Origin of the sequence: Coprococcus sp. TM115-187 (assembly GCF_027679115.1) — a bacterium.
Taxonomy (GTDB): Bacteria; Bacillota; Clostridia; order Lachnospirales; family Lachnospiraceae; genus Allocoprococcus; species Allocoprococcus comes.
Genome location: NZ_JAQEKS010000001.1, coordinates 1 through 57,671, shown reverse-complemented (window position 1 = coordinate 57,671; position 57,671 = coordinate 1). Strand labels below are relative to the sequence as shown.

51 protein-coding genes and 1 tRNA gene (1 of these 52 running past the window's edge) are annotated in these 57,671 nt (G+C 43.8%); 43 read left to right on the top strand and 9 right to left on the bottom strand.

Going from position 1 to position 57,671, the window contains the following annotated elements; all coding sequences use genetic code 11:
- On the bottom strand, positions 1–662 hold the beginning of the coding sequence (locus PGW42_RS00260; RefSeq protein ID WP_270203106.1) for a 2-hydroxyacyl-CoA dehydratase. Its footprint begins 3,580 nt before the window's first position; only the first 662 of its 4,242 coding nucleotides appear in the window; its start codon is at positions 660–662; its stop codon lies beyond the left edge, outside the window.
- A 261-nt stretch (positions 663–923) separates the two neighbouring features.
- Between PGW42_RS00260 and PGW42_RS00255 the strand changes: the two genes are divergently transcribed.
- The 6 genes from PGW42_RS00255 to PGW42_RS00230 all read left to right on the top strand — a co-directional run bounded on the left by PGW42_RS00255 (position 924) and on the right by PGW42_RS00230 (position 7,684).
- Entirely contained in the window at positions 924–1,757 is an 834-nt protein-coding gene (locus PGW42_RS00255; protein WP_173825095.1) for a hypothetical protein, read from the top strand.
- Positions 1,758–1,800: 43 nt separating this feature from the next.
- Positions 1,801–3,237, top strand: coding sequence for a pyruvate kinase (gene pyk, locus PGW42_RS00250; protein ID WP_118199525.1), 1,437 nt, complete (start codon positions 1,801–1,803; stop codon positions 3,235–3,237).
- 20 nt (positions 3,238–3,257) lie between these two features.
- The gene (locus PGW42_RS00245) at positions 3,258–4,559 is read left to right on the top strand and encodes a diaminopimelate decarboxylase (protein WP_022220112.1); all 1,302 of its coding nucleotides are present in this window, start codon (positions 3,258–3,260) and stop codon (positions 4,557–4,559) included.
- 94 nt (positions 4,560–4,653) lie between these two features.
- A complete protein-coding gene (locus PGW42_RS00240; RefSeq protein ID WP_270203107.1) occupies positions 4,654–5,343 on the top strand; it encodes a transposase in 690 nt (229 codons plus the stop codon).
- A gap of 203 nt (positions 5,344–5,546) precedes the next feature.
- Positions 5,547–6,917, top strand: a complete 1,371-nt coding sequence (locus PGW42_RS00235) for a HipA domain-containing protein (RefSeq protein WP_270203109.1) — start codon at positions 5,547–5,549, stop codon at positions 6,915–6,917.
- 302 nt (positions 6,918–7,219) lie between these two features.
- Positions 7,220–7,684 carry a flotillin family protein gene (locus tag PGW42_RS00230; RefSeq protein ID WP_330676949.1) on the top strand — a complete coding sequence of 155 codons (465 nt, stop codon included), beginning with the start codon at positions 7,220–7,222 and terminating at the stop codon, positions 7,682–7,684.
- A gap of 111 nt (positions 7,685–7,795) precedes the next feature.
- Here the strand turns inward: PGW42_RS00230 and PGW42_RS00225 are convergent, their stop codons facing one another.
- From PGW42_RS00225 to PGW42_RS00205, 5 genes are all read right to left on the bottom strand, one after another.
- On the bottom strand, positions 7,796–8,413 hold the full coding sequence (locus tag PGW42_RS00225; RefSeq protein WP_195501699.1) for a hypothetical protein: 618 nt from the start codon (positions 8,411–8,413) through the stop codon (positions 7,796–7,798).
- A gap of 108 nt (positions 8,414–8,521) precedes the next feature.
- A complete protein-coding gene (locus PGW42_RS00220) occupies positions 8,522–9,175 on the bottom strand; it encodes a Fic family protein (protein ID WP_022219863.1) in 654 nt (217 codons plus the stop codon).
- Between the two features lie 151 nt (positions 9,176–9,326).
- The gene (locus PGW42_RS00215; RefSeq protein ID WP_118199918.1) at positions 9,327–9,836 is read right to left on the bottom strand and encodes a hypothetical protein; all 510 of its coding nucleotides are present in this window, start codon (positions 9,834–9,836) and stop codon (positions 9,327–9,329) included.
- A gap of 92 nt (positions 9,837–9,928) precedes the next feature.
- On the bottom strand, positions 9,929–10,177 hold the full coding sequence (locus PGW42_RS00210) for a hypothetical protein (RefSeq protein ID WP_008370642.1): 249 nt from the start codon (positions 10,175–10,177) through the stop codon (positions 9,929–9,931).
- A 17-nt stretch (positions 10,178–10,194) separates the two neighbouring features.
- Positions 10,195–10,833 (bottom strand): hypothetical protein, encoded by a 639-nt coding sequence (locus tag PGW42_RS00205; RefSeq protein WP_270203111.1) that lies wholly within the window; start codon positions 10,831–10,833, stop codon positions 10,195–10,197.
- A gap of 225 nt (positions 10,834–11,058) precedes the next feature.
- Here PGW42_RS00205 and PGW42_RS00200 point away from each other — a divergent pair, with 225 nt between their 5' ends.
- The gene (locus PGW42_RS00200; RefSeq protein WP_270203113.1) at positions 11,059–12,315 is read left to right on the top strand and encodes a tyrosine-type recombinase/integrase; all 1,257 of its coding nucleotides are present in this window, start codon (positions 11,059–11,061) and stop codon (positions 12,313–12,315) included.
- A 91-nt stretch (positions 12,316–12,406) separates the two neighbouring features.
- Here the strand turns inward: PGW42_RS00200 and PGW42_RS00195 are convergent.
- Positions 12,407–12,489: transfer RNA gene (locus PGW42_RS00195), tRNA-Leu, on the bottom strand.
- Between the two features lie 231 nt (positions 12,490–12,720).
- Here PGW42_RS00195 and polA point away from each other — a divergent pair.
- The 6 genes from polA to PGW42_RS00165 are packed head-to-tail and all read left to right on the top strand — an operon-like array spanning position 12,721 to position 19,347.
- The gene (polA, locus tag PGW42_RS00190) at positions 12,721–15,345 is read left to right on the top strand and encodes a DNA polymerase I (RefSeq protein WP_270203132.1); all 2,625 of its coding nucleotides are present in this window, start codon (positions 12,721–12,723) and stop codon (positions 15,343–15,345) included.
- Positions 15,346–15,357: 12 nt separating this feature from the next.
- Positions 15,358–15,948, top strand: coding sequence for a dephospho-CoA kinase (gene coaE, locus PGW42_RS00185; RefSeq protein ID WP_008372230.1), 591 nt, complete (start codon positions 15,358–15,360; stop codon positions 15,946–15,948).
- 20 nt (positions 15,949–15,968) lie between these two features.
- Positions 15,969–16,766 (top strand): MBL fold metallo-hydrolase, encoded by a 798-nt coding sequence (locus PGW42_RS00180; RefSeq protein ID WP_117823896.1) that lies wholly within the window; start codon positions 15,969–15,971, stop codon positions 16,764–16,766.
- A 42-nt stretch (positions 16,767–16,808) separates the two neighbouring features.
- Positions 16,809–17,081, top strand: a complete 273-nt coding sequence (locus PGW42_RS00175; RefSeq protein WP_117556694.1) for an ACT domain-containing protein — start codon at positions 16,809–16,811, stop codon at positions 17,079–17,081.
- An 11-nt stretch (positions 17,082–17,092) separates the two neighbouring features.
- Complete coding sequence (locus PGW42_RS00170) at positions 17,093–18,457, top strand: PFL family protein (protein WP_270203114.1); 1,365 nt, start codon at positions 17,093–17,095, stop codon at positions 18,455–18,457.
- A gap of 17 nt (positions 18,458–18,474) precedes the next feature.
- The gene (locus PGW42_RS00165) at positions 18,475–19,347 is read left to right on the top strand and encodes a DegV family protein (RefSeq protein WP_175306221.1); all 873 of its coding nucleotides are present in this window, start codon (positions 18,475–18,477) and stop codon (positions 19,345–19,347) included.
- 76 nt (positions 19,348–19,423) lie between these two features.
- On the opposite strand, the gene PGW42_RS00160 is transcribed toward PGW42_RS00165, so the two are convergent.
- A complete protein-coding gene (locus PGW42_RS00160; protein WP_270203116.1) occupies positions 19,424–20,722 on the bottom strand; it encodes a tRNA(Met) cytidine acetate ligase in 1,299 nt (432 codons plus the stop codon).
- Positions 20,723–20,922: 200 nt separating this feature from the next.
- On the opposite strand from PGW42_RS00160, the gene PGW42_RS00155 reads away from it, so the two are divergent.
- The 12 genes from PGW42_RS00155 to PGW42_RS00100 all read left to right on the top strand — a co-directional run bounded on the left by PGW42_RS00155 (position 20,923) and on the right by PGW42_RS00100 (position 34,451).
- Positions 20,923–22,110: an acetate/propionate family kinase gene (locus PGW42_RS00155; protein ID WP_270203117.1), complete on the top strand. Its 1,188-nt coding sequence runs from the start codon at positions 20,923–20,925 to the stop codon at positions 22,108–22,110.
- Between the two features lie 97 nt (positions 22,111–22,207).
- Positions 22,208–22,735 (top strand): YceD family protein, encoded by a 528-nt coding sequence (locus PGW42_RS00150; protein WP_055156626.1) that lies wholly within the window; start codon positions 22,208–22,210, stop codon positions 22,733–22,735.
- Between the two features lie 3 nt (positions 22,736–22,738).
- Positions 22,739–22,921, top strand: coding sequence for a 50S ribosomal protein L32 (gene rpmF, locus PGW42_RS00145; protein ID WP_008372209.1), 183 nt, complete (start codon positions 22,739–22,741; stop codon positions 22,919–22,921).
- A gap of 142 nt (positions 22,922–23,063) precedes the next feature.
- Positions 23,064–24,089 carry a phosphate acyltransferase PlsX gene (gene plsX / locus PGW42_RS00140; protein WP_055156687.1) on the top strand — a complete coding sequence of 342 codons (1,026 nt, stop codon included), beginning with the start codon at positions 23,064–23,066 and terminating at the stop codon, positions 24,087–24,089.
- A gap of 21 nt (positions 24,090–24,110) precedes the next feature.
- Positions 24,111–24,341, top strand: coding sequence for an acyl carrier protein (acpP, locus tag PGW42_RS00135; RefSeq protein ID WP_008372189.1), 231 nt, complete (start codon positions 24,111–24,113; stop codon positions 24,339–24,341).
- A 67-nt stretch (positions 24,342–24,408) separates the two neighbouring features.
- Positions 24,409–25,104, top strand: coding sequence for a ribonuclease III (gene rnc / locus PGW42_RS00130; protein ID WP_022219880.1), 696 nt, complete (start codon positions 24,409–24,411; stop codon positions 25,102–25,104).
- Between the two features lie 7 nt (positions 25,105–25,111).
- The gene (smc, locus tag PGW42_RS00125) at positions 25,112–28,672 is read left to right on the top strand and encodes a chromosome segregation protein SMC (protein WP_270203119.1); all 3,561 of its coding nucleotides are present in this window, start codon (positions 25,112–25,114) and stop codon (positions 28,670–28,672) included.
- A 16-nt stretch (positions 28,673–28,688) separates the two neighbouring features.
- A complete protein-coding gene (gene ftsY, locus PGW42_RS00120) occupies positions 28,689–29,642 on the top strand; it encodes a signal recognition particle-docking protein FtsY (RefSeq protein WP_022219882.1) in 954 nt (317 codons plus the stop codon).
- 4 nt (positions 29,643–29,646) lie between these two features.
- Positions 29,647–30,861: a threonine ammonia-lyase gene (ilvA, locus tag PGW42_RS00115; protein ID WP_008372180.1), complete on the top strand. Its 1,215-nt coding sequence runs from the start codon at positions 29,647–29,649 to the stop codon at positions 30,859–30,861.
- A 324-nt stretch (positions 30,862–31,185) separates the two neighbouring features.
- Positions 31,186–32,574 carry a 2-isopropylmalate synthase gene (locus tag PGW42_RS00110; protein ID WP_055248879.1) on the top strand — a complete coding sequence of 463 codons (1,389 nt, stop codon included), beginning with the start codon at positions 31,186–31,188 and terminating at the stop codon, positions 32,572–32,574.
- A gap of 22 nt (positions 32,575–32,596) precedes the next feature.
- The gene (locus PGW42_RS00105) at positions 32,597–33,235 is read left to right on the top strand and encodes a GntR family transcriptional regulator (RefSeq protein WP_118199452.1); all 639 of its coding nucleotides are present in this window, start codon (positions 32,597–32,599) and stop codon (positions 33,233–33,235) included.
- 19 nt (positions 33,236–33,254) lie between these two features.
- On the top strand, positions 33,255–34,451 hold the full coding sequence (locus tag PGW42_RS00100; RefSeq protein WP_270203120.1) for an NADP-dependent isocitrate dehydrogenase: 1,197 nt from the start codon (positions 33,255–33,257) through the stop codon (positions 34,449–34,451).
- 57 nt (positions 34,452–34,508) lie between these two features.
- On the opposite strand, the gene PGW42_RS00095 is transcribed toward PGW42_RS00100, so the two are convergent.
- Positions 34,509–36,416 carry an ABC-F family ATP-binding cassette domain-containing protein gene (locus tag PGW42_RS00095; RefSeq protein WP_270203122.1) on the bottom strand — a complete coding sequence of 636 codons (1,908 nt, stop codon included), beginning with the start codon at positions 36,414–36,416 and terminating at the stop codon, positions 34,509–34,511.
- A gap of 158 nt (positions 36,417–36,574) precedes the next feature.
- Between PGW42_RS00095 and PGW42_RS00090 the strand changes: the two genes are divergently transcribed.
- The 18 genes from PGW42_RS00090 to PGW42_RS00005 all read left to right on the top strand — a co-directional run.
- The gene (locus PGW42_RS00090; RefSeq protein WP_022219887.1) at positions 36,575–37,222 is read left to right on the top strand and encodes a redox-sensing transcriptional repressor Rex; all 648 of its coding nucleotides are present in this window, start codon (positions 36,575–36,577) and stop codon (positions 37,220–37,222) included.
- Between the two features lie 80 nt (positions 37,223–37,302).
- Positions 37,303–38,826 (top strand): NAD(P)H-hydrate dehydratase, encoded by a 1,524-nt coding sequence (locus tag PGW42_RS00085; RefSeq protein ID WP_270203123.1) that lies wholly within the window; start codon positions 37,303–37,305, stop codon positions 38,824–38,826.
- The gene (gene alr / locus PGW42_RS00080) at positions 38,823–39,986 is read left to right on the top strand and encodes an alanine racemase (RefSeq protein WP_195250006.1); all 1,164 of its coding nucleotides are present in this window, start codon (positions 38,823–38,825) and stop codon (positions 39,984–39,986) included. Before PGW42_RS00085 ends, alr begins: the two co-directional genes overlap by 4 nt.
- Before the next feature lie 90 nt (positions 39,987–40,076).
- The gene (locus tag PGW42_RS00075) at positions 40,077–40,424 is read left to right on the top strand and encodes a type II toxin-antitoxin system PemK/MazF family toxin (protein WP_022219890.1); all 348 of its coding nucleotides are present in this window, start codon (positions 40,077–40,079) and stop codon (positions 40,422–40,424) included.
- A gap of 22 nt (positions 40,425–40,446) precedes the next feature.
- On the top strand, positions 40,447–41,289 hold the full coding sequence (locus PGW42_RS00070; protein WP_022219891.1) for a hemolysin family protein: 843 nt from the start codon (positions 40,447–40,449) through the stop codon (positions 41,287–41,289).
- Between the two features lie 51 nt (positions 41,290–41,340).
- Positions 41,341–42,075, top strand: a complete 735-nt coding sequence (locus PGW42_RS00065; RefSeq protein ID WP_022219892.1) for a YebC/PmpR family DNA-binding transcriptional regulator — start codon at positions 41,341–41,343, stop codon at positions 42,073–42,075.
- A 23-nt stretch (positions 42,076–42,098) separates the two neighbouring features.
- Positions 42,099–42,860, top strand: coding sequence for a CFI-box-CTERM domain-containing protein (locus PGW42_RS00060; protein WP_270203125.1), 762 nt, complete (start codon positions 42,099–42,101; stop codon positions 42,858–42,860).
- Positions 42,861–43,108: 248 nt separating this feature from the next.
- Positions 43,109–43,840, top strand: a complete 732-nt coding sequence (locus PGW42_RS00055) for a ClpP family protease (protein WP_055156738.1) — start codon at positions 43,109–43,111, stop codon at positions 43,838–43,840.
- A gap of 143 nt (positions 43,841–43,983) precedes the next feature.
- On the top strand, positions 43,984–46,638 hold the full coding sequence (locus PGW42_RS00050) for an FtsK/SpoIIIE family DNA translocase (protein ID WP_270203126.1): 2,655 nt from the start codon (positions 43,984–43,986) through the stop codon (positions 46,636–46,638).
- Between the two features lie 32 nt (positions 46,639–46,670).
- Positions 46,671–48,338: a formate--tetrahydrofolate ligase gene (locus PGW42_RS00045; protein ID WP_270203127.1), complete on the top strand. Its 1,668-nt coding sequence runs from the start codon at positions 46,671–46,673 to the stop codon at positions 48,336–48,338.
- A 33-nt stretch (positions 48,339–48,371) separates the two neighbouring features.
- Positions 48,372–49,745, top strand: coding sequence for a chitobiase/beta-hexosaminidase C-terminal domain-containing protein (locus PGW42_RS00040; protein ID WP_270203128.1), 1,374 nt, complete (start codon positions 48,372–48,374; stop codon positions 49,743–49,745).
- 293 nt (positions 49,746–50,038) lie between these two features.
- Positions 50,039–51,220 (top strand): iron-containing alcohol dehydrogenase, encoded by a 1,182-nt coding sequence (locus PGW42_RS00035; protein WP_195250003.1) that lies wholly within the window; start codon positions 50,039–50,041, stop codon positions 51,218–51,220.
- A gap of 294 nt (positions 51,221–51,514) precedes the next feature.
- The gene (locus PGW42_RS00030; protein ID WP_055156711.1) at positions 51,515–52,402 is read left to right on the top strand and encodes a sulfide/dihydroorotate dehydrogenase-like FAD/NAD-binding protein; all 888 of its coding nucleotides are present in this window, start codon (positions 51,515–51,517) and stop codon (positions 52,400–52,402) included.
- Complete coding sequence (gene gltA / locus PGW42_RS00025) at positions 52,402–53,787, top strand: NADPH-dependent glutamate synthase (protein WP_117556726.1); 1,386 nt, start codon at positions 52,402–52,404, stop codon at positions 53,785–53,787. Before PGW42_RS00030 ends, gltA begins: the two co-directional genes overlap by 1 nt.
- Before the next feature lie 255 nt (positions 53,788–54,042).
- A complete protein-coding gene (locus PGW42_RS00020) occupies positions 54,043–54,717 on the top strand; it encodes an HAD family hydrolase (RefSeq protein ID WP_055260520.1) in 675 nt (224 codons plus the stop codon).
- A gap of 20 nt (positions 54,718–54,737) precedes the next feature.
- A complete protein-coding gene (locus tag PGW42_RS00015) occupies positions 54,738–56,762 on the top strand; it encodes a HelD family protein (protein ID WP_442872429.1) in 2,025 nt (674 codons plus the stop codon).
- A gap of 39 nt (positions 56,763–56,801) precedes the next feature.
- Positions 56,802–57,281, top strand: a complete 480-nt coding sequence (gene rlmH / locus PGW42_RS00010) for a 23S rRNA (pseudouridine(1915)-N(3))-methyltransferase RlmH (protein WP_022219903.1) — start codon at positions 56,802–56,804, stop codon at positions 57,279–57,281.
- 103 nt (positions 57,282–57,384) lie between these two features.
- Positions 57,385–57,671: MerR family transcriptional regulator (locus PGW42_RS00005; protein ID WP_270235090.1), on the top strand; the 287-nt coding region annotated here is incomplete at its 3' end.

Sequence of the window (57,671 nt, the reverse complement as noted above, 5' to 3'; positions counted from 1 at the left end):
AGCGGTCCACCGAGGAAAGCAACATGTCCGCGGATTGGTTTTCCGCAGGCAAGACCACTGATGGTCTGGTTGACGACTGCCTGGAAAATAGAAGCAGACAGGTCTTCTTTGGTAGCACCGTCATTGATCAGCGGCTGGATATCTGTCTTGGCAAATACGCCACAGCGAGCTGCAATCGTATAAAGTGCTTTGTAATTTTTGGCATATTCGTTCAGACCGGTTGCATCTGTCTGGAGAAGGGACGCCATTTGATCGATGAAAGATCCGGTACCTCCGGCGCAGATTCCGTTCATACGTTGCTCAATATTTCCATTTTCAAAATAGATGATCTTGGCATCTTCGCCGCCCAGCTCGATCGCTACATCGGTCTGTGGTGCATAATCCTGAAGAGCGGTGGAAACGGCAACAACCTCCTGGACAAAAGGTACGCCAAGATGCTTTGCCAGAGTAAGACCACCTGATCCGGTAATCATTGGAGATACCTTGATCTGACCGAGCTTGTAGATAGCACGGCCAAGCAGATCAGAAAGGGTTTCCTGAATATTGGCGAAGTGACGCTCGTAATCAGAAAACAGAACATCATTATTACTGTCCAGAACTGCGATTTTAACAGTTGTAGAACCGATGTCAATCCCCAGGGTATGTAATTCTGTCTGATTCATGATTTAACTACTCCTTATTACAATTAAAAAATTTGTCTGTGTTTTTACCTATTAAATGTAGTTCGCAGAGAACTACAGTATCTTACATTATACGACAGAACTATCGAAAATACAAACAGAAGTTGTGTATGGGGTTGTAGAAAAAAGTGCCTGGGAGTGAACAAAAGATGTAAATTATGTGAAAAGAGAGTAAAGAGGTGGAATGGAATTGACAAAGTAAAAAGCAGACGATAAAATAACATACGTGAAAGGAGAGTTTGAATGAAGAACTGGTTAGATAAAATGGAGCGCAGATTTGGGCGCTATGCAATTAGAAATCTTACGATGTATCTGCTTGCAGGCTATGCGATCGGATATCTTTTGAGTTTTACGATGCCACAGCTTCTTAACTATTTTACACTGGAACCGGCACTGATTCTGAAAGGGCAGGTGTGGCGACTTCTAAGCTGGGTGATCATCCCGCCGAATGACAATATTATTTTTGTTATCTTTATGATGCTGTTATACTATTCCCTTGGTAATACGCTGGAAAGCTACTGGGGGGCATTTCGTTACAATGTTTACATTTTTTCAGGGATATTATTTACGGTTATTGGAGCTTTTATTGTGAATGGACTGATCGGAGGCATTACCGGATTTGGAAGCCTTTACAGCACTTACTATATCAATATGTCCATTTTCCTTGCATGTGCATCTATCATGCCGGATTATCAGCTTTTGCTTTACGGCATTATCCCGATCAAGATGAAGTGGCTTGCAATTCTGGATGTGGTTCTGCTTGCGGTAGACGCAGTGCAGGGTGGTCTGATTATACGGATCGTGATCATCGCATCCCTTTTGAATTTTATTATTTTCTTTTTCTGCAACCGGAATCTGCGTGGACACAGTCCGAAACAGGCTGCCCGCAGAAAGAAATTTCAGAAGCAGATAAGCCGTCCGCAGAATCAATATGCAGGAGGTGCAAAGCACAGATGTGCAGTGTGCGGACGTACTGAACTTGACGATCCGACACTGGAGTTCCGTTATTGCTCAAAGTGTAACGGGAATTATGAATATTGCCAGGAACATCTTTTCACACACGAACATGTGAAGTAGAGTTCTACCATAGAATCAAATTGAATTAAAAGAGGAGGAAACAATGAAAAAAACCAAGATTGTTTGTACAATGGGACCAAACACCAACGACAGAGAAATGATGAGAAAGCTGATCCAGAATGGAATGAATGTGGCACGTTTCAATTTCTCACATGGTGATCATGAAGAACAGAAATTCAGAATGGATATGCTCAAAGAACTTCGTGAAGAGGAACATGCAAACACAGCAATCCTTCTAGATACAAAGGGACCGGAAATCCGTACAGGAATTCTGAAAGACGGAAAGAAAATTACTTTAAAAGAAGGAGAAACCTTCACTCTGACAACAGAAGATATCATAGGAGATAATAAGAGAGTATCTATCACATATAAGGGACTGGTACAGGATATTTATAAAGGCTGTACCATTCTGATTGACGATGGTCTGATCGGACTTCGTGTAGAGAGCAAGACAGAGACAGAGATTGTCTGTTCTGTAGTAAATGGCGGAGAACTTGGCGAAAGAAAAGGTGTTAACGTACCGAACGTAGCCATTCGTCTTCCGGCTATTACAGAAAAAGATAAGGATGATATCCGTTTCGGTGTAGAGCAGGATATTGACTTTATCGCAGCATCATTTGTAAGAAATGCAGAGTGTGTACTTGAGATCAAGGCATACTTAAAAGAACTCGGCGCTCCGTATATTCCAATCATTGCAAAGGTAGAGAACGCAGAAGGTATTGAGAATATTGATGAGATCATCCGTGCGGCTGATGGTATTATGGTGGCACGTGGAGATCTTGGTGTAGAGATCCCGGCAGAGGAAGTGCCGCATCTCCAGAAAATGATCATCCAGAAATGTAATGACAACTTTAAGACTGTTATTACTGCAACACAGATGCTGGATTCTATGATGCGTAATCCGCGTCCGACAAGAGCAGAAGTGACGGACGTTGCCAATGCGGTATACGATGGAACGGATGCAGTTATGCTTTCCGGAGAGACAGCACAGGGGAAATACCCTCTGGAAGCACTCCAGATGATGGTTCATATTGTAGAGACGACAGAGGAACATCTGGATTATGATTCTATTCTTGTTAAAGCCGGCGATCATCTGAAATCAGGTGTGTCCAGTGCGATCGGATATGCTTCTGTTCTTGCGGCAGCGAACCTGAATGCAAGATGCATCATCACTCCATCTGTATCCGGTGCAACAACAAGGGTTGTATCCAACCTTCGTCCGAGACAGGAAATCCTTGGAATTACACCGAACGAACGTACCCTTCGCCGGATGTCGATCTACTGGGGAGTAAGAGCACTGAAGTCCTTGGAATTCCATACAACAGATGATATCTGCAGCGGGGCAATTGATCTTGCACAGGCAAAGAAATGCGTGGACAGTGGAGATATTGTGGTCCTGACAGCTGGTATTCCTTCACCGAGCGTACAGCGTGAAAAGGGTTCTGTAAGTAATATGATGCGTATTGCAACCATCGACTAAACGAAAGAGAGATGAACAGGATGAAAAAAGAACCATTCGTAACAAAGACACAGTTAGATGAAATCGTAAAAGAATATCCGACTCCGTTTCATCTTTATGATGAGAAAGGGATCCGAGAAAATGTAAAGGCACTCAAAGAAGCATTTGCATGGAACAAAGGATATAAAGAATATTTTGCAGTAAAGGCGACTCCAAACCCATATATCCTCAATATTTTAAAAGAATATGGATGTGGATGTGACTGCTCTTCCTATACAGAGCTTTTAATGTCTGAGTCTGTCGGACAGGTTGGAGAAAATATTATGTTTTCTTCCAATGATACACCGGCAGAGGAATTTGCACTTGCTGATAAGCTCGGCGCGATCATCAACCTGGACGATATCACACACATTGATTTTCTGGAAAAGACGATCGGAAAGATTCCGGAGACAATCAGCTGCCGTTATAATCCGGGTGGACTTTTCAAAATTTCCAACAGTATTATGGATAATCCGGGAGATGCCAAATACGGTATGACAACTGAACAGATTTTTGAGGCATTCAAGATCCTGAAGTCCAAAGGCGCAAAAGAGTTCGGTATCCATGCATTCCTTGCAAGTAATACTGTAACTAATGAATATTATCCGACACTTGCACGTACTTTGTTTGAAGTAGCAGTTAAGCTTCAGAAGGAGACCGGTGTACATATCAAGTTCATCAACCTTTCCGGTGGTGTGGGAATCCCTTACAAACCGGATCAGGAACCGAACGATATCAAGGTGATCGGTGAAGGTGTAAGAAAAGTGTACGAAGAGGTTCTTGTTCCGGCTGGAATGGGCGATGTGGCGATTTACACAGAGCTTGGCCGTTTTATGCTTGGACCTTATGGATGCCTTGTGACAAAAGCAATTCATGAAAAGCATACGCACAAAGAGTACATCGGTGTAGATGCATGTGCTGCAAACCTGATGCGTCCGGCTATGTATGGTGCCTACCATCACATCACTGTCATGGGAAAAGAAAATGAACCATGCGATCATACTTACGATGTGACTGGTTCTCTGTGCGAGAATAATGATAAATTTGCAATTGACCGTCAGCTTCCGAAGATTGACATGGGAGATCTGCTTGTGATCCATGATACCGGAGCACATGGATTCTCTATGGGATATAATTACAACGGACGTCTTCGTTCCGCAGAAGTTCTTCTGAAAGAGGACGGAGGTACACAGCTGATCCGCAGAGCAGAGACTCCGATGGATTACTTTGCAACTTTCGACTGCTTCCCGGTTTATGAGGAACTTAAGAAGAATACGGAAGAAGCGGATAAGCTCGGAAAATAGAATTATAAGCTGAGATAGAAAACGCCCCTGGATTTTGATATGCTACCCTCATATAGGACAATGAAATATAAAAGTCCTATATGGGGGTATTTTCATGTTCAGAAAGAGTAAGATAGAATCAGTAGAAAAAGTAAAAATAGTCGAACGCTACCTTGCAGGAGAAATTGGCATACGGCAAGCAGGAAAAGAATTGGGAGTTGATCATCATAGTATTCGAAATTGGATTTCTATTTATCAGTATGATGGACCAACTGGATTACTCAATCAACCGAAAAACAAATCTTATTCAAAAGATTTAAAAATATCTGCTATAAATGATTATCTTAACGGAGAAGGATCTCTTCAGGATATTTGCATAAAATACGGAATTCGTTCACACAGACAGCTTTCCGATTGGATTAAGGTGTATAATTCTGGTGGAATATTAAAAACATCCACTGGAGGTGCTTACATGAAAAAAACAAAGAACACTACACTTGATGAGAGATTAAAAATAGTAACAGATTGTCTTGCAAATGATAAGAATTATGGTGCAATGGCACTCAAATATGATTGTTCCTATCAACAAGTTCGCAATTGGGTAATACGATACGAAAAGATGGGTCAAGCGGGTCTGGAAGACAGACGTGGACGTCGTATATCTTCTCTTCCAAGCAGAACACCTGAAGAACATACTGGCGAAAGGGAAGCGCATCCTCTCCAACACGGAAGGTACCGCGGGGCACGCGGGAACCGTGGCGGCTGTAACCGCCTAAACGCTCGGGGAGAGGACGTAAGACCCTAGAGGACCAATATCGGTCCCCGACGGCAGACCTCACAGAACCGAGAATTCCCTGGTTTTAACTACGGGGAGTGTCAATTTAGCGGATTGGCCCTTACCATTGCTAAAACCAATGGTTTTACAACCGTTTTGGTAAATTATAAGCTGCATAGGACGATAGTATTATGCTATAATAATAGATATTGAAAAGAAAAGGGAGGAGCAGCATGACGAGAGAGACTAAAAGCTATGAGCTGAAGATCTATGATCAGAGCCTCATGAGATTCGAAGCTGCCTATGACGCATTCGGTAGTTTGAAACTGGAGATTACGGATATCGATTCGGCAAATGCGCATTTGCTTCCATTGAATTTAATTGTAGATCAAGATGAAAAAAGCCTTGCGAGTTGGATGGAAGGTAGAACCATTCCGAAAAACAGGGCATTTGTAGAGCAGATTCTTAGTACGGCAGGATTGACAAGGAATGATATCCTTGGAATTCTTGATGTATCCAAAGGGCTTTCCATTAACGATTCGTATTGGCTTGATGATGGGAAATCAGATGTTACCTTTGATGGAATCAATTTGTTCGACAATCGCTTTGATGAAGTATTGGGACTTGTAGCTTATACCGGGTACACGCCATCACAAAAGCATAAAGCGAGCGTTTCAAGTGAGTGGACACTGGGAGGGCAATTTCCGAAAGCAGTTCGACGGATTAACGATAGGCTGCTGTTGTTCAAAACAGGTACAAGCGGTGCCAGAAATCTTGGCAAAGAACCTTATTCTGAATACTTTGCAGCACAAGTCGCAAAACGGATGGGAATAGATCATGTTTCCTACGATTTAGAGATGTGGAAAGGGAAACTTGCGTCTGTCTGCGGACTTATGAATGACAAAGAAATTTCTTTTGTTCCATTTTTCGTTGCTGCTGGTGATGCGAGTTTCCCGGCAGCGTTATCGATCTTAAATGAGCTTGATCCAAAGATGGCATCGAAATACAGGACAATGGTTGTTTTTGATGCCTTGATCTGCAATCGGGATCGTCACGGCGGAAATTTTGGTATCTTACGGGAAAACAGAACAGGACGGCTGTTGGGATTAGCCCCGTTGTTTGACCACAATCTGTCCTTGTTTGCGCAAGATGACGAGACAGACTATGCGAATTTCCTTGATCGTTCAAATCGATATTACCTACCTGCAACAGCGAATATCGCCTTTGATGATATGGCTGGAATTGTTATGGGAGCGGAGCAGCATGAGCTTTTGCGCAGGATGATCGGTTTTGAGTTCCAGAATCATCCAACATATCCGCTTCCACAGGATCGGCTTGAAGCGCTGAACCACTATATTACAGAGAAAGTAAGGGAATTGCTACGGATTCCTATTGTGGATGAGCATGCGCTTTGCAAAGCGATGGAAGAGAAATTCAACGAGATCCAAGCAACAACCAAAATACCGATGCTTCTTGATTCTGTTAAGATGATTCACAAGAAAGGTCTTCCACTTAGCGAGAAGGCAGAAGCAGTAAAAAGAGGATCCAAAGTATTTGAAAATACGCTGAACAAGATTATTCCGGAAGAAGACCGTTGTAGGTAAAAAGGAAAGGAACGATAGTGGAAGAAAAGGAACACGCCATCAAGTCGTAATGCAGAAAGAACAACGAAAAGGTCAACGTTCCGCTTGCTTTTGAAAGTCCCGGAAGTTTTTGAGTCCGCATGCTACTATATATATGCGTTTCGCCATCGTCACTTAAGGATTAGGTGTACGGTTACAGGGGTAATGGCGAAACGCGACTGTTTGCAAAGGTCATCCGTTTGGGCGACCTTTTTTCGGCGCCATATTCCGGTATTATGGTATAATAGCCCCATTCACCAAAGCATCAACAGAAAGGGAAAAAGATGCTTTTTGACTTGTGTGGTCCTCTGCTTGGACCGCTTCTAATCGTGATCATGGTGATCGTCGTGTTCGAGTCCTGTTGGAGGAAGTGCCCACCGGACAAATTGATGATCGTATCTGGATTCGGGCAGACGCGTAGCGTGTCAGGAAAGGGCACGTTCGTTATCCCCGGTCTGCAGCGTGTGGACACGTTGGCTCTCGGTGCTGTGCAGGTTCAGTTGTCGACGGAGAATGAAATCCCGACACAAGATGCGATTCTTATCCATGCTTGCGCTGTCGCAAATTTCCAGATTGGACAGACTCCCGAATTGATCGAGATAGCATCGAAGAATTATCTCAATATGGATAAGATCGAGATGACCCGTCAGGTCACCGAGGTGATGCTCGGAAAGATGCGCGAGGTTATCGGTCAGATGGATCTGAAGGAACTCATGTGTGACCGTGAGTCCTTTAACCATAAACGGTAATCGATACTTGGGAAGCCGAACGCAAGCAGCCTCTTTTAAAGCAGTTTCTTTAACAAGAGTAAGCGATGCAAATAAAGGCATAGGGACTCCAAGAAAATAGGAAGATATACTTTAAAGTATATCTTCCTCCAAATTATCTAAGAAATCCCATGTGTCATCATCTTCGCATGGATAATATTGAATATTACCGTCGCGACAGCCATGGTCTTTGTCGTATTGCTCTCTTAAAAGATCAAGGGAACGTTTTGTTTTTTGTAAGTCCCGATATGTTTGAAGTTTGTCTGCAAGCGGAACCCTTCCCATCGACGACCTATCGATGGTTCTTGGTTTCTCATCTGTTTTGCTGTAATGAACGAAATCGATGCTTCCGTAACCCGTGTTATACCATTTTGACTTTCCTGTGGTCATATAGGTTACGACCGTGGGGATCTGTGAAATGAGACTCCATGCTGAAGCAGAGGACTCAAGGCTTTCATAGAAGGAGTCATTTGGTCGGATTTTCTTACCAATCAAATCTAAAGTACCGAGTCCTCCGTATTGAGAAAAGCGAAAAACGTATACATTATGGTATGCACGATTCAAAATGTTTTCTTTAATAAGTGACTTCAATGTTCCATTCAATTTGCTGCCGGTTTCATTAAAAAGTTCTGACAGCTCCTTTTTAGTGTAAACATGAGTAAATCGCCCATCATTGCGGGCAAGTTTTTTCATAGCGTCGATAGTACGCATCTTATCACCTGCTTTCAAAGTATATTATATCATATACTTTGATTAAGTAAAACTCGTCTAACCGTAAAAGAAAGCAGGAAGCCGACTGAAATCAGTTTCCTGCTTCTCTTAATTGTAGATTGATGTTTCAATTAAAAATTTCTGTAATTCAGAATCATCCGCTGTCTCATAGAAGCGCTTGAGCTTTTCACCGAAGTCATGTTTACACTCTGGTGGAATCGCCAAGATTCCGCGCCCGTCAGCGATCAACATCTTGTTTGCCACGAGCTGTGCCGTTCGCTTATTTCCATCACTAAAAAGTTGGGAACGACAAAGATAACCGAACATCTTAAGCGCCCGTTCTCTCCCAGGTTCCATATTCGCAATTTTCTCGATAGTGGCTTTTGCAGTATCGAAGTCCGGCATTTCCGGTTGCCAGGCGGTCCCACTGATACCTACTGGTATGTTACGAATACATCCAGCGTTATGAACAAGCGATGCACCCAAAATGGAATTTATTTTGGCAACAAACTCAAAATCTACAAGTGAGTTTAAATGCTCAAAGAGATAATTCCAAGCAAGTTTAAGATTGTAGACGGTAATTGTTCCGGTGACAGTCAATCCTTCAACGGTTTGGTTGTGCTCAACGATTACTTTTGCTTGCGGGTATGTGATGTTGACACCTTCAATGATTGCCTCTTTCCAGATACTATCCACAACATTTTTTTTCGCATAGAAGACATTGAATTTAACAGCTTTTTCAGCCTCAGCGATTGTAGACATAGTATTTTTACCTCCATAATACTATTATACCATGTCCATATGCATTCATTCAATATGCTCGGTGTGCGCTGTACGGTCAGCGTTTTGTGTCTTGCTAATGCCCACAGTATTACTTCTTGTTTTCAACATGTTGCTTCCAAGTGTGGCAGCTTTACACTTCGGGCGTTGCGGGATAGTCAGACCAACCTCGGGCATCGGCTTGCCTTTCCTGGCCTTGTCCGTGTTCCTGAGATTGCTCTTTTTCAGGGGTATCGTTTTCGTGCTCGATTTTTTTACCGAGCTCTTGTTCAACCATCTTGGAAAAGGCCAGGATTTTTGCAACATCGGAAGTGCTGAACAGAAGATTGTTATCTTCATGCATCGCATCCATGCCCATTTGCTTCATTGTGTCCGCAAAGAGCTTTGCAATAGCCGGATCATTAAGGTCAAGTTGACCATAATCTTTTCCATTACGCGACAGGCGGCCGAATGTGCCATCATAGACTTTCTTGAAGATACCTCCGACGAAATCTTTCATTCGACGAAGGATACCGCGCCTTTGCGTTTTGGTGCCATAGCGGAGGTCTTGCTGCTTATTACGCATGAGCTCTTCAAGCAACCGCAAGAAAGTCGTGACGACTTTCATTTGTGAGGAGAATGCTTCCTCTCCCAAATCTGCCATTATCAATCATCCCTTCTGGATGCCTTTTGCATCCTACGGTACTAACACGCAATGATTATGCGATCTGCAAACCATACGTCAGGAAATTCATATTACAGCCGTGAATCAATATCTTGATCCGAAATGGAATTTCGGTCATCAGCAGCACGGTCATCCTCGATGGAGCGCCGATTGAATTCATATCCCGATTCGATTTCAGGTGTCGATGGATCGAGGTCCATTCCATCGTGCGACTTAAAGCGAGCATCTAGCTCCCTGAAACGATTTGTAGCCACGACAGCATCAGCAAGAGTTCTCTGATTGCGTGTGGCGGAATCTTGAACCATTTCACGGCTTGTCATTTTTGTCTCCTTTCTATTTAATGTTCGTCGAGATCACCGTCGTCAAGTACTTGACATGGACGGTCGAAAACGCGACCACGCTCATCTGCCTTATATTGTGCATCAAGACTGTCTTTAAGTGACGTGACCTTATCCGTAAGCCGATCAGACCTGTATTGTTCCAGATCATCAAGACTTTCCACCGGCATTGCGGTGTCAACATTCTTGAAGTTCCCGTTCTCCTTGAGAATGGCAACGCGTGCATCGAGATCGTCGTTTCTGCTCGCAATCATGTTGGCTCGAAAATCTCTGTCGAGAGGGCGCTCCCAAAGCCTTGAATCGCCCATGATGACGGACTGCACGTTGAATTCTGTCGGCTCGATTTCCTGAGCTTTGAGCTTTTCTCGGATATCCTCCTTGACCCATCTGACGCTGGCGTCCTCGATAATCTCAGGGTCGGCAGCTTCATGGGCGCATCCGAGATCGCTGAAGTATTTTCTGTATGACCACGAGGCCGTCGCGCGGTCATAGTCTGTAGCCACGCAAAACGGCTGCGCGTTGCTCGGCTGGAAGAGAAGTGCCGTGCCGTCTTGGAACTGCTCGAGGACGATATTGCCCTTTGTATCGATAGCGCCTAGGGCATTCATCATTTTTTTTTGCTGGCAATTGCTGCTCATATGATTTCTCCTTTCTTTGACAGAACCTGAGGAAATCTTTTGTAAGATTCTACCACTTTAAGATTCCGGCTGTTGTCTGAAGTGGAAAGTATTCCAGTTTCCGACAGGGAGTAAAGTTATGCTGAGGTAACACTGATACTATAGTACTAAGACAGTGATTTGCATTTTTCGAATACGCCACGTAAATGTTTGCGTTAAGAGAAAATTGCAAAAGGGGAATATACTATGAACGACGTCAATGGATATGATAGTACTATCAAATATGCTATTATGGATATCGTAGGTGCGATCAACAAAATAGAATCAATGAAACAAGATAGATACTTAGCGATGCATCCATATTCCATTACGCATAGCGCAGATGGCTATTACCGAACATATCTTCCAGCCGATGATGGCAAACGTAAACAAATAAAAAAGAAATCGAAAAGCGATCTTGAAAAGGTTGTCATCGATTATTGGACGAAGCGATCGCCTACATCTTTTAAGGAGAGATATGCCGTATGGGTAGACCGTCAAAAGCTAAAAGGCGTTTCTGATAACACGATATACAAATATCAGACCGACTACGCACGTTTTTTGAAAGGTAAAAAAATCGAAAAGAGAGATGTCCGAACGATCGATGAAGAATATTTAGAACTATTTTTTAACGAACTGCTTTCAGAAAAGGAAGTGCCCTATCGGGCATTGAAAGCACTGTTCGGTTATCTTAAGGGCGTATTTGATAAGTCGATTAGGGATGGATTGATTGAAAGCAATCCGTGCCTAAAAATTGATTTGCCGCTTTACAAAAGGAGATGCGAGCAAGCGATTGTTAAGATGCCGGAAGAACGGACGTTTTCACAAAGCGAAAAAAATAGACTAATAAATTCTCTTAACAAAAAACGAAAAGAGCGTCCTGATGATGTTCTTCCATATGCCGTTGAGCTTGCCCTTTATACCGGAATGCGTGTAGGCGAACTTTCAGGATTGATGTGGAACGACATCGACGAAGTCAACAAGCGCATCATTATCCGGCACAGTGAAAAATTAAATCGACTGACAAACACTTTTTACATCTCGACGCCTAAAAACGGAAAGACGCGGATCTTCCCATTGACGATCGAAATCGCCGAGCTTCTTAAAAAGATTAAAAATGTCGAGGAAAAATACGGCTATTTGACTGAGTTCGTTTTCTCTAATGCGGATGGACGTATTCATGCAAGAGTCATCTCGGGATATATGAAACGGCGGACATCGAATGAGGGGTTCACTAATCCCAAAAGCATACATACTGCAAGAAGGACTTTGAATTCAGAGCTGCTTGCTTCCGGCGCACCAAGAACCATGTGCTGCGCAATGATAGGTAATACTGAGCGGGTAAATGAGGAATACTATACGTACGATGTTTCCTCCACGAGTGAAAAGATGGAAATAGTCACAAGGATAAACAGTCGGGTTACTTCAAATGTTAACGGTAACCGCAATGATGGTAGTCCTTAAGCTATCGAGTAATCAAAGGTAATCAAACATTTTTGAATGTAAAAATCCCTGAAACACTTGATTTATAAGGGTTTCAGGGATGTTGGATAACTGCCGGCAGCGGGACTTGAACCCGCACGCGGTCACCCGCAACAGATTTTGAGTCTGCCTCGTCTGCCATTCCGACATGCCGGCTTAACTAAAGATTCAATAAGAACCGAAAATAATGATAGCATATTTGTTATTGGTTCGCAAGTATTTTTTGAAAATATATTTCTTAAGATCCTGTTCATATGATATTTGTAAATGGATTTATTTAGGAATATTGAAAATATATCAAAAAAATGTCATAATGAGATGTTGTATATTTGAACGAATAGATAGAAAAGATAGAAGTAAATGATGAGACTTACAGAGAGGCAGTTGATTATGAGCAAAATCGTATTGATAGACGGACACAGTATTCTGAACAGGGCGTTTTTCGGACTTCCGGATCTGACAAATGCGGAAGGACTCCATACGAATGCAATATATGGATTCTTAAATATTATGTTCAAGATTCTGGAGGAGGAAAAGCCGGAGTATCTGACCGTTGCATTTGATGTGCATGCGCCGACTTTCCGCCATAAGATGTTTGAGGCGTATAAGGGGACGAGAAAGCCGATGGCAGAAGAACTCAGACAGCAGGTACCGTTGATGAAGGAAGTTCTGCATGCTATGGGAATCCGGACGATCGAGCAGGAAGGGCTGGAGGCAGATGACCTTCTTGGAACGCTGTCCAAAAGATGCGAGCGAATGGGGATGGAAGTGGTCATTATTTCCGGAGACAGAGATCTTCTCCAGCTTGCTACAGACCATGTTGAGATCCGGATTCCGAAGACAAAACGGACCGGAACTGAGATCGAGAATTATTATGCAGTGGACGTAAAAGAAAAATACCAGGTGACACCGACAGAATTTATCGATGTGAAAGCATTGATGGGAGATACTTCAGATAATATCCCAGGGGTGCCGGGAGTCGGAGAAAAGACGGCGACCAAGATTATTGTAGAATACGGATCTATTGAAAATGCCTACAAGCATGCATCCGAACTGAAGCCGCCGAGAGCATCGAAAAATCTGGTGGAATACTGGGATCAGGCACAAATGAGTAAGGTGCTGGCGACAATTGATGTAGACGCGGATTTTGCTTATGAACTGGAAGAGGCGAAGCTTGGAAATCTTTATACAGAGGAAGCTTATGTCTATTTCCAGAGACTGCAGTTCAAGAATCTGCTGAACCGTTTTGATGTGCAGAGTGAGAATTCGATTGAAGATGCATTTGTGATTGCCGGGGGAAAAGAAGAAATTCAGAAAATCTTTGCGGAGGCGGAAAAAGCGCAGACAGTAGGAGCTGTTCTTTACAAAGACACCAGAAATATACTTCCGCTGTTCGCAGGAAGTGCTGAGATCGGTGGAATTGGAATTTCGTTTGGGAAAGAGAAGATATACTGCATTCCGGTGGGAAACGGATACAGCATGGCAGAACTTCTGGAGGCACTTGTACATGTGGCAAAGCATGCCGGACGATTTGTTGTGTTTGATCTGAAGTCATCCCTGCCTTATCTGAAAGGGTTAGAAGGAGCGGCAGAGGAGAAGTGCTTTGACAGTATTGTAGCTGCTTACCTCCTGAATCCGTTGAAAAATGATTATGGATTTGAAGATGTGGCACAGGAGCATCTTGGATTGATGATCGATCCGAAGACAGAACTGGAAAAAATGGTTTGTTATGAAGCCTATGCCGCATTTGCGTCATCAGAAGTTTTGGAAGAAAAGCTGAAAAAAGAGGAAATGTGGAAGCTTTTTACAGAAATTGAGATGCCGCTTGTATTTACCCTGTTCCACATGGAGCAGAACGGGGTGCGTGTAGAAGCAGAAGAACTGAAAAGCTATGGAGAACAACTTGGCGGAAAAATTGTACAGCTGGAAAAGGAAATCTATGAGCTTGCCGGGGAAGAATTTAATATTAATTCGCCAAAGCAGCTGGGTGTGGTCCTTTTTGAACATCTGTCCCTTCCAAATGGAAAGAAGACGAAAACGGGATATTCGACGGCAGCAGATGTACTGGATAAGCTGGCACCGGATTATCCGATCGTGGCAAAAATCCTGGAATATCGTCAGCTTGCCAAGCTGAAATCGACTTATGCAGATGGGCTTGCCGTGTTTATTCATGAAGATGATCACCGGATCCATGGAAAATTCAACCAGACAGTCACAGCGACCGGACGTATCAGCAGTACAGAGCCAAACCTGCAGAATATCCCGGCGAGGGTAGAACTTGGACGGCTGATCCGTAAAGTATTTGTGCCGGAAGAGGGATATGTGTTTGTAGATGCTGATTATTCGCAGATAGAACTGCGTGTGCTGGCACATTGCTCCGGAGATGCAGCACTGATCGAAGCATACCGGGAGGCAAAGGACATTCACCGGATCACAGCTTCTCAGGTGTTCCATACTCCGTTTGATGAAGTGACCGATCTGCAGAGGCGAAATGCAAAAGCAGTCAACTTTGGTATTGTCTATGGGATCAGTTCTTTTGGACTGAGCCAGGACTTGAGTATTACGAGAAAAGAAGCGGCCGAATATATTGACCGTTATTTTGAAACCTATCCGGGCATCAAGAAATTTCTGGATGATGCAGTTGCTCATGCAAAAGAACAGGGATATGTTGTGACCTTATTTGGCAGAAGAAGACCGGTTCCGGAGCTGTCTTCCAGCAATTTTATGCAGAGACAATTCGGGGAACGTGTGGCAATGAATTCTCCGATCCAGGGAACGGCTGCAGATATCATGAAAATCGCAATGATCGCTGTGGACAAAGAGCTTCGCATGAGAAACATGAAATCCAGGCTGGTTCTGCAGGTACACGACGAACTTCTAATCGAGACATGGAAGGAAGAGGAAGAGGAAGTGCGGGAGATCCTGAAAGAAGGCATGATGCATGCGGCAGATCTTTCCGTTCCGCTTGAAATTGACATGCATAGTGGAAAAAACTGGTATGAGGCAAAATAGAAGGAAACAGATATGAGAAAAATAGGAATAACAGGAGGCATTGGTTCCGGGAAGAGCAAAGTACTCGACTTTTTAAGTGTAGTGTGCGGTGCGGTGATCTGCCAGTCAGATCTGGTGGCACATCAGGTACAGCTTCCGGGAGAAAAATGTTATCAGAAGGTCGTGGAGACGTTTGGGAAAGAAATTTTAAATCCTGATGGAACGATTGATCGGAAAATTCTTGGCAGAATTGTGTTTGATCAGCCAGAGAAACTGCAAAAGCTTAATGCGATCGTGCATCCGGCGGTCAATGAAAAGATCCGGGAGGAAATGCAGAAGGCGCAGGAAGAGGGAAAAGAGCTTTTTATTCTGGAAGCCGCACTCCTTACGGAACCGGTATATCGTGAGATGTTGGATGAGATCTGGTATATTCATGTGCCACAGGAGATCCGGATGGAGCGACTGAGAAGTTCACGCGGATATTCAGATGAAAAAATGTATGCGGTGTTTGCAAATCAGCCGTCGGAAGAGACATTTACAGCGGTTTCGGATCTTGTGATCGAAAACGGCGGAACCTTTGAAGAGACGGAAAAACAGATAGATTTGGCGCTGGGAAGAGGCTAAGAACAGGGAGAAGAAACAAGATGAGATTATGCAGTATTGCCAGTGGCAGCAGCGGAAACTGTATTTATGTGGGGAGCGATCACACGCATCTGCTTGTAGATACAGGAATCAGCAAAAAACGAATTGAGGAAGGCTTAAAGGAACTTGAAATAAAAGGGGAAGAGCTGGATGGAATCCTGATCACCCATGAACATGCAGATCATATTCAGGGACTTGGTGTATTCAGCAGAAAATATGAGATCCCGATCTATGGAACACCGGGAACGATTCGGGGAATCCGTGATTATAAAAATCTCGGGAAAATGCCGGAAGGACTTTACCATGAAATCCAGGTAGATAAAGAATTTAAGCTGGGAGATATTGATGTGCATCCATTTGCTATTTCCCATGATGCAAATGAACCGAGCGGCTACCGCTTTGAGCAGGATGGAAAGAAGATCGCGGTAGCAACGGATCTTGGAAAATATGATGAATATACGGTAGAGAACCTGAAGGATTTAAACGCGGTCCTGTTGGAATCTAACCATGATATACATATGCTGGAAGTCGGTCCTTATCCGTACTACCTGAAGCAGAGAGTTCTTGGGGACAGAGGACATTTATCAAATGAATTGTCAGGACGGCTTCTTTGTGATATACTACACAATAACTTGCAGAGTGTATTGCTGGGGCATTTGAGCAAGGAGAATAATTACGAAGAACTTGCGTATGAGACTGTCAGGCTGGAGGTCACTTTGGGGCAGAACCCGTATAAGGGGGATGAGATACCAATCGCAGTTGCAAAAAGGGATCAGGTGTCTGCAGTGATCGAGGTTTAGAAAAAGAAAGTATGCAGGATTGGATTCAGGAGGACAGGCAGAATGAAGAAATGCATTATTACAGTAGTCGGTAAAGATTCGGTAGGAATTATTGCAAAAGTATGTACATACCTGGCAGAGACCAATATCAATATTTTAAATATTTCCCAGGCGATCGTGGATGGGTATTTTAATATGATGGCGGTTGCAGATGTGGAAAATTCAAAAAAAGAACTGGATATCGTAGCGGTAGAACTTCGTGATATCGGCTTACAGATCGGTGTCAATATTCATTGTCAGAGAGAAGAGATTTTTGAAAAAATGCACAGAGTGTAAGGAGAACCGCTATGATTAATTTTTACGAAGTAGTAGAAACAAACCAGATGATCGAAGAAGAAAATCTGGATGTAAGAACAATCACATTGGGTATCAGTCTGATGGACTGTATTGACTCAGATCTGGACAGACTGAATGAAAAGATATATAAAAAAATCACAACACTTGCAAAGGATCTTGTATCGACAGGAGAGAAGATCGAAAGTGAATTTGGAATTCCGATCGTTAATAAGCGGATTTCCATTACACCGGTTGCACTTGTTGGCGGTTCAGCCTGCAAAAAACCAGAGGATTTTGTGACGATCGCAGAGACACTGGATAAAGCAGCAAAGGAAGTCGGTGTAAACTTTATCGGAGGATACTCTGCAATCGTATCCAAGGGAATGACAAAGAGCGATGAACTCCTGATCCGTTCCATTCCGATGGCAATGGCAAAGACAGAGCGTGTGTGCAGTTCGGTCAATGTAGGTTCGACAAAGACTGGTATTGATATGGATGCAGTCCGTCTTTGCGGCGAGATTGTAAAAGAGACAGCAGAGGCGACAAAGGACAAGGATTCGATTGGCTGTGCAAAATTTGTAGTTTTATGTAATGCACCGGATGATAACCCGTTTATGGCAGGGGCCTTTTTAGGTGTTACCGAAGGAGATGCCGTGATCAATGTCGGTGTCAGCGGACCTGGTGTTGTAAAAAGAGCGATTGAAAAATGTCGTGGCGAGGGCTTTCAGGAACTTTGTGATACGATCAAGAAGACCGCATTTAAGGTGACAAGGGTTGGTCAGCTTGTAGCCGGAGAAGCTTCCAAAAGGCTTGGTATTCCGTTCGGAATCATTGACCTGTCACTTGCACCGACACCGGCTGTTGGTGATTCAGTAGCGGAGATTCTGGAAGAAATCGGACTTGAGAGAGTTGGCGCACCAGGAACAACAGCAGCACTTGCTATGCTGAACGATCAGGTGAAAAAAGGTGGCGTTATGGCGTCTTCCTATGTAGGAGGTTTAAGCGGAGCTTTTATTCCGGTCAGTGAGGATAAAGGAATGATCGATGCAGTCAATGCCGGATCTCTTTGTATAGAAAAGCTGGAGGCGATGACTTGCGTCTGCTCGGTAGGACTTGATATGATCGCTATTCCGGGTAAGACGAAAGCTGCTACGATTTCCGGGATCATTGCGGATGAGATGGCGATCGGAATGGTCAATCAGAAGACAACGGCGGTTCGTGTGATACCTGTAGTTGGAAAGGATGTTGGAGATATGGCAGAGTTTGGTGGCCTTTTGGGATATGCGCCGATCATGCCGGTCAATGAATTTGACTGCAGTGCATTTGTGAATCGAAAGGGAAGAATTCCTGCACCGATACATAGTTTTAAAAATTAGAAAGAGGTAAAGAGAGCATGGGGAAAGTTGCGATTGTAACAGATAGTAACAGTGGAATTACACAGGCAGAAGGAAAGAAGATGGGAATTTACGTACTTCCGATGCCATTCTATATCAATGAGGAGTTGTTTTACGAGGATATCACACTCACGCAGGAGGAGTTTTATGAAAAACTGGCAGGAGATGCAGATATTAAGACTTCCCAACCGGCTCCCGGAGATGTAATGGATATGTGGGACAAGGCGCTGGAGGAATATGATGAGGTTGTACATATTCCGATGTCAGCCGGTCTTAGCAGTTCATGTGAGACTGCAATCATGCTTTCCCAGGACTATGATGGAAAAGTACAGGTCGTAAATAATCACCGGATTTCTGTTACGCAGCGAAGATCGGTGGAAGAGGCGAAAAAGCTTGCAGATGCTGGAAAGAGCGCGGCAGAAATTAAAAAACTGTTAGAAGCGATCCAGTGGGACAGTGATATCTATATTACAGTAGATACTTTAAAATACCTGAAGAAAGGCGGCAGACTTACACCGGCAGCTGCAGCGATTGGAACGGTTCTGAACCTGAAGCCAGTTCTCCGTCTTAAAGGAGAAAAGCTGGATGCGTTTGCGAAGTCAAGAGGATGGAAGAGTGCAAAGAAGACGATGATCAAGACAATTAATGAGATTCGTACTTCAGAATTCGGAGATTGTGATGGAAAAAAAGATCTGTATCTGGATGCAGCTTACACAGGAGACCGCAAGGAGGCACAGGAATGGCTGGATGAGCTTCATGAAGCATTTCCGGAGTTTGAAATCCGGATGGATCCACTGTCGTTGAGTGTGGCATGCCATATCGGACCTGGAGCCAGGGCGGTGACTCTTACCAAAATTCTTCATGTGAACTAAATGAGAAAGAGACTTTTTGCACAAACATGCGTAGTAGTGGTGTGCAAAAAGTCTCTTTTTTGACAAAGGGGAAGGGTTAAATAATTTGCAACTGCTTCTGGTATTCATTTGTAAAAGGTGTGCCAAATTTCTCGGTAATTATGGATTCATACAGGTCTGATGCGAAAATGTCCAGGTTCAGGAGGATCTGGGTGGCGGAGGTGAGATCTCTGGCATCTGCGAGCTTTGTGATCAGAGGGATGGTGGCATACTCTTTGATCTCTTTAAGGATTTGAGTATCTTTTTTTTGAAAACCGAGTACGCGGGCATAAAGGGCGGATGTGGATGACCGCTCTTTTTTTGCTTTGCCGGAAATGTTGCCGGAATCTTCTGCAAAACAGAAAGGAGGCTCATGTCGGAAGGTGTCCTTTTCTATGCCGAGCAGGATGTGCAGCAGGGCGCGGCTGATCCGGGTGTAGGTAAGCTCTCTGGTTTTCAGAAGATCGCAGAAGGAACTCCAGGTAGCAAAATCATTTCTCTGATTGATGATCCGGTTGGCGAGGTCTTTGCTGACATCAAGGTAATCGGTCAGAGAGGAAGCACTCTCACAGAGCAGTCGATACTTTAGCAGGAGCGAAAAATCATCCTGGATAATTGGAAGTGAGGACTGGTAATTCTTTCGCAGCAGATCTGAAGAAGCGGGCGGAAGTTGTCCTGCGACGGATGAAAAAGCATCTTCTGGTAAAGATGGATTCAGAATTCGGTTGCGGATCGCAGTTGCGGAACTGAAGGTTTCGCAGAGGGCAGTATCGTGGTAGCCGGATCCCTCGCGGGGAATTGCGAAAGGCTGGATCGGACTTTTGAAATACCGGAGCGCTTTTAAGTATTCAATCCCAAGGGTATTGTTTGGTGAGGACAGGATTTCGGCAAGGGACGGATCCTTTGTATAGACACTTAGGGCAGTCTGGCGTGCCTGCGGAAACGGTCGGCCTTTTCGCAGCTCATCCTGCAAGAGCTGCCGGTAGACTTCTGGCTCTTCGGAAAGAATCCGGGCAAGCCGATTGAGTTTTTTGATATCGCCACACTCACTGCCAAAGCAGAGATAGGAAATACAGCCAAGACTGTTAAAAATAGAAACGGCACCTCTTGCAAACAACTCTGCACTGCCACAGGAAAAAAGGACCGGGAGCTCCAGAATGAGTGATGCACCGCCAAGAAGGGCAGCTTTTGCCCGCAAATGCTTTGGTGCGATAGCAGGGGCGCCACGCTGGACGAAGTCACCACTCATAAGGACAACTGCCGCATCTGCCCCCGTTTTTTGAAGTGCCTGGTCTATATGATACTGATGTCCGTTGTGGAACGGATTATATTCTGCGATGATACCGACGATTTTCATACTTTTAACTAAAATCTCCTTTGTGTTGTTTGTGAAAAGATTATACTATAAAAAGAGTTTTTGTGCAAAAAACATTGTACTGGAAAATATTACGTGAAAAAAATAACATTACTTGTATACAATGTGTGCAAGGAGTATAATTAAAAATAGAGTGTGAGTTCTAATAAAGAAAATTCTAGTACCAGAAGGGAGAAACATCAATGAATGTATTAGTAATCAACTGCGGAAGTTCATCACTGAAGTTCCAGCTCATCAACTCAGAATCGGAGGCGGTTCTCGCAAAAGGTCTTTGCGAAAGAATCGGTATTGACGGAAGACTTACCTATCAGCCGGCAGGTGGAGAGAAGAATGTATCTGAAAAGGCTATGCCTACACATACAGAAGCAATCCAGTTCGTAATCGACGCGCTGACAGATGCAGATACAGGTGTTGTTAAGAGCCTTGACGAAATCGGAGCAGTCGGACATCGTGTTGTTCACGGCGGAGAAAAGTTTGCAAAATCTGTAGTTGTAACACCGGAAGTAAAAGCTGCGATCGCAGAGTGCAATGACCTTGCACCACTTCACAACCCGGCAAACTTAATCGGAATCGAAGCTTGTGAAAGTCTGATGCCGGGCACACCACAGGTTGTTGTATTTGATACTGCTTTTCATCAGACAATGCCTGAGAAAGCTTATATGTATGGACTTCCATATGAATATTATGAAAAATACAAAGTAAGACGTTACGGATTCCACGGAACAAGCCACAGCTTCGTATCTAAGAGAGTAGCTGAGATTGTTGGAAAACCATACAACGCAACAAAGACGATCGTATGCCATCTTGGTAATGGAGCATCTGTTTCAGCAGTGCTTAACGGAGAATCAGTAGATACCTCTATGGGACTTACTCCACTGGAAGGTCTTGTAATGGGAACACGTTCAGGAGATATCGACCCGGCTATCATGGAATTCGTTGCTAAGAAAGAAAACCTTGATATCGCAGGTATCATGAACGTTCTGAACAAGAAATCTGGTGTAGAAGGTATTTCCGGAGTATCAAGCGACTTCCGTGACCTTGAAGAAGCAGCAGATAACGGAAATGCACGTGCAGCACTTGCAATTGATGTGTTTGCTTACAGAGTAGCAAAATATGTTGGTGCATACACAGCAGCTATGAACGGTGTAGACAATATCGTATTCACAGCCGGTATCGGTGAAAATGCCGGACTTGTAAGAACAAAAGTCTGCAGCTATCTTGGATATCTTGGAATTACAATCGATGAAGAAGCAAATGGAAAACGTGGAGAAGAGATCGTAATCTCTACACCAGATTCCAAAGTGAAAGTTCTTGTAGTTCCGACAAACGAAGAACTTGCAATTGCAAGAGAGACAGTTGCACTTGTATAACAGAAGAAATTAGAAAAAACCTTAAAATCTGTAAATCATCCTTGACAAAAAGAATTTACATGGTATAATAGTTTAGGTGTGAACAGGAGAAAGAATTATGTTAATTGACCTGTCCGAAGTCTTATCTGAACCGCATAAGTCCATTGACGAAGTGGTCGGCACTGAGATGAAAGAAGTGAAGGTGAACGGAAGCAGATTTCCGGTAAGCCGGACACAGCCTGTGCATATTCATGTCGAGTATGCCGGCGAAAAAAAACTTCATATCAGTTGTGAGACAAGTCTTACGGTAATCATTCCGTGTGACAGATGTCTTACAGATGTACCGACAGATTTCACGCTTTCCTTTGAAAAGCAGGTGAATACAGCTCTGGCAGACGGAGAAGATGATGGCGAATCCGATGAAGCGAATTACATTGACGGATATCATCTTGATGTGGAGCAGCTGCTCTATAACGAGATTTTAGTAGGGTGGCCGATGAAAGTTCTATGTAGCGAAGACTGTAAAGGGATTTGCAGTGTATGTGGTCAGAACTTGAATGAGGGAAGCTGCGACTGCGAAGACACCAGTCTTGACCCTAGAATGTCAGTTATCCGCGATCTTTACAAGAATTTTAAGGAGGTGTAACCTATGTCAATTTGTCCAAAGAATAAATCTTCTAAAGCAAGAAGAGACAAGAGAAGAGCAAACTGGAAAATGAGCGCACCGAATCTGGTGAAATGCAGCAAATGTGGAGAACTTATGATGCCACACAGAGTTTGCAAAGCTTGTGGATCTTACAACAAGAGAGAAATCGTTACTGTAGAAAACTAATTAAAAAAGGCTATAGTACAGGAGTTAGGCGTATTGCTTAACTCCTTTTCTTTTTGCCTAATTTTCCTAAATCTGCTAAATATTATTGATTTTTACGGTCATGTCTAGTAGAATTGGTTTAGTAATGCTGGGAGGTAACAGTATGAAAGAAATAACAAAAGTTGTTGTCGATGCAATGGGCGGAGACAACGCACCGCATGAGATTATCAAAGGTGCGGTCGAGGCGGTCGGGAAGTCAGATGCGATCCATGTGATCCTGGTCGGAAAAGAAGATGTCATCAATCAGGAACTTTCCGGGTACACATATAATAAAGAACAGATTTCGGTTGTTCATACATCGGAAGTAATTGAGACAGCAGAACCGCCGGTTATGGCGATCCGCAGAAAGAAAGACTCATCCATTGTGGTAGGTCTTAAGATGGTGAAGGATAAAGAAGCTGACGCTTTTGTTTCAGCAGGAAGTTCCGGTGCGGTTCTTGCCGGGGGACAGCTTCTGGTTGGACGTATCAAAGGGGTGGAAAGACCACCGCTTGCACCGCTGATCCCGACAGAAAAAGGATTCTCCATTTTGATCGACTGTGGGGCGAATGTAGATGCAAGACCTTCACATCTGGTGCAGTTTGCCAAGATGGGTTCGATCTATATGGAACATATTATGGGAGTCAAGAATCCGAAGGTTGCGATCGTCAATATCGGAGCTGAGGAAGAAAAGGGTAATGCCCTGGTCAAGGAGACTTTTCCTATGCTGAAAGAATGTAAGGATATTAACTTTACCGGAAGCATCGAAGCGAGAGAAATCCCTCACGGACAGGCAGATGTTATCGTCTGTGAAGCATTTACCGGCAACGTGATCCTGAAACTCTATGAAGGAGTAGCATCGGTTCTTGTAAGCAAGATCAAAGGTGGTATGAAGCAGAATCTCCGCGGCATGATCGGTGGACTTCTGGTTAAGCCGGTGCTGAAAAAGACTATGAAGGATTTTGACGCAAGTGAGTACGGTGGAGCACCACTGCTTGGACTCACCGGTCTGGTAGTAAAGACACACGGCAGTTCCAAGGCAAAAGAAGTCTGCAATTCAATTTTGCAGTGCGTAACCTTCAAAGAAGAAGGAATCAATGAAAAGATCAAAGAATGTATTCAGGCGGAAGAAAAATCCGCACAGGAATAAGCTCAGAAAGGATTAAGAATTATGGAATTTGAAAAACTGAAAGACATTATTGTTGATGTGATGGGATGTAACCCGGATGAAATTACGATGGACACTACATTTGTAGATGATCTGGGAGCTGATTCGCTTGATATTTTCCAGATTATTATGGGAATTGAAGATGCATTTGATATCGAAATTGAAAATGAAGATGCAGAAAAGATCGCAACAGTAGGTGATGCTGTAGAACAGATCAAGAACGCTGTTAACTAGGGAAAATGATTACAGGGGACATCCCCATTTTTGGGGAGTGTCCTTTTTTAAAATTGGAGGAGCAATCATGAGCAGAAATGTAAAGGAACTGGAAGAAAAAATCGGCTACAATTTCAAGGACAGCCATTTGCTCAGACATGCTGTGACGCACAGCTCTTATGTGAATGAAAAGCATATGAAGAAGGCAGACTGTAATGAACGTCTGGAATTCCTTGGAGATGCTGTTCTGGAACTGATTTCAAGCGAATATCTTTTTTTCGAGAACCAGACAATGCCGGAAGGAGAACTGACTAAGTTAAGAGCAAGCATGGTATGCGAGAAGGCACTTGCATTTTGTGCGCGGGATCTGGAACTTGGAAGTTATCTGCTGCTTGGGAAAGGTGAGGACGCGACCGGTGGAAGATTCAGAGAGTCTATTACCTCGGATGCATTGGAAGCACTGATTGGTGCGATTTATCTGGATGGTGGTTTTGCTAATGCGAAAGAGTTTATTTTAAAATATATTTTAAACGACCTGGAAGGAAAACGGCTCTTTTATGATAGCAAGACTATCCTGCAGGAAATGGTACAGGGCGGTCAGGAAAAAGGAATTGTCTACCAGCTGGTAGGAGAAGAGGGACCGGACCACAATAAATCCTTCCGTGTAGAGGTTGTGATCGGCGGAGAAGCCTTTGGATGTGGTATCGGAAGGACCAAAAAGGCTGCCGAACAGGAAGCGGCTTATCAGGCAATCCTGAAGCTGAAAGAAGGAAAGGTACAGTAGGTGAGGCATGTATTTAAAAAGTATTGAAGTACAGGGATTCAAGTCTTTTGCAAATAAGATTGTCTTTGAATTTCATAACGGGATCACCGGAATCGTCGGACCGAACGGAAGTGGGAAAAGTAACGTGGCGGATGCCGTCCGCTGGGTACTCGGAGAGCAGAAGGTGAAGCAGCTCCGTGGAGGTACGATGCAGGATGTTATTTTTTCCGGTACGGAAAACCGGAAACCCCTCAGCTACGCATCGGTTGCGATTACACTGGATAATTCAGATCACAAACTCCCGGTGGAGTTTGAAGAGGTTAAAGTCACAAGAAAGTTGTACCGTTCGGGGGAAAGTGAATACCTGATCAACGGCAGTGTCTGCAGGCTCAAAGATATCAATGAGATGTTTTATGATACAGGTATCGGAAAAGAAGGATATTCGATCATCGGACAGGGACAGATTGACAAGATCCTGAGCGGTAAGCCGGAAGAGAGACGAGAGCTTTTTGATGAGGCGGCCGGGATTGTCAAATTTAAGCGCCGCAAGGCGTTATCTCTTCGCAAACTGGAAGAAGAGCAGAGCAATCTGGTCCGTGTTAATGATATTTTGGGAGAGTTGGAAAAGCAGTTTGGTCCGCTTCAGAAACAGTCGGAGACAGCGAAGGAATATCTGAAAAAGAGAGAAGAACTGAAGCATTATGACATCAATATGTTCCTGGTGGAGATGAAACGTCTGAAGGGGCAGATCCGGGAAAACGATGAGAAGCTGAAGATTGCGCAGGATGAACTCACTGAAGCTGGCAAAAAGCATGAAGATATGAAGGCGCAGTATGAGAAGATCGAGCAGGAAGTAGATGAGATCGACGCCGGAATCGAGCATGCAAAAAGCCAGAGAAATGAGACAACACTTCTGAAGCAGCAGTTGGAAAACCAGATCGAGCTTTTAAAAGAGCAGATCAACAGTGTCCGTATGAATGATGAACACTATGAAAAACGCGCAAACGATATTCAGGCAGAGCTTGCAAACCGTGAAAGGCAGAAATCCGAACTGGAAGAAGAAAAAGCAGAGATCGACAGACATCTTGCAGCAGCATCTGAGAGACAAAAGCAGGCAGGAGAGGAGCTGACTGCCCTGCAGAGCCGGATTGCAGAGATGACAGTGGAGATTGAAAAGAATCAGAACGATATCCGTGAGCTTCTGAATAACCGTGCATCCACGAAGGCAAAGCTGCAGCATTATGAAACGACGCTTGAACAGATCAAGGTACGCCGGGCACTGCTTTATAAACGTCTGGTAGAAGCGGAGAGTGATGTACAGAGGCAACAGGAACTTGCCGCGCAGTATACGGAAGAACTGAAGGCAGTATCAGGGAAGATCACGGATTCTGTAGAACAGATCAAAAACTATGAAACAGAGATTGCCGGACTGCAAAAAGAGATCGGACAGGCAAATGAAAACCTGCGAAACAGGCAGAATGCTTATCACAGGGAGTACTCTCGTCTGGAATCTCTGAGGAACCTTACGGAACGTTACGATGGTTATGGGAACAGTATCCGTCGTGTGATGGAGCAGAAAAGCCGTGAGCCGAAAATCCTGGGGGTTGTGGCTGATCTGATCAAAGTAGATAAAAAATATGAGACTGCGGTGGAGATCGCACTTGGAGGCAGTATCCAGAATATTGTTACTGCAGACGAAGAGACTGCAAAAAAAATGATTGGTTATCTGAAGCAGAACCGGTATGGCCGTGCAACTTTCCTTCCATTGACAGCGATTCATGGGGGACAGGGATTTGCCAGGGCAGAAGCCCTTCGCGAGCCGGGTGTGATCGGCACGGCGGACAAGCTGGTAACGGTAGAAGATAAATTTACATCTCTTGCAGAGCATCTTCTTGGAAGAACTCTTGTGGCAGACAACATTGATACTGGGATCCGTCTGGCAAGAAAGTATCGTCAGTCTCTGCGTATCGTTACGCTGGAAGGAGATCTGATCAATCCTGGCGGAGCAATGAGTGGTGGAGCATTTAAGAATTCCAGTAATCTGCTCAGCAGAAGACGTGAGATTGAAGAACTGGAAAAGACGGTTGCGCGTCTGAAAACAGAACTCCAGAAATCGGAAGCAGAAGTTGCGTCCGCAAAGGAGAAGCGGATGGCGCTGTATGCAAAGGTGGAAGAGATCCAGCAGGAATTGCAGAATGACTATGTGGTTCAAAATACTGCGAAGATGAATCTGGACCAGGTAAAAAGCCGTCAAAATGCGACCAGAGAAAATTCAGAAGGAATTTATGCGGAGCGCAAGAAACTGGAAGAACAGGTTCATGAGATCGAGGAAAACGAAGAATCAATCAAAATGGAACTGGAGACCAGCCAGCAACTGGAGGACGAGCTGACACGCCAGATGGAAAGTTCACAGAAGTGGCTGGAAAAAGAGCGTGAGACAGAAGCTGCAGAAGTGCGCAAAAATGAAAATATTCATCTTAGTTTTGCTGCATTGGAGCAGAAAAAAGATTTTATCGAGGAGAATTTTGTCCGTATCCGGGAAGAGATGGGAAAATTCCAGGAAGAGCTTGCCACTTTAAATGCAAGCAAAGGAGAGAATCACGGTGAAATAGAGCAAAAGGAAGCACAGATTACCGAGATCCGGCAGACGATAGAGAATTCAAAGGAATTATTTGAGAAAATCAACAAAGAGATCGAAGAATCGCAGAAAAAGCGGGAAGAACTGAATCAGAAGCATAAGGCATTCCTGAAAAAGCGAGAAGATCTGGCAGCTCATATGGCAGAGCTTGATAAAGAATCCTTCCGGCTTACCAGCAAGAAAGAAGGCTACGAGGAAGCTTTGGAAAAGCAGATCAATTATATGTGGGAAGAGTACGAACTGACGTATAATCATGCACTGGAAATCCGGGATGAGAGTCTGACAGATCCTGCCGAGATGCGAAGGCGGATCCAGGAATTAAAGACGGAGATCCGGAAACTCGGATCGGTGAACGTCAATGCGATCGAAGATTTTAAAAATCTTTCCGAGCGGTATGAATTTATGAAAACGCAGCATGATGATCTGGTAGAGGCAGAAGCAACGCTCAAGAAGATCATTGAAGAGCTGGACGAGGCGATGCGTAAGCAGTTTACTGAGCAGTTTGCAAAGATCAGCCAGGAGTTTAATCAGGTGTTCAAACAACTGTTCGGTGGTGGAAAAGGAACTCTGGAACTGATGGATGATGAGGATGTGCTGGAAGCCGGAATCCGGATCATTGCGCAGCCGCCGGGTAAAAAACTTCAGAATATGATGCAGCTTTCCGGTGGAGAAAAGGCGTTGACGGCGATTTCGCTGCTGTTTGCAATCCAGAATCTGAAACCTTCCCCGTTTTGTCTGCTGGATGAGATCGAGGCGGCACTGGATGATTCTAATGTCACGAGATTTGCACAGTATTTGCACAAGCTGACGAAAAATACACAGTTTATCGTCATTACACACCGTCGTGGTACGATGACAGCGGCAGACCGGCTGTATGGGATCACTATGCAGGAAAAAGGGGTATCAACGCTGGTATCTGTGGATCTTCTGGAAGATGAGCTTACAAAGTAGTGGATAGGAGGATATGATGGCAGAAGAAAAAATGGGATTTTTTAAGCGTCTGGTAGCAGGACTTAACAAGACGCGCGATAATATCGTGTCTGGAATGGACAGTATTTTTCATGGATTTTCAAAGATAGATGAGGACTTTTATGAGGAACTGGAAGAGGTTCTGATCATGGGAGATCTGGGGGTAAAAGCAACTTACGCGATTCTTGATGATCTTCGTAAAAAAGTAAAAGAACAGCATATCAAAGAGCCGATTGAGTGCAGACAGCTCCTGATCGACAGTATCAAAGAGCAGATGGATGTAGGCGAGACAGCTTATGAATTTGAAAACCAGACTTCTGTTGTTCTGGTGATCGGAGTAAATGGAGTCGGAAAGACGACTACTATCGGAAAACTTGCCGGTAAGATGAGAGGTCAGGGCAAGAAAGTTGTGCTTGCTGCAGCAGATACTTTCCGTGCAGCTGCGGGCGATCAATTAAAGGAATGGGCACATCGTTCGGATGCAGATCTGATCGGCGGACAGGAAGGTGCAGATCCGGCAGCCATCGTTTATGATGCGGTAGCGGCTGCAAAAGCGAGAAAGGCAGATATCCTTCTGGTGGATACAGCCGGAAGACTTCACAATAAAAAGAACCTGATGGAGGAACTGAAGAAGATTAACCGTGTGCTGGAAAGAGAATATCCGGAAGCATACAGGGAAACTTTGGTCGTTCTGGATGCAACGACCGGACAGAATGCACTTTCACAGGCAAAGGAATTCAGTGATGTTGCGGATATTACAGGAATTATCCTGACTAAGATGGATGGAACGGCCAAAGGTGGAATTGCAGTTGCAATTCAGGCAGAGCTTGGAATTCCTGTTAAATATATAGGTGTCGGTGAGACAATCGATGATCTGCAGAAATTCGATTCCGACGAATTTGTACAGGCATTATTTACAACAGAAGAAAAGAAGGAAGAAGGAGAAGAATAATAATATGCTGACATTGGAAAAATTTGAAGAAGCAAGCGAGATCGTAAAACGTGTGACACGTCCGACAAAGCTTATCTACAGTGAGTATCTCAGTAGCCAGACCGGGGGAAAGGTCTATTTGAAACCGGAAAATATGCAGTACACAGGTGCATACAAATTAAGAGGAGCTTATTACAAGATCAGCACACTTTCTGAAGAAGATCGTGCAAAAGGTCTGATCACAGCTTCAGCAGGAAACCATGCGCAGGGTGTGGCATATGCGGCAAAAGCGTTTGGATGTAAGGCGACGATTGTTATGCCAACTGTCACTCCGCTGATCAAGGTAAACCGTACCAAGAGCTATGGCGCCGAGGTTGTTTTACACGGAGATGTCTATGACGATGCCTGTGCAAAGGCCTATGAGCTTGCAGAAGAGTACGGATATACTTTTGTACATCCGTTTGATGATCTGGATGTAGCTACCGGACAGGGAACGATTGCAATGGAAATTGTCCAGGAACTCCCAACCGTTGATTATATCCTTGCACCGATCGGGGGCGGCGGACTGATCACAGGTGTATCTACACTTGCGAAAATGCTGAATCCAAAGATCAAAGTGATCGGTGTGGAACCGGCAGAAGCAGCAAGTATGACTGCTGCAATCGAAGCAGGACATACCGTAACACTTCCAAGTGCCAACACGATCGCAGATGGTACAGCAGTAAAAAAAGTCGGGGAACAGAATCTCCCATACGTCATGGAAAATGTAGACCAGATCGTAACTGTAGAAGACGATGAACTGGTCGGAGCATTCCTTGATATGGTGGAAAACCATAAAATGGTAGTAGAAAACTCCGGTCTTCTTTCCGTTGCAGCTTTAAAACAGCTGGATCTGAAAGGTAAGAAAGTAGTATCTATCTTAAGCGGCGGGAACATGGATGTTATTACCATGTCTTCAGTTGTACAGCACGGACTGATCCAGAGAGACCGTATCTTCTCTGTATCGGTACTTCTTCCGGATAAACCGGGTGAACTGGTAAAAGTGGCACAGACGATTGCAGAAGAGCAGGGAAATGTGATCAAACTGGAACATAATCAGTTTGTAAGTATTAACCGGAATGCGGCTGTGGAGCTTCGTGTGACACTGGAAGCATTTGGAACCGATCATAAGAACCGGATCATTGCGGCATTGGAGGCAGCCGGGTTCAGACCGAAGCTGATCAGTGCGAAGTTATATTAGAATGTTTAAGAGGACAGTCTTATCCCCTGGTGAGGGATGAGACTGTCTTTTTTTTGAAAATAAGGTTGTTAGGTCGGGCGAGAACGGTATTGGTTAAAAGGGCAGGACTGCTTCATAGTGAGGGAGAGGGGATAGAGACTGCAAATGTGATTGGGTGCTTGTTAAAGACGGGAGATATAGATGGAAAAATATGGAAATTTAACCAATTAGCACTTTAATTAAATGAAATACTAGGTTAAAGTCACGAAATGAGGAAAATTGGGTTGACATAGAAGGTATAGTTGTATACAATAATACAAAAATACAGGTCAGGGAGTGACGGTTATGGAAAATAGGAAGGTTTATCTGGATAAGCATACAAATTTATTGCAACTTGAGGAGCATATGTACCCGCTGGTAGACGTGGACACACCGAATGTGTTCCGGAACCTGTTTCATTATGATGAGATTCCGAAGATTGCGTTTAATGATCGTATTGTACCGCACAGTATGCCGGATGAGATCTGGATCACGGATACGACATTCAGGGACGGACAGCAGTCGAGAGCACCCTATTCAACGGATCAGATTGTAACCATTTTCGATTATATGCACAGACTTGGAGGTTCGCAGGGGAAGATTCGTCAGAGTGAATTTTTCTTATACAGCAAGAAAGACCGTGATGCCGTATATAAATGTATGGAAAGAGGTTATAAGTTCCCGGAGATCACAAGCTGGATCCGTGCAAATAAAAAGGATTTTGAGCTGGTAAAAGATCTGGGAATGAAGGAAACCGGAATCCTGGTAAGCTGTTCGGATTATCATATTTTTTATAAACTGAAGATGACAAGACGAGAGGCGATGGAACATTATCTGTCAGTTATACGTGAATGTCTGGAGACCGGTGTCAGTCCAAGATGCCATCTGGAAGATATTACCAGATCGGATATTTATGGATTTGTAATTCCATTCTGTCTGGAACTTATGCATCTGATGGAAGAGTATCAGATTCCGGTGAAGATCCGTGTCTGTGATACAATGGGATACGGAGTCAACTATCCGGGGGCTGTGATTCCTCGTTCCATTCCTGGTATCATTTACGGACTCAGAGTACATGCAGGTGTACCGAGTGAACTGATCGAATTCCATGGACACAATGATTTTTACAAGGCAGTCAACAATTCTACAACGGCCTGGCTTTATGGAGCATGTGGTGTGAACTGTTCCTTGTTTGGAATCGGTGAACGTACCGGCAATACGCCGCTGGAAGCGATGATTTTTGAATATGCGCAGCTTCGTGGAACGCTGGATGGTATGGATACAACGGTGATTACTGAACTGGCAGAATATTATGAAAAAGAGATTGGATATCAGATTCCGCCGCGTACCCCGTTTGTCGGAAAGAATTTCAATGTAACCCGTGCGGGGATCCATGCAGACGGACTGTTAAAGAACGAAGAAATCTACAATGTGTTTGATACCGGCAAGTTTCTGAACCGTCCACCGCTGGTTGCTGTGTCAAATACTTCCGGCCTTGCAGGTATTGCACACTGGATAAATACATATTATCACCTGAAAAATGAGAAACAGGTAGACAAGAATTCCATTTTAGTTGTAGAATTGAAGAAGTGGGTTGACGCGGAATATGAATCCGGCCGTGTGACCGTACTCACAGATCAGGAACTAATACGGGAGATTGAGAGAATCTGTGACGAAAAGGGGATTACAATCTAACGAAATTCAGGAGAGAGATAAAATGGAAGAGTATTCATTGAGAAGTCAGGTTTTTCAAACTATCAGAGATGACATTCTGAAAGGTAAGTATGAAGAAAATGACGAACTCAGGGAAGCAACATTGGGGAAGGAACTTGGAGTTAGCCGTACACCGGTAAGAGAGGCACTTAGACAGCTGGAACTGGAGGGACTGGTGAACATCATCCCAAATAAAGGAGCTTATGTTACCGGTATTTCCGATAAGGATGTACATGATATTTATATGATTCGTTCCATGCTGGAAGGATTATGTGTCCGTTGGGCAACAGAACATATTACACAGGAGCAGCTGGAAGAACTGGATGAGATCATTCTTTTATCCGAGTATCATATGGATAAAGGACATTCCGATCAGCTGACAGAGCTGGATGGAAGATTCCATCAGATTCTGTATGAGGCATCACAGAGCAGGATTCTGGATCATGTGCTTTCAGATTTTCACAAATATGTACAGCTTGCAAGAAGGACTTCCGTTAAGACAGAAGAGCGTGCGATCAAGTCGATTGGTGAGCATAACGAGATCCTGAATGCCATCAAGGCGAAGGATGCGGAAAAAGCCGGCAATCTGGCAACGATCCATATTATGCATGTTATGGAGAACCTGCATATCGAAGAAGAATAGCCAAAAAGGAGACGAAGTTATGAGTAAAATTCAGATGACGACACCGATTGTTGAGATGGACGGAGATGAGATGACCAGAATTCTCTGGAAGATGATAAAAGATGATCTTCTTCTGCCGTATATCGATCTTAAGACAGATTATTATGATCTTGGATTGGAACACCGCAATGAGACAGATGACCAGGTTACAGTTGATTCGGCTAATGCAACAAAGAAGTACAAAGTAGCAGTCAAATGTGCGACCATTACACCGAATGCGGCAAGAGTAAAAGAATATGAACTCAAAGAGATGTGGAAGAGTCCGAACGGAACAATCCGTGCGATTCTGGATGGAACGGTATTTCGTGCTCCGATCGTGGTAAAAGGAATTGAACCATGTGTAAAGAACTGGAAGAAGCCGATCACGATTGCCCGTCATGCTTATGGGGATGTATATAAAGGAACCGAGATGAAGATTCCGGGACCTGGAAAGGCAGAGCTGGTCTACACGGCACCTGACGGAACAGAGACAAGAGAGCTGATCCATAATTTCGATGGAGCAGGTATTATCCAGGGAATGCACAATATCAATGCATCGATTGAAAGTTTTGCAAGAAGCTGTTTTAGTTATGCACTGGATACAAAGCAGGATCTTTGGTTTGCAACAAAAGATACCATTTCCAAAAAATATGACCATACTTTCAAAGATATCTTCCAGGAGATCTTTGATGTGGAGTATAAGAACCTTTTTGATGAAGCGGGAATTGAATATTTCTACACACTGATCGATGATGCGGTAGCCCGTGTAATGAAGTCAGAGGGTGGTTATATCTGGGCATGTAAGAATTATGACGGGGATGTGATGAGTGATATGGTTTCCTCAGCATTTGGTTCACTTGCCATGATGACATCTGTACTGGTATCACCGGAAGGCTTTTATGAATATGAAGCAGCACATGGAACAGTACAGCGTCATTATTATAAACACCTGAAAGGGGAAGAGACTTCAACAAACTCTGTTGCAACAATTTTTGCATGGACAGGAGCTTTGCGCAAGAGAGGAGAACTGGATGGGAACCAGGAACTGATGGATTTTGCAGACCGTTTGGAAAAAGCAACGATTGATACGATTGAAGAGGGTTATATGACAAAGGATCTGGCAATGATCACAACTCTTCCGGAGGTACATGTACTGAACAGTGAAGGGTTTATTAAAGCGATTGCAGAAAGATTATAAAAAGAGCAGGGAATGCATGAAGGGCGTATCTCTGACAGGAAAATGGGAAGAACTGGCTTATTCAGCCAGTTCTTCCCATTTTTCATAGAGTTCTTCGAGTTCTGCTTCGTTTGCTGCTTTTTCTTTTGCCAGTTCCTGGCATTTAACAGAATTCGTATAGACTTCTTCCTGCATCATCAGTTCATCGATTTTGCCATTACGTGTTTCCAGAACACCGATACGTTCTTCTGTTTTCTTCAGGTCGTTCTGCCTTTTACGGAGACGTGCCTGTTCTTCTTTCTGCTCCTGCCAGCTTAGTTTGGATTCGGAAACCTGTGCCGGTGCGTCTTCGGAAGCAGCTGTGGAAACAGCCGGGGTCAGAAGATCTTTTTTCTCCAGATAATAATCATAGTTGCCGATATAATTTACAAAGGTATTGCCGGTCAGTTCCAGAATACGGGTGGCAGTCTGGTTGATGAAATAACGGTCGTGGGATACATAAAGTATCGTACCGGTATAATCGTTCAGAGCCCGCTCAAGAATTTCCTTGGAAGTGATGTCCAGATGATTGGTCGGCTCATCGAGGATCAGAAAATTTGCATTGGAGAGCATCAGCTTTGCCAGAGATACACGTCCCCTTTCACCACCACTTAAATCACCGATCAACTTGAAAACATCATCTCCGGTAAAAAGAAAAGCAGCAAGCATGTTCCGGATTTGTGTGTTGGTAAGTGTCGGATAATCATCGGAAATTTCTTCAAAGATCGTCTTATCCATATGAAGGACGTGGTGTTCCTGATCGTAGTAACCGATCTCCACATTGGCACCCAGTGTAAAGGAACCGCTGTCTGCCTGGATCACATTGTTCAGAATCTTGAGAAGCGTAGTTTTTCCGGTTCCGTTGTCGCCAATGATGGCTACATGTTCCCCACGCTTGATCTCGAAACTGATATCTGTGAAAAGTGTCTGTGGCGGAAATGCTTTGCTTAATCCTTTGACAGAAAGGACATCATTGCCACTAATACGCGAAGGCTCCAGCTTCAGATGGATGTCGGTGTTGATCTCCATCGGTTTGTCAACAAGCGTCATCTTATCCAGCATTTTTTCCCGGCTTTCGGCACGCTTGATGGATTTCTCACGGTTAAATGAACGGAGCTTTTCGATCACGGCTTCCTGATGTTTGATCTCACGCTGCTGATTCAAGTATTCTTTTAATTTGGCTTCTCTGAGCTGTTCTTTTTTGACAGCAAAATCAGAATAATTGCCCATATAAGTATGAAGCTGTCCCTGCTCGACTTCAATCACCTTTGTAACCACACGGTTCAGGAAATAGCGGTCGTGGGATACGATAAGAACAGCACCCGGATAATTCAGAAGATAGGTTTCCAGCCATGCGATGGAGTTCATATCCAGGTGGTTGGTTGGCTCATCCAGAAGCAGGACGTCAGGCTTGGTAAGAAGGAGTTTGCCAAGAGATACACGGGTCTTCTGACCACCGGATAAAGAATCTACGGGTTTAGTAAATTCTTCTTCTGTAAATCCGAGACCTTTTAGAACGCCGGTAAGCTCACTTTTATAGGCGTAACCGTCTGCGTGCTCAAATGCAGAAGTCAGTCTCTGATAAGTGGCAAGACGTGCTTCAAGAGCATCTCCGGAAAGAGACGGAAGCTCGATCTCGATTGTACGGATCTGCTTTTCCATCTCAATGACTTCGGCTTTTGCCGTGCGGACTTCTTCGTAAATGGTATTGCCGCTTTCCATCTCCTGATGCTGTGCAAGGTAGCCGAGAGTTTTGCCTTTGGTAAGAACAACCGTCCCTGCATCGGGAGAAAGCTGTCCTACGATCATCTTGAGGATCGTGGATTTGCCGGCTCCGTTAATACCTACAAGGGCAGCTTTTTCATGGTTCTCTATATGAAAGGATCCGTCTTTTACGATGACCTGATCCCCAAAACTTTTTGACAGATTATGACATGCCAGTATCATTTTTATATCCTCCTGTTAAAGTGGCAATTATGTTACTGCTCACAGTAACATAATTATAGCTGAAATACGACAAAAAACAACTATAAAATTTGACTTTTTCACTGGATTCTTATATAATTAAAAATAATGAGTCAAAAAATAGGAAGGTGGAAGTGAAAGTGGCATCAAGAGAAATATCTCAGGCAGTAATAAGGAGACTTCCGCGGTATTATCGTTATTTAGGGGAACTACTGGAGAGCGGAGTCGAACGGATATCATCCAATGAATTAAGTAAAAGAATGAAAGTAACTGCTTCACAGATCCGTCAGGATCTGAATAATTTTGGTGGATTTGGACAGCAGGGATATGGCTATAATGTAAAGTATCTTTATACAGAGATAGGTAAGATCCTTGGACTGAACGAGAAACATAAATTCGTTATCATTGGAGCAGGAAATCTTGGACAGGCACTGGCGAACTATGCAGCATTTGAAAATCGGGGATTTGTTTTAAAAGGGCTGTTTGACGTAAACCCAAGACTTGCCGGATTGACGATCCGTGGAGTTGAGATCCGTATGATGGATGAATTGAAGGATTTTGTGAAAGAAAACGATATTGAGATCGGGGTTCTTACGATTCCGAAGACAAAAGCAGTAGAGGTTGCCAATCTCCTGGTAGATAATGGAGTTAAGGCTATCTGGAATTTTGCGCATACAGATCTGAATCTGCCGGATAATATTATTGTGGAGAATGTTCATTTGTCTGAAAGTCTGATGAGATTATCTTATAATATCACCAGATACAATGAAGAACATGAAGGAAAGTAGGCAAAGCAGACCAGAAGGCAGAGGTGCAGGAAAGTTTTTTCCTGCACCTTTTTGAAAATTAAATGTATGGGAGACCGGATATGAAAGAAATACTGACAGCAGATCAGATGAGAAGATCGGATCAGAGAATGATACAGAAGATGCAGGTCCCGTCCCTTGTCCTGATGGAACGGGCGGCACTTCAGTGTGTGGCTGCGATGAAAGCAGAAGACATAGATTTGTCGAAAGCATTGGTCGTGTGTGGAAGTGGCAATAACGGTGGTGACGGATTCGCAATTGCAAGGATGCTCGTAGAAGAAGGAAATCATCCAGATGTAGTATTGATCGGAAATTATGACCATCGTAGTGAAGAAACAAAAATCCAGATGAAAATTCTGGAAAATCTGGGAATATCTGTAGGAAACAGTTTGCCACAGAAAGAATATAGTGTTATTATAGATGCCGTATTCGGTATTGGCCTATCCCGTGAAATAAAAGGCAGATACGCAGAGGTGATTGATCAGATGAATCGGATGACTGCCTGTAAGGTGGCAGTCGACACTCCTTCAGGGATCCGTTCGGATGATGGAAAAGTGCTTGGAACGGCATTTAAAGCAGATCTTACAGTGACCTTTGCGTTTCAGAAGATGGGACAGATCCTATATCCGGGATGTGAGTATACAGGAAAGCTTGTTACAGCACCGATCGGAATTACCAGACCGGAGTTTTTTGCGGAAGAAGAAATCTGCATGGCACTTGAAAAATCCGATGTGCCGGCAATGCTGCCGCAAAGGAAACCGGATTCTAATAAAGGGACTTATGGAAAGGTTCTGATGATTACCGGAAGCAAAGGAATGTCCGGTGCAGCATATTTAAGTGCCAGGGCAGCATATCTTTCGGGAGCGGGTCTTGTCCGGATTTATACGGAGGAAAGTAACCGGGCAATCTTACAGGAACTTTTACCGGAGGCGGTAATGACGACCTATTCTCTGGACGAGACAGAATCATTTGAAGAACTTCCGGATTTGCTGGAATGGGCGGATGTGCTCTGTATTGGATGCGGACTCGGTATGGGACCGCATTCGGAGGAATTACTGAAAAAGGTGCTTGAGAATAATAAAACCCCGGCTGTTATTGATGCGGACGGACTGAACCTTCTGGCAAAGACCGATGAGTGGGGGATCGAACAGATTCGGATGAATCCTTCCGGATATGTACTTACTCCACATATGAAAGAAATGTCCAGACTGACCGGATACAGCGTACAGGAATTAAAAGACAACAGAAGAGAGCTATTAAGGAAATATACAGAAAAAGTCCATGCTGTCTGTGTACTGAAAGACAGCAGGACACTTGTGAAAGCGCCAGAGGGAAGGCTTATGATCAATACCACCGGTAATGCGGCAATGGCAAAGGCCGGATCGGGAGATGTGCTTGCAGGAATGATCACCGGACTTATGGCACAGCATATGAGACCGGATGATGCCGCTGTGCTTGGCGTTTATCTGCATGGTCTGTGCGGAGATCATGCCAGAAAAGAACTTGGCTCTTACAGTGTGCTTGCGGGTGATCTCTTGAAAATGCTCGGCAGAACACTTAAGGAATTGGAGGATATGACAGAATGAAGAAATACAGCAGACTGCGTGCGGTGATCGATCTGGATGCGGTGATGTATAACATGGAAATGATGCATGCAAATATAGAAAAAGGAACCAAGATGGTCGTGGTCATCAAGACAGATGGTTATGGTCATGGAGCGGTGCCGATTTCAAGAATGCTGGAAGATGTGGACTATGTCTGGGGCTATGCGGTCGCAACTCTGGATGAAGGTGTTGTACTCAGAAAAGCCGGCATTCAGAAGCCGATTCTTTGCCTGGGATGTATTTTCCCGGACCAGCTGGAAGAGATGATCCGTCATGAGATCCGCATGACAACTTACAGCTATGAGCTTGCGAAGCTTGCGGATGAGACCGCATATCGTATGGGGAAGAAGGCATATCTGCACATTAAGATCGATACTGGAATGTCAAGACTTGGTTTTCCGGTAGCGAAAGAAAGTGTAGAGGAGATCCTTAAGATCGGCAGGCTTGTTTATACGGATTGCGAAGGAATGTTTACCCATTTTTCAAAGGCAGATGAGGCGGATAAGACCACGACACTGGAACAGATCCGTGCTTTTCTGTGGATGAAAGAACATCTTGCAGCAGAAGGTATGGAATTTACTTATTATCATTGTGCAAACAGTGCAAGTATCATTGATATGCCAAAGCTTGGAATGAATCTGGAGAGAGCCGGGATTTCTACCTATGGACTGTATCCGTCAGATGAAGTCAATAAGGAAGCAGTTCCGCTCCGGCCGGCAATGGAGCTGATCGCGCACGTGACTTATGTGAAATGGATTGAAAAGGGTACGGAAGTCAGCTACGGAGGCACCTTTGTTGCCCCGAAAAGGATGCAGATCGCCACAATCCCGACGGGATATGGAGACGGATACCCACGAAGTCTTTCCAACAAAGGATATGTTCTGATCCATGGTCAGAAGGCACCGATCCTTGGCAGAGTCTGTATGGATCAGTTTATGGTAGATGTGACCGGAATTCCAGATGTGAAATTTGGTGACAGGGCAACACTGGTCGGCCACGATGGGGATGCTTATCTTTCAATAGATGAGCTTGCCGGTCTGAGCGGTAGATTTAACTATGAATTTATCTGTGATATCAATAAACGTGTTCCGAGGGAATATCTGCGTGACGGAAAAGTTGTAGAGCAGGTCGATTATTTCTAAAATGCGGGGATGCACTTCGAAAGAGATATGAATACAGCAGGAGAAAGCTGGCAATAATGAAAGTATCTTGATAAGCGGAGTGTGAAAGAAGTGCAGATCAGGCGTGGAGATATTTATTATGCGGATTTAAGTCCGGTAGTCGGTTCGGAGCAGGGCGGTGTGCGTCCGGTTCTTGTCATCCAAAATGATGTCGGGAACCGGCACAGTCCGACCGTTATCTGTGCCGCGATCACTTCAAGGATGAATAAAGCGAAGCTGCCGACACATGTGGAAATCGATGCAAAAAGGTACAGAATCGTTAAGGATTCTGTTGTCCTTCTGGAGCAGATTCGGACTATCGATAAACAGAGACTGAAGGATTACGTGTGCCGGGTAGACAAAGAGCTTATGAGAAAAGTCGATGAAGCGCTGTGCGTCAGCCTGATGCTTCATACATAAAAGAGGAGAAGTATGGAAAGCAATGGAAACGGAAGGTAATTTACTTCAGAAAATGAAAAATGTATTTTCTGACAATGAAGATAAAGAGAAAATTGCAGAAGAAATCATTGAAAAAGTACTGGAAGGCTATGAAAAAGGTGTTCTGACAAGACGTGAGATGAAGATGATCACCAACATTTTTGAATATATGGATTCGGATGCAAAAGATATCATGACGCACCGGAAAAATATCGTAGCACTGGATGGAGAGGAATCTCTGGAAAAAGCACTTACCTTTATGCTGGAGGAGAACAAATCCAGATTCCCGGTTTATGAAGAAGATATTGACAACATTGTGGGGATTCTTCATATCCGGGATGCGATGCAGAGCTACCTGGACGGTCCGGCAAGGAAAAAACCAGTGCATGATCTGAAGGATGCCATCCGTCCGGCAGGATTTATCCCGGAAACAAAGGCGATTGACAAACTGTTTCAACAGATGCAGCAGGACAAGAGCCATATGGTGATCGTGCTGGATGAGTATGGACAGACATCAGGGATCGTAACGATGGAAGATATTGTAGAAGAAATCGTTGGAAATATCCAGGATGAGTATGATGAGGAAGAAGAGCTGATCATCAAACAGGCAGATGGTACATATATCGTGGATGGTATGACACAGCTGGAGGATCTGGAAGAGCTTCTGGGAATCAGTTTCAACGAAGAAGATTACGATACGATCAATGGTTATCTGATCGACTGCCTGGACAGAATTCCTTCGGAAGATGAAGAATGTCAGGTGGAATTCGGAGGCTATCTGTTCCATGTATTGTCAGTTGATAATAATACAATACGCAAAGTCCTTGTCAGTAGGACAAAAAAGTGATAAAATAGTACAATTGAGAATAGTAAAAATACTGAAGAGAGGTAAAAAGTAATGTCAGGACATTCAAAATTTGCGAATATCAAGCATAAAAAAGAAAAAAACGACGCAGCAAAAGGAAAAGTATTCACGAAGATCGGTCGTGAAATCGCTGTAGCAGTCAAAGAAGGAGGCGGAGCTGATCCGGCTAACAACAGCAGACTCCGTGATGCGATTGCAAAGGCAAAAGCAAATAATATGCCAAATGACAATATTGACAGAAGTATCAAAAAAGCAGCCGGAGACGGAGATGCTAACAACTACGAACACATCGTATACGAAGGATACGGACCGAACGGAACTGCAATCATCGTTGATGCACTTACTGATAACCGTAACCGTACTGCTTCTAATGTAAGAAGCGCTTTCACAAAGGGAAAAGGAAATATCGGAACCAGTGGATGTGTTTCTTTCATGTTTGATCAGAAAGGACAGATCATTGTCGATAAAGAAGAATGTGAACTGGATGCAGATGATCTGATGATGCAGGCACTGGATGCAGGAGCAGAAGATTTTTCGGAAGAAGAGGACAGCTTTGAAATTCTTACAGATCCGAATGATTTCAGTGAGGTTCGTCTTGCTCTGGAAGAAGCGGGTATTCCGATGGCAAGCGCAGAAGTTACAATGATTCCACAGACATGGGTAACTTTGGACAACGAAGAAGATATCAAGAATATTCAGAAGACGCTTGATCTTCTTGAAGATGATGATGATGTACAGGAAGTATATCATAACTGGGAAGAAGCATAGGATCGATTCCGGGAGGAACCTGAATGAATCAGAGTATACAGAATGGACTGAATGACCTGTTTGACCAGATTATTCCGATTTCCAGAGATTTCAATAAAAAGACTTATGCGGATTCGTTTGAAAATGCATACGAGAAGTATAAGCCACTTTTTACTGAGATTGCACAGGAATGCGAGAATTCGGAAGACAGACAGGAAGAGATTGAAGAGATTGCTGCTGTTCTTCCGGATAGAATGCGGGAAGTACTGGATCAGGAAAGTTCAAAAAGAAAAAAAGAAAATGTACTTATGAAATATAATCTGGGCATGGTTACGTATGTGATCCCGATGTTCCGTTATGGCAGAATGGATGCTTGTGAAGAGATTGTAGACTGCATGATCGAACGCTGGAATGATCATGATCTGGAACTAAAAATCAGTAAATCGGAATTCGAGCAGATCCAGGGAGGCTTCAAATCACGTCTCTGCTATATTACTACAGCCGTATGTGCAAGCCTTGGCAAACCGGATGACTGTTACGAACTGAATCTGATGAGAAGATACAGAGATGAATATCTGGTGAATCAGAAAGGCGGCGAAGAAATTGTTGCCGAGTATTACGATATTGCTCCGACAATCGTAAACCGGATCAACCGGATGGAAAATTCAGAAGATGTATATGCAGATATCTGGAGCCGTTATCTTCACCCATGTGTTTCCATGATCGAATCTGATAATCTGGAGGCATGCCGCAAGATTTATACGGATATGGTATATAGCCTGCGCAGGAAATATTTATTTTCATAATGTTTAAATCAAAGAGAATGTGCCGAGTCGCATTCTCTTTTGCATATACAGTGAATCAGGTACAGATTTGTGTCGGTACAAGAATCTGCGATTCATTTCTGTGGCGAAAATCCTGCATATTTTCATAAGCATTGTCCATACTAAGCTAAAAAGAACGGAGGAATGCGGCAATGAAAATACAAGAAGAAACGGATGTAAAAGAATACCAGATACGTAAGAAAAAGAGCAGGGAACAGACTGTAGAAAATATGGAAAATAAAGAAAAGGAAGTCAGAGAGACGGAGCCGGAAACCACAAAGGAAGAAGATGAACATGTTAAAGAAATGGGAATGCTTTCGCTTGACCGACGTCGGAATCATCAGATCGAGCTACTCACGATCATCGGCGAAGTAGAAGGGCATGAGACGGTTTCCGGCAGTACAAAGGCAACCAAGTATGAGCACCTGCTTCCAAAGCTGGCACAGATTGAGAACAGTGTTCAGACTGATGGTGTGCTGATTCTCTTAAATACACTTGGCGGAGATGTGGAGGCGGGACTTGCGATTGCGGAAATGATCGCGTCTTTAAGCAAACCGACAGTATCTCTGGTACTTGGAGGGTGTCATTCTATCGGTGGCCCTCTTGCTGTGTCGGCAGATTATTCTTTTATTGTTCCAAGTGGGACGATGATCATTCACCCGGTGCGGACAAGCGGAATGTTCATCGGTGTGGCACAAAGCCTGCGGAATATTGAAAAGACGCAAGACCGGATCACCGGATTCCTTGCAGAGCATTCCGGAATGTCACAGGAGCGGATTGAAGAACTGATGCTGGATTCCACACAGCTTGTCAAAGATGTGGGGACAATGCTGGAAGGAAAACGTGCAGTGGAGGAAGGACTCATTGATGAAGTTGGCGGAATAAGAGATGCATTAAATAAATTGCATGAAATGATTGATGAAAAAATGGAAAATACTGATAAAAATTATGAGATGACATAAGGCGAAGAGGATGCTATAATAAAATAGTATGTACAAGTATACACTTTTGATGACTGATTCCGGATACTATATCTGGGGAGAGAGGAGAAGGAATCGGTCATTTGATTACAAGATAAAGAGTATAAATACAAGGGGGAAGTTTGATGGCTTCAAAGACAACCGGAACAAAGAAAAATGCAAAGCAGAGCACGGCGAAAAAGCGGCAGCCTACGAAGAAGACAAGTGCAAAGTCTGCAAAATCTGCGAAGACAACCAGAAAGAATACCACATCAAAAGCTGTGCCGCAGGAAGAATCATTTCTTGCAACGGAGATTCTGATCTGGGTGACACTTGCGGTAGGGATTCTGCTCACAATCAGCAATTTCGGGCTTGCAGGTGCATTTGGAAGAAAGATTGCAGCACTGCAGCAGGGAATGATGGGTTGGATGGCGTATGTATTTCCACTGCTTTTATTTTGTGGAGTCGCGTTTGTGGTTTCCAATAAAGGAAACAGGATTGCATATATTAAGACTGTTGCAGGCGTTGTATTACTGGTTCAGTGCTGTGTGCTCTTTGAACTGATCGATGAAAAAGGCGGATCTGTTGGAAAGGCAATTGCGGTCAGACTGGTGCCGGCAATCGGTAAAGTTGGTACATATGTTGTCGTGATCATTTTAATGGTGATCTGTGTAGTCCTTATCACAGAAAAGTCTATTCTAAAAGGAATGAAGATCGGCGGGGAAAAAGCGTATGACCGTGCCAGAGAGGACATGCAGAAGCGTAAAGAAGAGGCTGAGGAACGCAGGGCAAGACGGGAAGCTATGCGTGTTGATTATCAGGTAAGCGGCGTTTCCTTTAATTCGACAGTTGGAGGAAAAGAGAACGAGGCAGAAAAAGCAGAAGAAAAAGCCGGAAAAGAAGCAAAGGAAAGCACAGAAAAGAAAGCTACCAGACGCAGCCGGAAGGATATGAGCAGCGTGCTTGCCGGTGCAGAAGAAGCGGCTGCAAAGCACATTATGGAACAGACTGGGAAAATTGCACTGGATGATGTAGTGATCAATCGTGCGATGCCCCTTTCCGCTACAGAGCTGATCCCGGATCCGGAACCGGTTCCCCTTGAGCCGGTGAAAGAAAAACTCCCGAAATTCTTAAAAGGAGCGATGCAGGAAGCAGAAAAAAAGACGGAGTCCGGTAAAGATATACAGACAGATGTGGCTGAAGAAAATTTATCAGCGGGGAAGACAGAAGACGGAATAAAAAGACAGGTCTCCGGAAATTCAAAAGTTAAGGCAGATATCCCAAAAGAGGTGGCTGCTGTTGCAGATACGATTGCAAAAAGTGAGAAACCGGTCAGGGAATACCGCTTTCCACCTCTTAGTCTGTTGAAGCATGGAAGTAAAAACTCCGGAGATTCGGATGCGCATCTGCGGGAGACAGCAGCAAAGCTCCAGAAGACACTTCAAACCTTCGGTGTGAATGTTACAATCACTAATATCAGCTGCGGACCTTCTGTCACACGCTATGAGTTACAGCCTGAGATGGGGGTGAAAGTCAGCAAGATCGTAGGACTTGCGGATGACATCAAGCTGAACCTGGCGGCGGCTGATATCCGTATTGAGGCACCGATCCCGGGAAAAGCAGCGGTCGGCATTGAAGTTCCGAATAAGGAAAATACTGCAGTTATGCTGCGTGATCTTCTGGAATCAGATGAATTTAAGAAAAGTAGATCACGGATCGCATTTGCGACAGGTCGTGACATTTCAGGTAAAGTGGTGGTATCAGATATTGCAAAGATGCCGCATCTACTTGTCGCAGGAGCTACCGGATCCGGTAAATCTGTCTGTATCAATACGATCATTATGAGTATTATCTACAAAGCAAAACCGGAGGATGTGAAGCTGATCATGGTAGATCCAAAGGTGGTGGAACTAAGTGTATATAATGGAATTCCACATCTGATGATCCCGGTTGTAACGGATCCGAAGAAGGCAGCAGGAGCTTTGAACTGGGCGGTTGCGGAAATGAACAGACGTTATCAGCTTTTTGCCGAGTATAATGTCCGTGATCTGAAAGGTTACAATGATAAAGTCGAGAACATTAAAGATATTGATGATCCGAATAAAGCACAGAAACTTCCACAGATTGTAATCATCGTAGACGAACTTGCAGACCTGATGATGGTTGCACCTGGAGAAGTGGAAGAGGCGATCTGCCGTCTGGCACAGCTTGCGCGTGCGGCAGGACTTCATCTGGTTCTTGCAACGCAGAGACCATCGGTTAATGTCATTACCGGTCTGATTAAGGCGAATATGCCATCAAGAATAGCATTTTCTGTATCATCCGGTGTGGATTCCCGTACCATCATTGATATGAATGGCGCGGAGAAGCTGCTGGGAAAAGGCGATATGTTGTTCTATCCGGCTGGCTATCAGAAGCCGGTACGTGTTCAGGGGGCTTTTGTTTCTGATAAAGAAGTCCAGGCAGTGGTTGATTTCCTAAAAGAGAACAGCGGAGGCGCAGCCTACAATGAAGAGATCCAGAAGCAGGTGAATAGTAATCAGAATGTATCTGCGGGAGGAGCAACTTCCGAGGACGACAAAGATGTCTACTTTGTAGATGCAGGAAAGTTTATCATTGAAAAAGACAAAGCATCGATCGGAATGCTCCAACGGGTGTTTAAGATCGGGTTTAACCGTGCGGCGCGGATTATGGATCAGCTTGCCGAGGCGGGAGTCGTAGGAGAAGAAGAAGGTACCAAACCAAGAAAAGTACTGATGTCTATGGAACAGTTTGAGCAATACATAGAAGAATCAGTTTAAGAAACGCAGAAGAAAAAAGGGAGGATATAATTATGAAGACAGACATTCAGATCGCACAGGAGGCAGAGATGCTCCATATTCGCGAGGTTGCAGCAAAGGTTGGAATTGAAGAGGAAGACCTTGAGTTTTACGGCAAGTATAAGGCAAAATTATCGGACGAATTGATGGAAAGAGTAAAAGACAGACCAGATGGAAAGCTGGTACTTGTTACTGCAATCAATCCGACTCCGGCGGGAGAGGGGAAAACGACGATTACCGTTGGACTTGGAGAGGCAATGGCAAAGCTCGGCAAAAAAGCTCTGATCGCTCTGCGCGAGCCATCGCTCGGACCTTGCTTTGGAATTAAAGGCGGTGCTGCCGGCGGCGGTTATGCACAGGTTGTACCGATGGAAGATCTGAATCTTCATTTTACCGGAGATTTTCATGCGATCACATCGGCAAATAACCTGCTTGCAGCTCTTCTTGACAACCATATCCAGCAGGGAAATGCTCTTGGAATCGATCCGAGACAGGTTGTGTGGAAACGGTGTGTAGATATGAATGACCGTGTACTGCGTAATGTAGTAGTTGGTCTTGGAAATAAAATGGACGGAATGGTAAGAGAGGATCATTTTGTGATCACGGTTGCGTCCGAAATTATGGCAATTTTATGTTTGGCAGACGATCTGGAAGATCTGAAAAAACGTCTTGGCAGAATCATTGTTGCCTATACATTTTCCGGAGAACCGGTTACAGCTGACCAGCTTCATGCAACCGGTGCAATGACAGCACTGTTAAAGGATGCGATCAAGCCGAATATTATTCAGACTCTGGAACATACACCGGCACTGGTACACGGTGGCCCGTTCGCAAATATTGCACATGGCTGCAACAGTGTACGTGCAACCAAGATGGCACTTAAGCTGAGTGATATCACGATCACAGAAGCGGGATTCGGTGCGGATCTGGGTGCAGAGAAGTTTATGGATATCAAGTGCCGTATGGCGGGACTGAAACCGGACGCTGTAGTTCTGGTTGCAACGGTACGTGCATTAAAATATAATGGTGACGTGCCAAAAGATGAACTGAACAAAGAAAATCTGGATGCTCTTGCAAAAGGAATTGTAAATCTTGAAAAGCATATTGAGAACCTGCAGAAATTCGGTGTTCCGGTTGTGGTTACCTTGAATTCATTTGTCAGTGATACTGAAGCAGAATACGAATTTATCCGTAAGTTCTGCGAAGACAGAGGCTGCGAATTTGCTCTTGCAGAAGTATGGGGTAAAGGCGGAGACGGCGGAAAAGAGCTGGCAGAGAAAGTATTACAGACTCTGGAGACAAAAGAAAGCCATTATCATCCGATTTACAGTGATGAGTTATCAATTGCAGAGAAGATCGAGACAATCTGCAAAGAGATTTACGGAGCAAAGAGTGTTGTATATGAACCTGCTGCAAAGAAACAGCTTGCACGAATTGAATCAATGGGCTTTGGCAAGTTCCCGGTATGTATGGCAAAGAACCAGTATTCTCTGTCCGATGATGCGAAGCTTCTTGGACGTCCGGAGAACTTTGATATCCATATCCGTGAAGTCTATGTAAATGCAGGAGCAGGATTTGTTGTTGCTCTTACCGGAGCAATCATGACCATGCCGGGTCTTCCGAAAGTACCTGCAGCAAATGGAATTGATGTAGAAGACGGTAAAATTACCGGATTGTTCTAAAAGAAGTATGATACCAGAAGGAGACGAAAGACAATGAAATGTATGCACTGTGGAGCAGATTTGCCTGAAGATCAGTTGATCTGTCCTAGATGCGGCAGGGAAATACAGATCGTGCCTGATTATAACCCACTTGATGATATGCTGACTGCTCAGTTAAAAGGAGGCATTACACAGACAATGTCGCTTCATCTGGGTGAGCAGGAAAAGCAAGATGTCAGCTATTCTGGTGCGGCAAATCCGGTATATGAAAGACGGGAAATTGTTGGAGGAGAGACCAGGTGTGTGGAAAATTCAGGAAGTGTTGGTCGTCGCCAGCAGGGAACTGTGACCAGGCGTGGAAGAGATGCAGTGGTCAGACGCAGTGATGTCAGACCGGCTACCGGACGTGTGGGTCAAAGAGAAGATGCGCGGGAACAGACGAGAAGATCGTATGAAGAAGAACGCAGATTGCGGCGTATGCGGGCAGAAAAGAGAAAAGAGCGCGCCAGAAAAAAACGCCGGAAAATGCTGCTTATGCTATTGGCGGGGTGTATTGTTCTGGCAGGACTCATTTTCTTGTTTTATCAAAATTCATATACCGGAAAAGTAAAGAAAGGATACCGGCTTCTGGCAGCTTCCGAATATGAGAACGCACTCACTGTATTTGAAAAAGCAGCTTCTGGAAGTCCGAAGAAAGCAGAAGCTTATACAGGGATTTCAAAGGTTTATATTGCCAAGGATGATCTGGATCAGGCAGAAGAAGTTTTTACAGACGAGATTGCAAAGCAGTCCGGAAATGCAGAAATTTATCGTGCAGCGGTAGAATTTTATATTGATACCAAACAGGAAGAAAAGGTATCACCGCTTCTGAATGCATGTACCAGTGATACGGTTCTTGAAGCACTGAAGGATTATGTGTCAGGTGAACCGGAGTTTAGTCTGGATGAGACAGAGACATATGATGAAGTGCAGGCACTGGAACTGACCGGAAAAGGAAAAGCGATCTACTATACGACAGACGGTTCAGAGCCGACAACTTCAAGTACGAAATATACGGAACCGATCAAGATCGGTGAAGGTGAGACAACGGTGAAAGCAATTTCTGTTAATAAGAAAGGAATTCCAAGCCTGACAGAAAGTAAAACTTATAAAGTTGAGTTCCCGATTGCAGATGCGCCGGCGGTGACTCCATCGACCGGGCAGTATAACCATGTCCAATCAATCAGTGTAGTTGTACCGGATAAGTATACGGCATATTACACGACGGATGGATCAGATCCGGATCCGGAGAATAATTCTGCGACGCAGGAGTATACCGGGCCGATCGTAATGCCGGCGGGAAGTACGATTTTCAGCTTTGTTCTGCAGGATCAAAAAGGCAGATTAAGTGATGTCACAAGAAGAAATTATGAACTGAATATAGAGTAAAATCCGATTTTAAGAAGAGAGTATGCCGAGTCGTCTGCTTGTCAGAGCAGACTGGTAAAGCGTACTCTTTTTCGATTACTTTCATTTGTGGATAACTTGCGTAAATATGTGAAATATATCACAAATCAAATATTTTATGAATAGAGTGGGGTTAATATGGCTTATTAAAAATGTATAATTGTATGGAAACAAATACAATTTATTTGTGATAAAATATTGCAAAAAGGATAGAATTGAGATACAATGTGATTGTCAAAAAGATAACATACTTTAAGGGCGAAGGAGTGTTTGAAATGAGCAGATTTACATTACCAAGAGATATTTACCATGGAAAAGGATGTCTTGAAGAACTGAAGAACCTGAAAGGAAAAAAAGCAATCCTGGTTGTCGGAGGAGGTTCCATGAAGCGTCAGGGATTCCTCGACAGAGCTGAGAACTATCTGAAAGAAGCAGGAATGGAAGTAAAGCTTTTTGAAGGTGTTGAGCCAGATCCATCTGTTGAGACCGTTATGAAAGGTGCAGCAGTTATGCAGGAGTTCCAGCCGGACTGGATCGTAGCTATGGGTGGCGGATCACCGATTGATGCTGCAAAAGCAATGTGGGCATTCTATGAATATCCGGATGTTACATTTGAAGATCTCTGTATTCCGTTCAACTTCCCGGAATTGAGAACAAAAGCAAAATTTGCTGCAATTCCGTCAACATCAGGAACAGCAACAGAAGTAACAGCGTTCTCTGTTATTACCAACTATCAGACCGGAGTAAAATACCCACTTGCCGATTTTAATATTACACCGGACGTTGCAATCGTAGATCCGGATCTTGTCATGGGTCTCCCGGTAAAGCAGGTTGCTTACACAGGTATGGATGCGCTGACACATGCGATCGAAGCTTATGTATCTACCCTGAACTGTCCATTTACAGATCCGCTTGCACTGCAGGCAATCGAGATGGTTCTGGATTACCTTCCAGCATCTTACAAATGTGATGTGATAGCAAGAGAGCAGATGCATTATGCACAGTGTCTTGCAGGAATGGCATTCTCCAATGCACTTCTTGGAATCGTACATTCTATGGCACATAAGACAGGTGCGGCATTTTCAACCGGACACATTCCGCACGGATGCGCAAATGCAATTTATCTTCCATATGTAATTAAGTATAATGCAAAAGATCCGGTCGCTGCAAAACGTTATGCAGAAATCGCACGCAGAATGGGACTTCCGGGTACATCTGAGAAAGCGCTGATCAACAGCCTGTGTGCAAAGATCGATGCATTTAATGTAGAACTGAATATTCCGAAGACACTGAAAGATTTCGGTATTGACGAAGCAGAATTCAAAGAAAAAATTGCAAAGATTTCAGAACTTGCAGTTGGTGATGCATGTACAGGATCCAACCCACGTCCGATCGATCCGGCAGCTATGGAAAAACTTTTCAACTGTACATATTATGGAACAGAAGTAGATTTTTAAAAAAGAGAATACAGTTCTTACAGAGACAGACGGACTTAATATTGACCGTCTGTCTCATTTTTATATCCGGTCAGCAGGTAAAAATTCGTGTCGGCACAAGATTTTATGTAGTTGAAAATTTTGATAACCGGAAGAATTTTGGCAGATTTATAGAAGAAATATTGGTACTTATAGATAAAAAAGATAGTTATATTTATGACATAAATAATTTTTTAACAAATTAAAAAGAAATACTTGCTATTTACTTTGCAATAATTTATCATAAAGAGAGTAAATATTTTAGGAGGCAATGCAATGTACAAGATAAGAAAAGCTGAAAAACTGGCTGATAAGATTTATCTTATGGATGTAGAAGCACCACGTGTGGCAAAGCACTGTGAGCCAGGACAGTTCGTAATTGTCAAGATGGATGACAAGGGGGAAAGAATTCCGCTGACAATCTGCGATTATGACAGAGAAGAAGGAACAATTACCATCGTATTCCAGACAGTAGGAGCATCTACTGAGAAGATGGCACAATTAAAAGCAGGAGACTCTTTCAGAGATTTCACAGGACCGCTCGGATGCCCATCTGAATTGATTTCAGAGGATATTGAGAGTCTGAAGAATAAAAAGATCTTATTTGTAGCCGGTGGTGTTGGTGCAGCCCCTGTATACCCGCAGGTTAAATGGATGCACGCACATGGGATCGATGTAGATGTTATCGTTGGTTCTAAGACAAAAGATATGCTGATTCTCGAAAAAGAGATGGAAGCAGTTGCAGGAAATTATTACCCATGTACAGATGACGGTACATACGGACATGCAGGTATGGTAACAACAAAGATCGAAGCACTTGTTGCAGAAGGTAACAAGTATGATGTCTGTGTTGCAATCGGTCCGATGATCATGATGAAATTCGTATGTCTGCTCACAAAGAAACTCGAAATCCCGACTATCGTCAGCATGAACCCGATCATGGTAGACGGAACAGGTATGTGTGGTGCATGCCGTCTCCACGTAGGCGATGAAATCAAATTTGCATGTGTAGACGGACCGGAATTTGACGGACATCTCGTTAACTTTGATGAAGCAATGAAGAGACAGCAGATGTATAAGACTCAGGAAGGCAGAGCTATGCTGAAATTACAGGAAGGTGACACACATCACGGTGGATGCGGTCATTGCGGAGGTGACGAATAATGGCAGACGTATTAAAGAAAGTACCTGTAAGAGAACAGGATCCGAAGGTACGTGCAACAAATTTTGAAGAAGTATGTTACGGATATAATCAGGAAGAAGCAATGGAAGAAGCAAGCCGTTGTATCAACTGTAAGAATGCTAAATGTATTCAGGGATGTCCTGTAGGAATCAATATTCCTGCATTTGTTCATGAAGTAAAAGAAGGCAATATCGAAGAAGCATATAAGATTATCGGACAGTCTTCTGCACTTCCTGCTGTTTGTGGACGTGTATGTCCGCAGGAATCACAGTGCGAAGGAAAATGTATCCGTGGTATCAAAGGAGAATCTATTTCTATCGGTAAGCTGGAAAGATTCGTTGCTGATTACGCTCTGGAGCATGACATCAAACCGGTTGGAGCTGACAAGAAGAACGGACACAAAGTTGCCGTTATCGGTTCTGGTCCGGCAGGACTTACCTGTGCAGGCGACCTTGCAAAGCTTGGCTATGATGTAACTGTATTTGAAGCACTTCATGAACTCGGTGGAGTACTTGTATATGGTATTCCGGAATTCCGTCTTCCAAAACAGAAAGTCGTTGCAAAAGAGATCGCAAAAGTAAAAGAGCTTGGTGTTCACTTTGAGACAAACGTTGTAATCGGTAAATCTACTACAATCGATATGCTGATTGAAGACGAAGGATTTGAAGCAGTATTTATCGGATCAGGAGCAGGACTTCCAAAATTCATGGGAATCCCGGGGGAAAATGCCAACGGTGTATTTTCTGCAAATGAATACCTGACAAGAAGTAACCTTATGAAAGCATTTGATGATTCTTATGATACACCGATCGCAGCTGGTAAAAAAGTTGCAGTTGTTGGTGGTGGTAACGTAGCAATGGATGCTGCAAGAACAGCACTTCGTCTTGGAGCAGAAGTTCATATCGTATATCGTCGTAGCGAAGAAGAGCTTCCGGCCCGTGTAGAAGAAGTTCATCACGCAAAAGAAGAAGGTGTACAGTTCGACCTACTGACAAACCCGGTAGAAATTCTCGAAGAAGATGGATGGGTAAAAGGAATCAAATGTGTTCGTATGGAACTTGGTGAACCGGACGCATCAGGAAGAAGACGTCCTGTACCGGTTGAAGGTTCTGAATTCGTGATCGATGTTGATACAGTTATCATGTCACTCGGAACATCACCGAACCCGCTGATTTCTTCTACAACAGAAGGACTGGAAGTTAACAAGTGGAAATGTATCGTTGCAGACGAAGAACACGGAAAGACTTCTAAAGAAGGCGTATACGCAGGTGGAGATGCCGTAACAGGTGCAGCTACAGTAATCCTTGCTATGGGAGCCGGAAAAGCTGGTGCAAGAGGTATCGACGAGTATCTTTCAAATAAATAAGGGTTATGACCGCAGTTTCCTTTGATAGGGACTGCGGTTTTTGTATAGGTTGTGTAGACCACTTTGAAAAAAATAATCGTTCCAATTCAAGTCGTGCAAAGGGGAGAAAACTGGCGGTTATAAAGGGCGGAGAAACGGACGCTGGTTTGTATGTTTTGGCTGATTTTAAAGGAGGTTTGGAGATTAGGGTTTCTGGACAAGAAGAGTCAAAAATGGTACAATAAAAAAAGTATTATTTTGTGAAAGAGGGTTATTATGAAGTATAAATATATCTTATTTGACTTGGATGGGACGATTACGGAATCGGGACCGGGGATCATGAATTCGGTGGAGTATGCGCTGAATAAAATGAACCGGGAGGTTGGTGAGCGGGATACTTTAAAGAAATTTATCGGACCGCCGTTGACGGAATCAATGGAGAAATATTATGGGATGTCTGAGGAAGAGGCACTGCTTGGAGTAAAGTATTACAGGGAATATTATGCGGTGAAAGGCATTTTTGAGAATTCGGTGTATGAAGGGCTTGCGGAGACGCTGGAATCCTTGAAAAATGAAGGATATATACTTGCAGTGGCGACTTCCAAACCGGAAGAGTATGCAAAAAGGATTGCGGACAAATTTGACTTTGCAAAATATTTTGCAGGGATTTACGGGGCTACGATGGATGGCTCTCTGATCCGGAAGGCGGATGTGATCCGGTATGCGTTGGATAACCTGGGCGTGGAAAGGGAGAATTACGATCAGGTCGTTATGGTCGGTGACAGAAATAATGATATCTACGGTGCAAAGGAGAATGGGATCCAGGTGATCGGTGTCCTGTATGGATACGGAGATCTTGCGGAGCTTCAAAGTGCCGGTGCAGATTACATTGCAAAGATGCCGGAAGAGATTGCACAAATCATCGGAAGATGTAATCATGAGAGGGTTTGAATATGAGTAATAACGACGCAATGAACAGTGAGATTCGGTTTCTGGAAGAGGTTGAAGAGAAACTGAAGACACGCATTACCGAGATCAACGCATTGTTTCTTGAAGGAGAAAAACAGATTGAGAGCATGCATGATTATTATTGGGAAAACTATACGGAGATGGATGAGTATGGTTATGAAAATTATGATAATCAGCAGGCACTTCTCGGAGAAGTTAATGCGAACAATGAACGTCTGATGAAAAAACAGCGCCTTAAGAAAATGATCGACTCCCCATATTTCGGAAGAGTGGATTTTCTCTTTGAGGGGGAAGAAGAAAGCGAAAGTTTTTACATCGGAATCGGCAATTTTGCGCCTAAGGCAGGAATGACGCCACTGATCTACGACTGGAGGGCGCCAGTGAGCGGTCTTTTTTATGATTATGACAGAGGACAGGCTTCTTATGAAGCACCGGGAGGAACCATTGAAGGGGAGATTACTTCCAAATGGCAGTATAAGATCAAGAAAGGGAAGATGATTTATGCATTTGAAAGTGACACCAAGATTGATGATGAGATCCTGAAACAGGAGCTTGGAAGTAACGGGGATGTACAACTGAAGAATATTGTTCGTACTATCCAGAAAGAACAGAATGAGATCATTCGGAATGTAAAGGACAAAGTTCTGGTTATTCAGGGAGCCGCAGGAAGTGGGAAAACCTCCGTTGCACTGCACCGGATTGCATATCTTTTGTATCACGACAGGAAAAATTTAAAAGCATCGGATATCCTGATCCTTTCACCGAACGGCGTATTTGCGGATTATATTTCCCACATTCTGCCAGAGCTTGGAGAAGAAAATATTCAGGAAATGAGTTTTGATCTGTTTGCGTACAGAGAATTGAAAGGAATCGTATCGGACTGTGAGGACCGTTATGATTATCTGGAGAAGCTGATCCATTTTCCGGAGATGGGAATCCGGGAGAGCTATCTGAAGAAGCAGTCTGCCGGATTTGTCGGAGAGATGGAAGGCTTTCTGGCAGTTCTGGAAGATCAGCTGATGGATTTTAAGCCGGTTAAGATCCGTACTCTGGAAAAAACCGAAGAGGAGCTGATCCATCTGTTCTATTTCAAATTTCAGGATATTCCGATCCTTGCAAGAATGGATGCGGTGATGGAATATCTGGTGGATGAATACGAGACATTGTATAACCGGAATCTTCCGGAAGATGAGGTAGAAGAGATCCGGGAGAAATTCAACCGGATGTATGTCACCCGTGATATTTACAAAATATATAACTGGTTTTTGGAGGACAGTGGGTATGAGACACTGGCAAAAATTCCGTATGAGAACAGAAAACTCCAGTATGAAGACGTATTTCCGGTACTTTATCTCAAATACCGGATGCTTGGAGGAACCAGACATAAGCATATCAAGCATCTGGTGATCGACGAGATGCAGGATTATTCATATTTGCAGTACGTGGTACTGTCCCAGCTGTTTTCCTGCCGGATGACGATCCTTGGCGACCGGGCGCAGACACTGGACAGTCGGATGCAGGATGTACTGACATTCCTGCCGAAGATTTTCGGACGTACGATCCGCAAGATCATCATGAATAAAAGCTACCGGAATACCATTGAAATCGCAGAGTATGCAGCGAAATTTACCGGGGAAAAGGATCTGGAATATCTGGAGCGTCATGGCAAACCAGTGACCGAAAAGACATTTGATTCGGATGAGGAACTGTTAAATGAACTTATCCGGGAGGCAGATGCCGGAATGGATAAATATGAGACCGCCGCAGTTCTGACGGAGACGATGGACGAGGCTTATACAATGACCAGGATGCTTTCAAACCGTGGACTTCCGGTAAACTGTATTGACCGGGACAGCAGTACCTTTGAAAAAGGCGTGACAGTAACGACTTTCTATATGGCAAAGGGACTGGAATTTGATCAGGTATTCGGCGTGTTCCCGAAGAAAGAAAATCCGATGACCGGGCAGGCAAAATACATCTGTGCAACAAGAGCACTGCATGAGCTTTATATGTATGAAAGGGCATAACTATACAGACTGATACAGCGAAAGAGAGGAAAGAATAGAATGAAGATAACCGTACTGACGGTTGGAAAAATAAAAGAAAAGTATCTGCGGGATGCGATCGCGGAATATACGAAGAGACTGAGCCGCTACTGCAAGCTGGAGATCATTGAGGTGGCGGATGAAAAGACACCGGACAATGCCAGCGAAAATGCAGAGGAAATGATCCGGCAAAAAGAGGCCGAACGTCTTTTGAAATATATCCGTGAGGATGCATATCTTATTACACTGGAGATAGGCGGAAAGCAGCTGACCTCCGAAGAATTTTCAGAGAAAATTGAAAAACTTGGCATTCAGGGAACCAGTCACATTATTTTTGTGATTGGCGGATCCATAGGGATCGGGAAGGCAGTTCTGGAAAAATCGGATTATGCACTTAGTTTTTCAAAAATGACATTTCCGCACCAGCTGATGCGTGTAATCCTGCTAGAGCAAATTTACCGTGGATACCGGATCATGTCGGGAGAACCCTATCACAAATAGAAAAGAGGTCATTAACAGTTAAAGATAAATTATAAAATCATATAAGTAGATATTGAGTTTTATAAGATATTAGACTAGAATATTATTGAAAGGAGTTGATACTTTGAGTAAATATTATTCTATACACGAATTTTCAAAAATTATAGGCGTATCTGCTCAGACATTACGAAATTGGGATGCAAATGGAAAACTTCATCCGCATCATACTACAGTAAGTGGCTATAGATATTATTCTGATGAGCAACTCAACCAGATAATAAATGTAAAGCCTATAAATCGCATTACAATTGGATATTGTCGCGTTTCCAGCCATAAACAAAAAGATGATTTAGAACGACAGATTGATAATGTTAAGACATATCTTTTGGCAAAAGGACAGCCGTTTGAGAT

Bases quoted from the DNA above. Each gene is read 5' to 3' on its own strand.
- PGW42_RS00255 (WP_173825095.1), top strand. From the start codon at position 924: ATGAAGAACTGGTTAGATAAAATGGAGCGCAGATTTGGGCGCTATGCA.
- pyk (WP_118199525.1), top strand. From the start codon at position 1,801: ATGAAAAAAACCAAGATTGTTTGTACAATGGGACCAAACACCAACGAC.
- PGW42_RS00245 (WP_022220112.1), top strand. From the start codon at position 3,258: ATGAAAAAAGAACCATTCGTAACAAAGACACAGTTAGATGAAATCGTA.
- PGW42_RS00240 (WP_270203107.1), top strand. From the start codon at position 4,654: ATGTTCAGAAAGAGTAAGATAGAATCAGTAGAAAAAGTAAAAATAGTC.
- PGW42_RS00235 (WP_270203109.1), top strand. From the start codon at position 5,547: ATGACGAGAGAGACTAAAAGCTATGAGCTGAAGATCTATGATCAGAGC.
- PGW42_RS00230 (WP_330676949.1), top strand. From the start codon at position 7,220: ATGCTTTTTGACTTGTGTGGTCCTCTGCTTGGACCGCTTCTAATCGTG.
- PGW42_RS00225 (WP_195501699.1), bottom strand. From the start codon at position 8,413: ATGCGTACTATCGACGCTATGAAAAAACTTGCCCGCAATGATGGGCGA.
- PGW42_RS00220 (WP_022219863.1), bottom strand. From the start codon at position 9,175: ATGTCTACAATCGCTGAGGCTGAAAAAGCTGTTAAATTCAATGTCTTC.
- PGW42_RS00215 (WP_118199918.1), bottom strand. From the start codon at position 9,836: ATGGCAGATTTGGGAGAGGAAGCATTCTCCTCACAAATGAAAGTCGTC.
- PGW42_RS00210 (WP_008370642.1), bottom strand. From the start codon at position 10,177: ATGACAAGCCGTGAAATGGTTCAAGATTCCGCCACACGCAATCAGAGA.
- PGW42_RS00205 (WP_270203111.1), bottom strand. From the start codon at position 10,833: ATGAGCAGCAATTGCCAGCAAAAAAAAATGATGAATGCCCTAGGCGCT.
- PGW42_RS00200 (WP_270203113.1), top strand. From the start codon at position 11,059: ATGAACGACGTCAATGGATATGATAGTACTATCAAATATGCTATTATG.
- coaE (WP_008372230.1), top strand. From the start codon at position 15,358: ATGAGAAAAATAGGAATAACAGGAGGCATTGGTTCCGGGAAGAGCAAA.
- PGW42_RS00180 (WP_117823896.1), top strand. From the start codon at position 15,969: ATGAGATTATGCAGTATTGCCAGTGGCAGCAGCGGAAACTGTATTTAT.
- PGW42_RS00175 (WP_117556694.1), top strand. From the start codon at position 16,809: ATGAAGAAATGCATTATTACAGTAGTCGGTAAAGATTCGGTAGGAATT.
- PGW42_RS00170 (WP_270203114.1), top strand. From the start codon at position 17,093: ATGATTAATTTTTACGAAGTAGTAGAAACAAACCAGATGATCGAAGAA.
- PGW42_RS00165 (WP_175306221.1), top strand. From the start codon at position 18,475: ATGGGGAAAGTTGCGATTGTAACAGATAGTAACAGTGGAATTACACAG.
- PGW42_RS00160 (WP_270203116.1), bottom strand. From the start codon at position 20,722: ATGAAAATCGTCGGTATCATCGCAGAATATAATCCGTTCCACAACGGA.
- PGW42_RS00155 (WP_270203117.1), top strand. From the start codon at position 20,923: ATGAATGTATTAGTAATCAACTGCGGAAGTTCATCACTGAAGTTCCAG.
- PGW42_RS00150 (WP_055156626.1), top strand. From the start codon at position 22,208: ATGTTAATTGACCTGTCCGAAGTCTTATCTGAACCGCATAAGTCCATT.
- rpmF (WP_008372209.1), top strand. From the start codon at position 22,739: ATGTCAATTTGTCCAAAGAATAAATCTTCTAAAGCAAGAAGAGACAAG.
- plsX (WP_055156687.1), top strand. From the start codon at position 23,064: ATGAAAGAAATAACAAAAGTTGTTGTCGATGCAATGGGCGGAGACAAC.
- acpP (WP_008372189.1), top strand. From the start codon at position 24,111: ATGGAATTTGAAAAACTGAAAGACATTATTGTTGATGTGATGGGATGT.
- rnc (WP_022219880.1), top strand. From the start codon at position 24,409: ATGAGCAGAAATGTAAAGGAACTGGAAGAAAAAATCGGCTACAATTTC.
- smc (WP_270203119.1), top strand. From the start codon at position 25,112: ATGTATTTAAAAAGTATTGAAGTACAGGGATTCAAGTCTTTTGCAAAT.
- ftsY (WP_022219882.1), top strand. From the start codon at position 28,689: ATGGCAGAAGAAAAAATGGGATTTTTTAAGCGTCTGGTAGCAGGACTT.
- ilvA (WP_008372180.1), top strand. From the start codon at position 29,647: ATGCTGACATTGGAAAAATTTGAAGAAGCAAGCGAGATCGTAAAACGT.
- PGW42_RS00110 (WP_055248879.1), top strand. From the start codon at position 31,186: ATGGAAAATAGGAAGGTTTATCTGGATAAGCATACAAATTTATTGCAA.
- PGW42_RS00105 (WP_118199452.1), top strand. From the start codon at position 32,597: ATGGAAGAGTATTCATTGAGAAGTCAGGTTTTTCAAACTATCAGAGAT.
- PGW42_RS00100 (WP_270203120.1), top strand. From the start codon at position 33,255: ATGAGTAAAATTCAGATGACGACACCGATTGTTGAGATGGACGGAGAT.
- PGW42_RS00095 (WP_270203122.1), bottom strand. From the start codon at position 36,416: ATGATACTGGCATGTCATAATCTGTCAAAAAGTTTTGGGGATCAGGTC.
- PGW42_RS00085 (WP_270203123.1), top strand. From the start codon at position 37,303: ATGAAAGAAATACTGACAGCAGATCAGATGAGAAGATCGGATCAGAGA.
- alr (WP_195250006.1), top strand. From the start codon at position 38,823: ATGAAGAAATACAGCAGACTGCGTGCGGTGATCGATCTGGATGCGGTG.
- PGW42_RS00070 (WP_022219891.1), top strand. From the start codon at position 40,447: ATGGAAACGGAAGGTAATTTACTTCAGAAAATGAAAAATGTATTTTCT.
- PGW42_RS00065 (WP_022219892.1), top strand. From the start codon at position 41,341: ATGTCAGGACATTCAAAATTTGCGAATATCAAGCATAAAAAAGAAAAA.
- PGW42_RS00060 (WP_270203125.1), top strand. From the start codon at position 42,099: ATGAATCAGAGTATACAGAATGGACTGAATGACCTGTTTGACCAGATT.
- PGW42_RS00055 (WP_055156738.1), top strand. From the start codon at position 43,109: ATGGAAAATAAAGAAAAGGAAGTCAGAGAGACGGAGCCGGAAACCACA.
- PGW42_RS00050 (WP_270203126.1), top strand. From the start codon at position 43,984: ATGGCTTCAAAGACAACCGGAACAAAGAAAAATGCAAAGCAGAGCACG.
- PGW42_RS00045 (WP_270203127.1), top strand. From the start codon at position 46,671: ATGAAGACAGACATTCAGATCGCACAGGAGGCAGAGATGCTCCATATT.
- PGW42_RS00040 (WP_270203128.1), top strand. From the start codon at position 48,372: ATGAAATGTATGCACTGTGGAGCAGATTTGCCTGAAGATCAGTTGATC.
- PGW42_RS00035 (WP_195250003.1), top strand. From the start codon at position 50,039: ATGAGCAGATTTACATTACCAAGAGATATTTACCATGGAAAAGGATGT.
- PGW42_RS00030 (WP_055156711.1), top strand. From the start codon at position 51,515: ATGTACAAGATAAGAAAAGCTGAAAAACTGGCTGATAAGATTTATCTT.
- gltA (WP_117556726.1), top strand. From the start codon at position 52,402: ATGGCAGACGTATTAAAGAAAGTACCTGTAAGAGAACAGGATCCGAAG.
- PGW42_RS00020 (WP_055260520.1), top strand. From the start codon at position 54,043: ATGAAGTATAAATATATCTTATTTGACTTGGATGGGACGATTACGGAA.
- PGW42_RS00015 (WP_442872429.1), top strand. From the start codon at position 54,738: ATGAACAGTGAGATTCGGTTTCTGGAAGAGGTTGAAGAGAAACTGAAG.
- rlmH (WP_022219903.1), top strand. From the start codon at position 56,802: ATGAAGATAACCGTACTGACGGTTGGAAAAATAAAAGAAAAGTATCTG.